This window comes from Pseudomonas sp. UBA6562 (genome assembly GCF_002434265.1).
GTDB lineage: Bacteria > Pseudomonadota > Gammaproteobacteria > Pseudomonadales > Pseudomonadaceae > Aquipseudomonas.
On the sequence record NZ_DJJS01000007.1, the window covers coordinates 301,556 to 357,326 of the forward strand.

The window sequence follows — 55,771 nt, forward strand, 5'->3', positions numbered from 1 at the left end:
CTTGACGAGCTGCGCACGCTGCTCAACGGCGACATGCTGCACAATTCCGAGGCCATCAACCAGGTGATGGACGAGCTGGTGCAGTTCAACACGCAGATGAGCCGGCAGAGCAACGCCGCCGCAGAAAATAGCTACCAATCGGCCATCGAGCTGGTGGTCGGTCTATTGATCTTCGCGACCTTGCTGACCTTCGCCTTTGCCTTCCTGCTCACCCGCAGCATCGTCAAACCGGTCGAGAACGCCTTGCGCACCGCCGAATGGATCGCCTCCGGCGACCTGACCCACCCCATCGACGCCAGCGGCACCGACGAGGCTGCGCGCCTGCTGCAAGCCATGGCGACCATGCAGGCACAGCTGCGCGACACCGTGCAGCAGATCGCCGGTTCCGCCACGCAGTTGTCGTCGGCCGCCGAAGAGCTCAACAGCGTCACCGACGAAAGCGCCCGGGGCCTGGCCCAGCAGAACGCCGAGATCCAGCAGGCCGCTACGGCCGTGACGGAAATGAGCAGCGCCGTGGAAGAGGTGGCGCGTAATGCCGTGAGCACCTCGCAGGCGTCGGCCGATGCCAACCGCACGGCCGGCGACGGGCGCGACCTGGTGCTGGAAACCGTCAGCGCCATCGAGCGCATGAGCGGCGATGTGCAGGCCACCGGGCAACTGGTCGAGGAACTGGCCGGACAGTCGCGCGACATCGGCAAGGTGCTGGACGTGATCCGCGGCCTGGCCGACCAGACCAACCTGCTGGCGCTCAACGCGGCCATCGAGGCGGCGCGGGCGGGCGAAGCCGGGCGCGGTTTTGCCGTGGTGGCCGACGAGGTACGGGCGCTGGCGCACCGCACGCAGCAGTCGACCAGCGACATCGAACGAATGATCGGCAGCATCCAGGGTGGTACCGAGCAGGCTGTGGAGTCGATGCGCACCAGCACCGAACGCGCCGAATCGACCTTGAACATGGCCCGCGGCGCGGGCCTGGCGCTGGACACCATCGCCACCGCCGTCTCGCAGATCAACGAGCGCAACCTGGTGATCGCCAGCGCCGCCGAAGAGCAGGCCCAGGTCGCGCGCGAGGTTGACCGCAACCTGGTGAACATCAACGACCTGTCGGTGCAGAGCGCCACGGGCGCGCACCAGACCAGCATGGCCAGTGCGGAGTTGTCGCGCTTGGCGGTGGATTTGAATGGGTTGGTGGGCAAGTTCAGGACGTGAGTGGGCAGGCGCGGATTGGCTCGGGCCAGAACGGCGAACCTGACCTTAGCCTGGTCGGCATGCATTCACGGGGGGCGTCTACCACTCGATCGGCGTGTCGTCCCAGGCCCAGAAGCTGCCGCTGTCGGCAGGCCCATGCCGGGCGATCACCTGCAACAGGCGGTCTGCGGTGTAGGCTGGGGTGAACAGTCGTTCGGCCGGCACGTTCGCCTGGAACGGCTGGGACAACGCCGTGTCGGTCGTGCCTGGGTGCAATGAAAGCACCGTAGCCTGCGGATTCAGGCGCTTGAGCTCGATGCTGGCGCTGCGCAACAACTGGTTCAGCGCCGCTTTGCTGGCCCGGTAGCTGTACCAGCCACCCAGATGGTTGTCGCCAACGGAGCCGACCCGCGCCGACAGCGCTGCGACAGTCGTCGGTTGCTTGCGCAACAGGGGCAGCAGGTGCTTGAGCAGCAGAATCGGCGCAAACGCGTTGCTGGCAAAGCTGGCTTGCAGCCCGGCCAAGTCCAACTGCGCCAGGGATTTTTCCGCCCTGGCGCCTTGCTGGTGCAGGATGCCCAGCGTGCATACCACAAGATTCGGCGCCGCGTGTTGGGTGCTTAGCACGGTGGCCAGTTCGGCCAACGCTTGCTCATCGCGCGCATCGCAGTCGAGGCGTTGCAGTTTCGTGCCGTGGCGGACGCTTAGCTGCGCCAGATCGGCGTTGCCGGCCGCTGTACGCGCGACTGCCCATACCCGCCGCACATCGTCGCGGTCAAGCAGGGCGCGGCACAGCGCAAGGCCGATGCCCTGGCTGGCGCCGACGATCACCACTTCGGCAGGACCGTTCAGGTCAGGAATCAGGCTCATGGTCGGTCCTCGTTCGAAAGCAGCGCCGCTGGCAGGCGCCGGGGCGGTGTAGCGTGAGGCCCGCGCTAGCCGCAATCGTTCCCGCAGGATTCCCCAAGCGCCGCGCTTTGCGGCATGCTGCACGCCCGCCTGTCATGATTCGACACACCTCCATGTCCGTTTTCTATCTCAAGCTGTTGATCACACCCATGCTGATGCTGGGCATTTCCCTGGCCGGCAAGCGCTGGGGCACACAACTGGGCGGCCTGCTGTCCGGCCTGCCGCTGACCTCGGCGCTGGTGATGCTGTTCATCGGCCTGGAACAAGGCCCGGCCTTCGCCCTGCAAGCGGTGCCCGGCGCGTTGGCGGGATTGGCGGCAGTTCAGGCGACGTACCTGTGCTATTTCCTCATCACCCGGCGCTGCGCGGCCTGGCTGGCGTGCTGCGTGTCGTTGCCGTTCTACGGTGTCGGCGCCTGGTGCATGAGCCAGCTGGGCGGCCTGGCGTTGCCCGTGGCGGTCACCGTGGCGATGTTGGTCGCCAATCTCGTCGCCACCCGGCCCCATCCAAGCCTCGGCAGTGCCCGTCTGGTGCCGACGCCACGCTGGGTGATCCCCATGCGCATGGCCACCGCCACCTTGCTGCTGCTCGCCATCACCACCAGCGCCGAGCGGCTGGGGCCGGTGGCGAGCGGGGTGCTGGCGCCGATTCCGGTGATCGCCTGGCCATTGATGGTGTTCGCCCATGTGCAGGGCGGGCGTTTCGAACTGGCGACCATCGTGCGCGGCAATGCCATTGGCGCCGTGGGGGTGATCGGCTTCTATCTGGCGATGCATGCCACGATCATGGCGTGGGGCACAGGGCCGGCCATCGCGGCTGCGGTGGTGTTGGCGGTGGTGAGTACCTTTGCGCTGGCGCGGGTGGTGAACCGACGTTGACTGGCGTCGAGGCGCAGCAGCGGCCGCTCGTGCAGGGCAAACTTCGCGTCGCGCCGCCTGCCTGTGTGGGTCGATGCCTCGTACAGCGCAGGTTCAATGCAGCACCTGACTCAAGAACAGTCGCCCCCGCTCACTCTGCGGGCGCTCGAAGAACGCCTTGGGCGTCGCCTGCTCGACCACCGCGCCCTGGTCCATGAACACCACCCGATGCGCCACGGTGCGGGCAAAGCCCATCTCGTGGGTCACGCAGACCATGGTCATGCCGTCTTCGGCCAAACCGACCATGGTGTCGAGCACTTCCTTGACCATTTCCGGATCCAGCGCCGACGTCGGTTCGTCGAACAGCATGATCTTGGGCTGCATGCACAACGCCCGGGCGATGGCCACGCGTTGCTGCTGGCCGCCCGAGAGTTGCCCGGGGTATTTGTGGGCCTGTTCGGGAATGCGCACCCGTTCCAGGTAATGCATCGCCAGAGCTTGCGCTTCCCGGCGCGGCATCTTGCGCGCCCAGACCGGGGCAAGGGTGCAGTTCTGCAGGATGGTCAGATGCGGAAACAGGTTGAAATGCTGGAACACCATGCCGACCTCGCGGCGGATGGCTTCGACCTGCCGGGCGTCTTGGGTCAGCTCGACGCCGCCGACGACGATGCGGCCCTCCTGGTGCTCCTCAAGCCGGTTCAGGCAGCGGAGGGTGGTCGATTTACCCGAGCCGGACGGGCCGCACAGCACGATGCGTTCGCCCTGCTGCACGCTGAGGTTGATGTTCTTGAGCACCTGGAAGTCGCCATACCACTTGTTGACGTTTTCCATCTGGATCATGGGTTGTGGCTGCAGAGTATTGCGGATCGCTTCGCTCATTTCGAACTCCTTGCCGTTCGCTCAGTGCAGGACGCTGTCCAGGAACTGCCGGGTGCGGGGCTGCTTCGGTGCGCCGAAGATCTCGGACGGCGGGCCGCTTTCGACGACCCTGCCGGCGTCGAAGAACACCACGCGGTCGGCCACTTCGCGGGCGAATCCCATTTCGTGGGTGACGACGATCATGGTCATGCCTTCGGCCGCCAGGCCCTTCATCACGTTCAGCACGTCGCCGACGGTTTCCGGGTCGAGGGCGGAGGTGGGTTCGTCGAACAGCATCAGTTTGGGTCTCATCGCCAAGGCGCGCACGATCGCCACCCGCTGTTGCTGGCCGCCAGACAGCGCTGCCGGATAATGCTCGGCCTTATGTCGCAGGCCGACGCGCTCGAGCAGGGCGAGGGCATGGGCCTGGGCTTGCGCCTGGGTCGCGCGCTTGAGCTTGACCGGGGCGAGGGTCATGTTGGCCAGCACCGTCATGTGCGGGAACAAGGTGTAGTCCTGGAACACCATGCCCACGTCCTCGCGCAGCCTGGCCAGGGCCTTGCGGTCACCCGCATCGGCCTGGTCGCCGTCGCCGATCACCACGCTCCCTTTGGAGGGCGGTTCCAGGCTGTTCAGGCAGCGGATGAAGGTGGACTTGCCCGAGCCGCTGGGGCCGATGATGACCACCACTTCGCCTTGGCGAACGTCCATATCCACACCCTTGACCACCTCGTGCGTGCCGAACCGCTTATGCAGGTCGCGAACCGTCAGGATCGTGCTCATAGGCCCGCCCGCGCCCGGGTCAGGGCTTGCAGGTTGAGGTCGGCCGCGCTCATGCGCTCGCGGCGTTGCCGATTGCCCGTGCGCTCGGCATCCAGGCGCTCGCTGGCGCGCGCCAGGCTTGGCAGCAGGGCGCCGAGCGAGGGGCCGCCTGCGGAACTGCGGCCCTGCACGTTGCAGACCGGGTCGAGGCACTCGCGCACGTGCTGCTCCGGCAGGTGCAAGGCATGGCCCAGTTGTTCGAGGGCGCAGGCATCGACCATCTGCGTGGTGATCCGGTGGGCCGGCAGGCCCTGGTCCATGGCCATGCGCACCACGCCGCCGACCACATGGTGGGCCTCGCGGAACGACAGGTCGACGTCGCGCACCATCAGGTCGGCCAAGCCGGTGGCGGTGGAGAAGTCTTCGCCGGCGCGACGGGCTGCCAGGTCGACGTTGGGGGTGGCGGTGCGCAGCACCAGGTCCAGCAGTTTCAAGCAGCGCAGGCTTTCTTCGGCCGCCTCCCAGAAGCCGCGGGTGCCTTCGCGGTTGCCGTCGCCGGTGTGGGAGAAGTGGGTGCCCTTGATGGTCACGCTCGCGCCCATCAACAGGCCGACGATATGCCCGCTGCGGCCCTTGAGGTACTCCAGCACGGTGGGGTTCTTCTTCTGCGGCATGATGCTGGAGGTGGCGGCGACGCTGTCGGGGAAGTCGATGAGGTTGAACTCATGGGTGCTCCAGACGAAGTAGTCCTGCGCGACGCGGCTCCAGAACACCGCCAGGTTGCTCAGGTGCGACAGGCTCTCGAGGAGGAAGTCGCGCGAGCCGATGGCGTCCAGGGCGTTGTCCAGGTAGCCGTCGAAGCCCAGCAGTTCGGCGGTGCGCGCGCGGTCGATATCGAACGGTGTGCCGGCGAACGCGGCGGCGCCGAGCGGGCACTGGTTCATCGACTCCAGCGTCTGGATCAGGCGCTTGCTGTCGCGCTCCAGCGCTTGCTCCACCGCACTCAGGTAATAGCCGTAGGTGATCGGTTGCGCCGGTTGCAGGTGGGTGTAGCCGGGCATCACCACTTCGGCGTAGGTCTGGGCGCCGCGTAGGGCCGTGGCGCGCACCGTCGCCAGCTCGTCGATCAGGTCCATCAACAGGTCGCGGCAGCGCAGGCGGTCGAGGGTGGCGAGGATGTCGTTGCGGCTGCGGCCGGTGTGCAGGCGCCCGCCGATGTCGGCGCCGATGTGCTCGATCAGGTGCGCTTCGTAGTTGAAATAGGCGTCCTCGCGGGAAGGATCGAGCTCGACCGCCTCCGGCCCGGCCTGCTCCATGTCCAGCACACCCTTGGCCAGCACGCTGGCATGTTCGCCACGGATCAGGCCCTGTTCGGCGAGCATCAGGATGTGCGCCTTGTTGACATTGCCCAGGTTGGCGAAGCCGCTGGCGAAGCCTTCCAGGCGTGGGCGATAGATGTACTCGTTCACCTCGGGCGCAGTGCTTTCTTTCAGGCGCCGACTGACTTTGGATGCTTGCATTCTGGAACCTCTCCAAGGGAAGGACGTGCCGCCGGGCGACCCAGACGACGTTCGAGATAACGGCTGAGCCAGGTCAGTGCGGAGCAGATGACGAAGTACACCAGCAACACCACGCCGTAGACGGCGAAGGCCGGGCTGACGCCGGTCATGACGGTTTCGCGTTCGATGATGATCTGGCCGACCTTGAGGAACTCCCCAACGCCTACCAGTGCGCCCAAGGAGGTGGCTTGCACCAGGATCGTCAGCAGCCCGGTGTAGGCCGGCAGAATGGCCTTCATCGACTGCGGCACGATCACGTGCAGGTAGATCTGCCAAGGGCGCAGGCCCAGGGCCCAGGCGCTTTTCCACTGGTGCACGGACACCGATTCCAACCCGCCGCGGACGATTTCGATACCGTTGGCGCTGCCCCACAGGGTCAGGCCCACGACGACGGCGGCGAAGGGGCTCAGGTCCACGCCGAACATCGGCGCGCCGAAGAAGATGAAGAACACGTTGACGATCAGCGGAATCGAGCGGAACAGCTCGACATAGGCGTGGATCGCCCACCCCAGCAGGCGGTGCTTGACCGTGGCCAACACGCCGAGCACGGCCGAGATCAGCGTGGTGAACAACAGCACCACCAGCGCCAGATACAGGGTCATCAACAAGCCTTTGCACACGAAGCTCCAGTTTTCGAGAATGAAGTTCATAGGTGCCTCATTGCCTGAAAGGACGTTGCAGGTGGGCGGACAGCCGCGCAGTCAACAGCGCCAGGGCACCGACCAGCACCAGGTACATGACGCAGATGGCGCTGAACATCTCGATGGCGCGAAAGTCCGTGGCGATGCGGTCCACGGCGACGAAGGTCAACTCCGCCAGGCCGATGGCCTGCAGGTAGGACGAGTTCTTCAACAGCGAAATCGCGGTGTTGAGCATCGCCGGCAGGCTGGTGCGGAACGCGATCGGCAGGGCGATCAGGGCGAAGTACTGCAGCGGTTTGAGGCTCAGCGCCAGGCTCGCCTCGCGCATGCCACGCTCCACGGTGGCCAGCCCGCCACGGATGTTCTCGATCTGGTAGGCCCCGGCCCACAGCGACAGGCACACCACCCCCGACCAGAACAACGACAGCCCCAAACCGATGGCCGGCAGGCCGTAGAAGATGAAGAACAGCTGCACCAGGATCGGCGTGTTGCGGATCAACTCCACATACAGCGCCACGACCTGCGACAGCACCGGGATTCGCATGACGCGCACCGCGCCGCCCAGCACGCCGATCAGCAGCGAACAGAGGATGGCCAGCGCCGTGACGCGCAGGGTCATGAGCACGCCGTCGAGCAGGGCCGGCCATTGCTCGATCAGGTAATGGATGTCGAAATCCATGGCGGCGGCCGGTCAGAGCGTTTCGGCAGGTTTGGCCTGCTCGAACACACTGATGTAGTAGCCCTGGATGTTCTCGGGCACGAACTGCTCGACCCAGCCCCGATACAGGTGCTCTTGGCGCATGCGCAGGACCGCTGCGCTGAGGAAGTCGCGCCATTGCGCTTCGTTCTTGCGCACGCCGATGGCCGCATCGGAGATCTGGAACGGCTCGCCGATCAGCCGCGCGTCCTTGTCGTTGTCGGCGACCACCACCAAGGTGGCGGCGTCATGGGTGTAGGCGTCGGCACGGCCCTGGCGGAAGGCTTGCAGCGCGTCGGCGGCGCTGTTCATGCGCAGGGTCTTGACGTCGGGCATGTGGTCCTCGAACCACTTGGCCTGCACCGAGCCCTTGAGCGTGGCGAGGGTCTTGCCTTTGAGGTCGGCGATTTTTTGTGCAGGGCTGGCTTTCTTCACCACCACGTCGCTGGCACCCCAGCGGTAGGGCGTGGTGAAGTCGATCACCCGCTGGCGTTCCGGGGTGACGCCCAGGGTGGCGATCAGGAAGTCGACCTTGCGGCCCAGCAGCTGCGGCACGCGATTTTCAGCCGTTACGCAGGTGAAGCTGACCTTGTCCTTGGAGCCCAGGGCCCACAGGGAAATCTGCTTGGCCATTTCCACTTCCACGCCGGCGAATTCGCCCTTGTTGTCTTGATAGCCGTAGGGGGGTTGGTCGCAACGCACGCCGGCCCGGATCTGGCCTGCCTCTTTGATGGCTGTGGGCACGGGCGGCAGGTCGGCGGCTTGCACGGTGCACACCGCGGCCAACGGCATGCACGACAGGGCCAATGCAGCGCTTAGTTTCTTATACGAGAACGACATGATGCCTCCTGATTACCGGTCTGCACCGCGCCAGTGGATCGGGGCGATGCGTGAGTACAAGGGCAGAGCTGAAATGAAGCTGGAGCACCGGTTTTTGTTCGTGTTGTGGCCGGTATGCGCTCGAGGGTATCGCGCCGCGTCGGGGCAGACGTCGATGTAGTGATAGTTATAAAATCTGTGCGTCATGCAATCAAATGACAATACAACAACCCGTCATGCAGAAATGATATGGCCATCAATTTCAAGCAGATCGAAACCTTCCGTGCAGTCATGCTCTGCGGCTCGATGACGGCAGCGGCGCAGGCGCTGCACACCTCGCAGCCCAACGTCAGCCGCCTGATCGCCCAACTGGAACGGGCCAATGGCTTCAAGTTGTTCGAAAGGGTAGGCGGGCGACTGGTCCCCACCGACGAGGGTGCGCAGTTCTTCGCCGACGTGGAGCGCGCCTTCATCGGGCTGCACAGCCTGGAAACCTCCGCCCAGCACCTTAAGCGCGGCGGCACTGGGCGTCTGCGCATCGGCGCGGTGCCCTCGCTGACCCATGGCTTGCTGCCGGCGATCATCCAGCGCTTTCGCCAGCAGAACCCGAACGTGCACATCTCCATCCACACCAACGACTCGCCGAACGTGGCGCATTGGGCGGCCACGCGCTTCTGCGACGTCTGCCTGGTGTCCTATGTGGCCGAGGACATGGCGGGTGTGCGTTCGCAGATCATCTGTGACGTGCCTGGCGTGTGCATTTTCCCCAAGGGCCACCGGCTCGGTGCGCTGCAGGTCGTGACCCCTGCGGACTTGAAGGGCGAGGCGTTCATCTCGCTATCGCACACCGACGGCGCCCGCACGCGGCTCGATCGGCTGTTCGCCGACGAAGACCCCCGCGTGCTCAACCTGGACGCGACCCATGCCGCCACCGTGTGCTCGCTGGTCGGGCTTGGCTTGGGGGTAAGCGTGGTCAGCCCGCTGGTGGCCGCCGAGTACTTGCACACCGCCATCGACCTGCGGCCGTTCGCGCCAGAGTTGCGTTTCTATACGTACTTGCTGCTGCCTTCCGACCGGCCCGAGAACGTGTTGACCCAACGGTTTCGGGTGCTGGCCGAGGCGATGCTGAGGGAAGCGGCGCAAGGCGAGCCATTGGGGCAGGGTAAGGGCTGAGATCGAAGGCGCTCCAGAGGAGCGCTCGGCACCTAACGCCGAGCATTCGCAAAGACGACGGCCTGCCTCTCGCGGGCGAAGGGGTTTAAGCGGCCGGTACCGTAGGTTGGCACCCGTGGTGCGGCTGGTGGTGCTGGATCAGAAAGTCCACGAACACCCGCACCCTGGCCGGCATCGCCGCGCCGCCCACGAACACGGCGTGGATCGGCTCCAAGTCGCCAGGATTGAAGTCCTCCAGCAACGGCATCAAACGCCCACTGGCCAAGTCGTCGGCCACCGAGAAACGGCCGATGCGCGCAATGCCGGCACCCAGCCGGGCGAACTGCGCCAATGCCTCGCCGCTGCTGCAGGCGATATTGCCGGCGATCTTCAGGCTGAAGGCCTCGCCGTTGCGGCGAAACGGCCAATCGGGCGCGGCGCGGCGGAAGTTGAAACGCAAGCAATTGTGCGTGGCCAAGTCTTCCGGCCGCTGGGGGGTGCCGCAGCGCGACAGGTAATCGGGCGAGGCGACGATGACCTGGCCGGTGGCGCCGATCTGCCGGGCGCTCAACGAGCTGTCGGGCAGCAGGCCGAAGCGTATCGCCACGTCGGCCTGGCCCCCGAGAATGTCGACCACTTCGTCGCCCAGGGCCAGGTCCACCGTCACCTGGGGGTAGCGGGCGCTGAACGCTGCGACCAGCGGCACCACGCTCAAGCGGCCATGCCCGAGCGCCGCGCTGACCCGTAGCCGACCGCGTGGCACGCCCTGGTCTGTGATCGCCTCTTCGACTTCCAGCAAATCCGCCAGAATGCGCCGCGCCCCGCGCAAGTAAGCCTCGCCTTCCGGCGTCAGGGTGATGGCCCGCGTGGTGCGCAACAGTAGCCGCGTGCCCAAGCGCTGCTCGGTCCGCGCCACGATCCGGCTGACCGCCGATGGGGTAAGGCCCAAGGCCCGTGCGGCGGCGGAAAAGCTCCCCGCTTCGGCCACGCGCGCGAACACCTCCATCTCACCCGAGCGTCCGTTGACCTCCATCTGTGCCTCCCAAGCAAAAGTCTTTGGCCAAGGCGCCGTCTAGTGCGGCGCGGCGAGGGATCGTAGCATTCGCCGCATAGATAAGGAGCTATTTCCATGCGCATCAACCCCCCTTTACTCGCCCTGGCCCTGGGTGCCTTCGGCATCGGCGTCAGCGAATTCGCCCCCATGGGCATGTTGCCCGGCATCGCCACCGACCTGGGCGTGACCATTCCGGCGGCCGGCATGCTGGTCAGCGCCTATGCCTTGGGCGTGCTGGTCGCCGCGCCTTTGATGACCCTGGCCACTGCGCGGCTGGGCCGTCGTCAGTTGCTGATCGGGCTGATGGCGATCTTCACCCTGGGCAACCTCATGTCGGCCCTGGCCGACGGCTACTTCACCCTGCTCGCCGCACGTCTGGTCACCTCGATGAACCACGGCGCGTTCTTCGGCATCGGCGCCATCGTCGCCGCCAGTGTGGTGCCGGCGGACAAACGTGCCGGCGCCGTCGCGGCGATGTTCATGGGCCTTACGCTGGCCACCATCGGCGGCGTACCGCTAGCCACTTGGTTCGGCGAGCTGCTGGGCTGGCGCGCCTCGTTCTGGGGCATCGCCGGGCTGGGTCTGGTGGCGATGACGGCCTTGTGGTTCGCGCTGCCGTCGCTGCCGGCGCCGGCTGGCGTGGGGGTCAGAACGGAGCTGCGCGTGCTGGGCAAACCCGAGGTATTGGCCGCCCTGGCGCTGACCGTGGTGGGTTCGAGCGCGATGTTCACGGTATTCACTTACATCGCGCCGATCCTGCAGGTCGAGGCGGGCGCGTCGACGGCCTTCGTCACGGCGATGCTGGTGCTGTTCGGCATCGGTCTGACCCTGGGCAACCTGTGGGGCGGCAAGGCGGCGGACCGCTCCATCGACCGCACCCTGATCGTTTCGCTGGTGGTGTTGATCGGGGTATTGCTGGTGTTGCCGGCGCTGCTGGACTGGTCGGTGCCGACCGCCATCGCCGTGGTGGTCTGGGGCGCGGCCAGCTTCGCCCTGGTGCCGCCGTTGCAGATGCGTGTGATGGAAGCGGCCAAGGACGCGCCCAACCTGGCTTCGGCGGTGAACATCGGCGCGTTCAACTTGGGCAACGCCGTTGGCGCCGCTGTGGGGGGCGGGGTGATTCAGGCAGGCTTTGGGTATGCCGCGCTGCCGGCAGCCGGTGCGGCGATGGCGGGCGTCGGCTTGCTGATGGTGCTGGTCTTCGCGCGGCGGCAACGGGCGCGTGCGTTGCGCGGCGCTCAGACGTTGGATGCCTCCGCCTGCTCGTGAGGCGTTTGACTCAGACCTGTCGAAGCGCCAGCCGCCGCGCTGCGTAGCGGGCAGGTCAAGGTGAGGCTGTGGCGCAGGGCATCGCGCAGTTGCCCCAGCGCCACGAGACGTTCCTCGATCACCCCTAGCTTTTCTTCCAGCAGCAGCGCCACGGCCCGATCTGGGCCGTCGGCCTGCCACAGGTGGCCGACGTTGCTGCCGATTTCGCCCAGGCTGAAGCCCAAGCGCTGGGCGTTGCGGATGAAATCCATCAATTGCACCGTTTGCGCGGGATAGTCGCGGTAGCCGTTGGCCAACCGCTGCGACCGGATCAGCCCGCGTTCTTCGTAGAAGCGCAAGGTATCCCGGCTTACGCCACAGGCCTGCGCCAGTTCGCCGATACGCATCGAAACGTCCTTGTAGGGGGTTGACCTTGGAGCATACCCCAGGCTTTAGCCTGCCGGCTTCATTGATCGAGGAGGCGTGGGTATGTGGAGCGAACAGGGTTATCTGAGACTGGTGCGGGCCAGTGGCGTTTACGATCTGCTGGTGACGCTGGCGTTCGCCACGCCATGGACGTTCGTGCTGCTCCATGGGCAATTGCTGGCGCTGCACCAAGCACTTGGCCTAGCGGGCGAGATGCCGACGTTCGGGCCGTTGCACATGCTGATGGCGAACCTGATGGGGTCGATCGTTTGCGTGTGGGCCTGGTTGCGTATCCGTCACCCGCAGCGGCGGTTCGGACGCTATGACGCGGCGGGGCGGGTGTTGTTCGCGTGCTGGCAGGGGTATGCGCTGGGGCAAGGGGCAACGCAGCTGGTGTGGGGAGTGTTGGTGCTGGAGATGGTGTGGGCGGTGTTGCAGTGGTGGCCGGTGAAAAAGAATGCTAGGGCCGTTGCCATGGCCTGACAGTAGGGGGAAGCGTTTGGATTTTGCGGAAGTTTCCCAGGTAAGGCGTGGAGAGTTGCCAATACCCATACGCTCAATTATCGTGCGCCCTCCTGGGTACCGCTGACATACGGTTTTTGGTGGGGCATTCGGTATAAATGCCCGCCTGAGGCTTCGCTATGTCGCATCGCACGTTCTGGTCAATCGCACTGTTGGCGGTCACGGCCATCTGGGGTTGGAGCTTCGTCGCCAAGCATGATCTATTAGCCAGCATGGCCGCCTCCACGCTGAACGCCTGGATGTTCACCTTGGCGGCGCTGGCGCTTCTGCCGTTTTCAATCCGCTCATTGCGCACCTTGCGAAGCCGCGACTGGCTGGGCGCTGTGTTTGCAGGTGTAGTGCTCTTCGCTGCATTTTCGTTGCAAACCTCAGGAACCGCCCTTACCACGCCTTCGAACGCTGGGTTCATCACAGGCTTGTGCACTGTTTTCACGCCGCTGTTCGTTTTTCTCATCGGCAGGGGGCGGCCCAGTCTCAAGCAAACGGTGGGAACGGCCATCGCCATGGTCGGCCTGGGTCTACTGAGCCTGGACAGGTTTGCCGTGCACCAGGGTGATCTGCTGATTCTGGGCTGTGCCGCGTGTTTCGCGGTGCATATCGTGGTCGTTTCGACCTTCACCACCCCTGGCGTTGCGATGGCCTCGGCTGCCATTCAGTTGGGTGTCGTCGGTGTGGCCTCCCTGATCTGGAGCTTGGGCACCCAGCAGTTTTCCCTGCCCAGTACGCTGCCTTCGACGCTCACCATTCTGACCCTGGCGCTGTTGGCGACTGCCTTGGCCTACGCGATTCAAAACCGCGCCCAAGCAGTGTTGGCGCCGGAGAAGGTGGCGCTGATCCTTATCTGCGAGCCGGTCTTCAGCGGGGTGTTCGGTTATTTTCTCGCTGGCGATCGCTTACCTCCTGAACGGCTGGCGGGGGCGGGTTTGATTCTGCTGGGGCTTGCCGTTACGGAGCTTCGCATCGGGCGTTTGGCTTATTGCTCGTGGCGTCGTTCTTGAGTTTGCCTGGCAGGCGATACCCCATCTTTTAGTGCACCCCTGTGCCCTGACCAGCCACAGGATTTGGTTCTGTCATCGATGTACGTCCGCTTAATTGTTGGCTTGGATAGGAATAGGCAACGCTCCAAGACGAACCGGCATAGGGGGTCGTGTTTTCGATAGCTACCATGGCCTCGTCCCTACTGACTGGAGTCGCCATGAACAGCAGAAAAACCCTCTTCATCACCGGTGTGAGCAGCGGCTTCGGCCACGCGCTGGCGCAAGAAGCGCTCGCAGCGGGCTATCGGGTCATCGGCACGGTGCGCAGTGATGCCGCCTTGCAAGCTTTCGAGGCGCTCTGCGCGGAGCGTGCCCATGGGGTGGTGCTGGACGTCACCGACTTCGCTCGGATCGACAGTGTAGTGGCGGCCGTCGAAGCGACCCACGGTCCGGTCGACGTGCTGGTCAACAACGCCGGCTACGGCCACGAAGGCGTCCTCGAAGAGTCGCCACTGGAGGAAATGCGTCGCCAGTTCGACGTCAACGTGTTCGGCGCGGTCGCGGTGATCAAAGCGTTTCTGCCTTATTTTCGCGAGCGGCGCGCGGGTCGTATTCTGAATGTCACGTCCATGGGCGGCACCATCACGATGCCGGGTATCGCGTACTACTGCGGTAGCAAGTTTGCCCTCGAAGGGATCTCCGATACGCTGAGCAAAGAATTGCTGCCTTTCAACATCTTCGTGACCGCCGTGGCGCCTGGCTCGTTTCGCACCGATTGGGCCGGTCGTTCGATGCAGCGCACCCCACGCAGCATCGCTGACTACGACGCCAGTTTCGACTCGGTACGCAAGGCCCGCGAAGAAAAGAGCGGCAAGCAGCTCGGCGACCCACGCAAAGCGGCGCTGGCGATGTTGCAGGTCATCGCCAGTCCGACGCCACCGGCGCACCTATTGTTGGGCAGTGACGCCCTGGGGCTGGTGCGTGACAAGCTGAGTCACGCGGCCAAGGAGATCGACCAATGGGAAGCGCTGACCCTGAGCACCGACGGTTGAGCGAACAGCAGAGAGGACATCGATGAATCAGGCCGATCCCAGCACCTCGCGCATGGTGCACCTGATGGAAGCGCTTGCGCCGGTCGAGGGCTACAACCTCAGCGCGTTGGAAGATGTCCGCTTTTTGCGTTCGAATCGGCCCTTGACGCGCACCCCGGTGCTGTATGACCCCGGTATCGTGATCCTGTGCCAGGGACGCAAGCGTGGTTATCTGGGCGACGACGTGTATGTCTATGACGCCCAGCACTACCTGGTGGTGTCGGTGCCCGTGCCTTTCACCATGGAGACCGACGCCAGCGAGGCGCGGCCCATGCTGGCGGTCTACATGCGCCTCGACTTACAGGTCGCCAGCGAGTTGATCCTGCAAATGGACGAACTGCTCGGGCCGAACGATGCCCAGCCCAAAGGCATGTACGCCTCGCCGATGGACGACTCGCTGCGCGCTTCGACGTTGCGCTTTCTCGAGGCGATGAGCGACCCGGCCGCAGCGCACATACTTGGGCCGTCGCTGGTGCGGGAGATCTACTACCGCATCCTGACGGGCGAGCAGGGCGGTTCGATGCGCGCCGCGCTCGATCGCCAGGGGCACTTCGGCAAGATCACGCGGGCGATCCGCAAGATCCACAGCTGCTACCAGGAGCGCCTGGATGTGCAGTCCCTTGCCCAGGAAGCGAACATGAGCGTGCCCAGCTTCCACCTGCACTTTCGCAGCGTGACGGACGCGTCGCCCATGCAATACCTGAAGTCGACGCGCTTGCATCAGGCGCGACTCCTGATGCTGCGCAATGCGATGAGCGCTTCCACAGCGGCATTCAAGGTGGGCTACGAAAGCGCCTCGCAATTCAGCCGCGAATTCAAACGGTTCTTTGGCCGCACGCCCCAGGCGGAGGTCGAGTGGATGAAGGCGACCTATGCACTGCCTGCGCCGTCCACGCCCTCCGTGTATGTCTCTTCACATTAGCGCTGAGCCGCGATCCGCTGAGCATGCGGCGAACGCGGCTTGCGAGCTCCAGCACCGAGGGCGATGTTCACGGAGTTACATCCAGGCGCGAGCTTCGCCACTTGGCCAACAGCCACCCCCCTTGGTTTTTGAAGTCGGCATCGAGGCGTGTCAGGGATCGAATTCGGTCCAAAAGGAAGTGCCTGAAGTCCCCGCGCGTTTCACACCACGCCGCCAGGATTTCCATATCCTCGAAATAGCCAATTCCCAGCGGCCAAACGGTACGCTCCGTTTCGACGGCTGTTTTGCTCACATAGACCAAACGCACTTTCTTCTCCAGGCGTATGGCATCGCGCAAGCACCTGGCATCGAATCCATAGGCATCTCGGGATTGAGCGGATGCCGCGAACAACGGCGTCTTGAACAACCCATCAGCAACGGCTGATGGCAACACCGCTTCTGCCTTGGACAATACGCCAAGGGCGGCTTGAGCCAGCGACGTGTCAGGTTGCCGTGCCACCCAACGCATGCCGAGCATCAAGGCATCGAGCTCTTGCTCATTGAACATCAGCGGTGGCAGCACGAAGCCTGGACGGAGCGTATAGCCGATGCCGGCCTCACCCCGAATGTCGGCGCCTTGCGCCTGCAACGTGGCGATATCGCGATACACCGTGCGCAAACTGACCGACATTTCCTCCGCGAGCCGCTGGCCCGTCACGGGATGGCGGCTCGCGCGCAGGATTTGCAGAAGGGAAAGCAGTCGTTGAGTGCGGGTCATGCGTCGATGCTGACATTTTTTGTCAGTAGCGTCGAATAGCATCGGGTTTTCACCACGCGAGGATATTTCCATGGCAAGCCCGAACTTGTTCCTGCTGTACGTAAAAGACCCTCAGCAAAGCGGCGCCTTTTATGAAAGGTTGCTCGACCGAAAACCGCAGTCGGCATTTCCCAGTTATGTGTCTTTCCTACTCGATGGGGGAACGGCTTTGGGTCTCTGGTCGACCGATGCCAAAGATTACAAAAGCGGCGGCAGCGGCCACCGTAGCGAAGTGGCTTTTCTGGTGGAGACGGAAAGGCAGGTGGAAGATCTGCATCGAAAGTGGGCGGCTGAAGGCGTGCATATCGAGCAATCGCTTCACCGCGCAGTGTTTGGACTGACATTTGTGGCCCTCGATCCGGATGGCCATCGACTACGAGTTTGCATGCCTGATTGATCGGGTTCTCGGCAGAGGCTCGAGCACTGGCCATGCCTCGTTTCCCTGGCGCGTGCGTGAACGTACAGAAATGACGCACATAAAAGCTATGCGTCAGTTTTCGCTCAGCTGTGTGTTCGCTGGGCCTCTACTTATGGATTGGACTGAAACGAGCGTTGTCCCGTCTCGAGCCCTATACCAAATGATCCAGCAGCAATCGCCGTACATTTTCCACTAGCGCAGACTCCTCTTTACGCGGAGGGAGTAGCAGGAACTTGGCTTGCGCCAACGCAGGCAAACCAGCCCTATAAGGCTCGACGCCAAGTGGTATGGCACTAGCGTTGAGACACGCAATGCCAAGTCCTGCTCTCAATGCCGATTGCAACCCCGCCACCCCTGAGGTCGAGTAGACGATCTCATAGCCGACACGGCCGCGTTCCAGCACCTGGCAACTGTATTCCGACAAGCCGCAATCGTTGATCGCAAGCAGAGGCAGCGGCCGCCCAGGTTCTGGAGTCCAGCCGGCAGCGGCTACCCATTGCAGGGGTTCCCGCCTCACTTCAAGAGCGTTGGAGGGTGACGCGCGCTCGTTGAAATGCATGGCCAAGCCAATGTCGAAGGAGTCATTGGCCTGATCGATATCCAGGCTCTTGGTCGTCACCACATGGAGCCGCAGCCGCGGATGGCATTCGCGCAGTTTTTTCAGCAGCCCAGCCATGTCGTCTGGGCGAAAGTAATCGGTGATCGCCAGGCGTATCTCGCCTTCGAAGTGTGTGCCTCGAACATCGTACAGCGCCCGCTCGCCTAACGTGAGGAACTGCCTGGCATGGCGTAAGAGTCGTTCGCCCGCAGGGGTAGGGCAGACGCCTTGCTTACCTCGGATGAGTAAAACGACTCCGATGGCATCTTCCAGTTTGCGCAGCTGCTCGCTGATGGCGGACGTCGAGCGACACAGGGCTGGAGCGGCCGCCGAGATACTGCCTGCGTCACAGACCGACACGTAGACGTGGAGCTGGGCTAGATCGAAGTGATACATGCAGGTTCCGGATAAGCAGGAAGATAAGCGCTGATTTTTCCGCTTTTTAGGAGGATGTTCAAAGGCTAAGTTACCGGCACTTCACTTTCGAGGAATACTGAAATGCCTGGTATAAGCCTGACGTTGTCCGGAACGCCCAATGCTGGCCTGGCGGCGCAACTCAGCCACGAGCTGACTGAACTGACAGCACGCGTGTTGGGCAAGCAGCCCTCGCAGACGATGGTGATCGTTCGCTTCGTCGACCCTGGTTTGTGGTTCATCGACAGCGAATCGCTCGAGTGTTTGGGGCGCAACAGCTTTCGCCTGGAGATCACGATCACCGACGAGACGACCACGCTGGCGCAGAAACGGCGCTATCAGAGGGAGTCGTTCGATTTGCTTAGCGAACGCATCGGCAATGTGCATCCGCATTCGAGCGTGCACATTTTGGACGTGCGCGCTACGGCTTATGGCTATGGTGGGGTGCCGCAGGCGGCGAAGCTGTGGGGTGAAACGAGATGAGCGGAGGACTTTCATATCGGGCAAAGAAGGATCGATAAGCCAACGCATCCACAGGCACTTATGGGTTTCTGTATCTCTGTCTTCCACCCTGCGTACAGCTTCATCCAACGTGTGAAAACATAAGGTGCAGCGCCCATTCTGCATTCAGGTACCACATGAAGATCGCCGGTTTTCGCGGGGCCGCCCTCGGCCATGCCTGGCCTTCGTATCAGCACTTTTCAGACAGGGCCTAGGCATCACCCATACTGCGTCTGGGCACATAATCATCGAAGAGCCTGGGATTCACAGGCTTACACATCGGGCGTTTGCGTTGTGGATTCGATAAGGTGCTTGAGTTTCTTGCCGACTGCCGGTGTCGCGATCAATTTGGCCAATGCGTTTTCGAGAGAAACTCGATCCTCACAAAAAACCTCGGAGTCCGGAAATTCTATGCGGCATGGATAGCCGCTGTCTGATACTTTCCATCTGGCCAACTCTTCCTGATGTTCGGGCTGCACAGGATTGAATGCGGTAAGCGCTTCGTAACGCGTGCCGTCAAACGCGTCTTCGATCTGGAATGTGAATCTGTTGATAGGTTCGTTCTGTTGCGTGATTTCGATTTTTATTTTTCCACTACTGGCAATTTCAACTTCATCGCTGAGTTGACTGATGACAGAACCTATTTCTTCGAGGTTCCTGGCCGCCAGGTCCGCTGCGTGAATGCCTTGATTGAATGATTCGATGAATTTAGCCACGTTCAGTATTCCTTTTCACTCTGCCATAGACTGGCAAATGATCAAACTTGAATTCAGGATGCGTTATCAGTTCCATGAGCGGTGCAGGCCCATAAACCAAACCACTGTCCTCTCTGTAGGCCCATCTGCTCGAAGTGAGAAAAGCTTGAGAATAAATTATTTGATCGAACGTGCGCCACTTCGTGAGGGTGCCTCCCGCGTGAAAGTAGCTTCCGGCGCTTGAATGGGTTCCAGGTTGGCTGCACAGGTGACCCCAGAAAGGGTTGGAAAAGCAGCGTGCGCTTTCGTCGGACCAATTCTACGTCGCGGCTCGCTAGCACCTGATCGCTGAGCGATTGAGCGAAGGGCTCGTCATTGTAATCGCCTAGCATGATAACGTAGGGACATTCCTTATAGTGGGCGAACAGCTCTTCGACTGAGTCCCTCAATCTCAATCCATAGGTCTGGCGGTCTGCGTGATTTTTGGGACACCACATTCGACTAGGCCAATGCGACACGAATATATGAAATACCGTGCCATCGACGAGGCTTGCAATTTCTACCCTTTTGGCAATTTTGAGCGTGGATTCGCTTTTGGTGGAAACAATGTCGGTCGTACGGATTACATCGATCTTGGCCGTGTTCACAAGATAGCAGGTATCGAAGCGCGATCTGCCTGCTCTTGTAAACCCTGGGTACACACGGTATGAGAATTCCGCGCAGACTTGCGAGATATGTGCCAGGTCTTATTCCGATATCTCGCCTAGGGCAATAAAGTCAGCTTGAACAATCGTAATTAATTCGATGACGATTCGGCAAGCTATCAGTCTTTCAGTGGCAGTGGATCTGGTTATGGCTGCAGGCGCTAAGCTGGTATTCCACCAAGAAAATACAAGATCATGTTCAGAAGGCACGGAGGTATGATCCCTGGTAAGCCGGTCATGGGTGCGTGGTATGTTTCTTGAGGAACGAGCTTACTCCCCTTAATGTCGCCTGTGAATGTATGCCCAAAACCGTATTTCATTACCAAAGATTTTTTATCGCTTGGAAAAAAGCGGCTAAACTCGCGCTTGCGCTTCCAGTCAGGCGAACCGGACAGGAAAGGCTTTTCGAATTGTGTATTTTTTTACGCGGCGCGCGAAATATTCTTATGCGTATAAGTCTTCATCGTCGTGTTTAGGAAACATCTTACGCAACCAGTACTGGTGCATCTGGGACCCATATGTGTCCCTGACATTCAGACCATACCGGCTGTTGAAAACATTAGCAGTCGATAAGACAGTTGTACGCAGCAATCCTTGGCACCTGGCGGCCCCCATTTCCGGTCTTTCCACCTTGCGCACCGCTGTCGTCCCACCGTGGTGGAGCTTTCGCGCTATTGGAACGCTCGCAAGAGCCGTTCTACAGCGGCCGTTTCGACAGATCCTTCGGTCCCGTTCAACGCATACACAGCACAACACGCTGACGCATCACCGATCTGCGCGCGGTAAACGGCAAATGTGCTGCCTGGTCCTTGACCCGTATGCCCGCACAGCGTGATACCACCATCGATCGAACCCTGCATCACACCGAGCCCATAGCCGGCCGTAAACCACGGACGTCCGGCGATGGGGCCTCCCGACATCCGTGCCGTACGCATTTCCCCAATGAGCGTTGGAGGGAGAAAGTCACCGGCGAGAAGTCGCTCCAGGCAAAGCGCGGCTTGCGACAGGGGCCCGATAAGTAAGCCGTGGTAGACCCAGGCCGGGTCATAGTCCGGGGTGGCGCCGAGAGGGCTGCTTCGCATGTCTTCACGCGTTCTCGCGAAGCGAACGCTTTGTAGCCCCAATGGTGCCAGAGTGCGGCGATCCACGGCTTCATCGAGTGTCAGTGCTGTCAGACGCTCGATCAGCCGGCCCACCCGCCAGCAGCCGACATTGGAATAGCGCCAACCTGTTCCAGGGTCGTACCTGAGCCTGGTACCGTCCAAGCGCTGCATCATGTCCTCGACCGGCCACGCGGACTCGCCGTTCGCGACAGCGGCATGGTAGGCCGGGAGCTCGCCGTAATCGGCGAATCCTGCCTCGTGCCTTAGCAACTGCCGCAAGGTGAAAGGCTCATCGGGTACGTGGTCGTCCAAGCCGATCAACCCGTCTCGCACGAGCGACAGCGCCGTTGCCGCCAGGACCGTTTTCGTGAAACTCCACCACGGTACGGTTGGCTCCGCTTGATCGGGTGCATGCAGTCGGCCATTGGAGACGAGCGAATAGAGCATTGGATTGTCGTGATAGGGCAGTAGAAGCCGACAAGATAACTCACCTCCAATGCATCTACATTTCCTACGTTAAGCTGGGCACATTCCTACGCCGGCCTGCTGTTCATCACCAGTCCTAGGAAATACCCTACGCAATCTGTCGACTCCCGTCTGATTGCCCACGGAACCCTTGCCCCCTAGGCTCTCTCGGTCGCTGAAGCGTTCAGCGGCCGGGTGTGGAAACCCGATCAGCATGGTTGCCGTCGTTATGATAGCTGTACGTGGGAGGCCTTTGAGCCTGCCGGGTTCACCATGCTCCGGTCTTTCCACCCTGCGTACAGCTGTCACCCCACTGTGTGGAAGCAAAAGGGTGGCACTCGGATCTGCATGGTGCCAAATGAAAAAGATTGTTCCTGATCCCCCTTATTTTCTTGTTCTCATCCGTCCGCGGGATAGAAGTCTCTGCATCTCAAGCCTGCAGCTCGAGAGGTATAGCGATGAATACTGATCAAACTTTCCGTCCCGACTTGGACAAACTCTCATCTTCGAAAACAACCACAGCAATCTTCCCTTCGTTCCGCCTCGCCTCCAGTCTGCCCATCACCTGCGCGCACGAACACGCGTCCATCCTCCTGGGCTACATCACCCATCTGGTGGAGCAGGGCGATCTCGAAGACGACCACAAGCTGCTGGGCGCCGCGACCTATTTGAGCGCGTTGGCCAAAACCCTCCTGGATGACGTCGAATTGACCGAGCTGCCTGCGCTTTAGCACTAGCACACGTCGAGTCGGGTCAACGATGCCCGCCCGTGAGCGAGGGTGTAAACCTGCGCGAGTACTCGCAAAGCGCCGTCGAGGCCACTGTACCTATAGCGCCTGATGCCCTTGGCTTACCGCTAGAAACCCACTAGCCTCCACGCTCCCGTGTTTACAGTGGAAGTCCTCGCCATGTCCCTCGCTTTCAAGCGCCGTGCCTTGCTGCAAGGCGCCCTGGCCGGCTCGGCACTCCTGGCCTTGCCCGCCTGGGCGACGCGCTCGATCAACACCCAATTCGAGCAGCTCGAACGCACCCACAGCATCACCCTGGGCCTCTACGCCCTGGACACCGGCAGCGGCCGCCACCTGGCCTACCGCGCCGACCAGCGCTTCGCGCTGTGCAGCACCTTCAAGGTCATGCTCGCCGGTGCGGTGTTGCACCTGAGCCAAAAACAGCCCGATTTGTTGGCCAAGCGCATCCGCTTCGATGCCAAGACGCTGGTGGTCTACTCGCCCATCACCCAACAGCACGTCGACGCCGGCATGACCGTCGCCGACCTCTGCGCGGCTGCCTTGCAACACAGCGACAACACGGCGGCCAACCTGCTTCTGGATGTGCTCGGCGGCCCCGCAGCGCTCACGGCCTTCGCCCGGCGTCTGGGCGACGACGTGTTCCGCTTGGACCGTAACGAACCTAGCTTGAACAGCGCCTTGCCCGACGACCCGCGCGATACCAGTACGCCGCAGGCCATGGCGACGAGCGTGCAGCGCCTGGTGCTAGGCGACGGCCTGAACACTTTGGCCCGGCAGCAATTGCAGACCTGGCTCAAGGGCAACACCACCGGCGCCAAACGTATTCGTGCCGGTGTACCTGCGGATTGGACGGTCGGCGACAAGACCGGCTCAGGCGATTACGGCGTCGCGAACGACGTCGCCGTGATCTGGCCGCCGCGCCGTGCGCCTTGGGTGCTGACGGTCTTCACGCGCGCAACAGACCCGAAATCGCCCTGGAAGGACGCAGCGCTGGCGGAAGCCACTGGCATCGTGGTGCAAGCCCTCGGTTGAGCACAGATACCGAACCACTGTGCTACATCAACGGGCAAAGGCAATATGCCAGGCAGTCAAAAACAAAAAAGCGTGCGCTGCCGTCGCGGTAGCACACCTCAAAGGCCGGGGCGGGCGCGGATCGAGATCCGCGCCCGGTTGCATCACTTGAACCCCGTCACCTTGTGCGGTACATACGGCGCTTCCAATCGCGCGATCTCTTCCGCAGTCAGCTTCAACTCTAGCGCCGCGATCGCGTCGTCCAACTGCGCCGGCTTCGAAGCCCCGACGATCGGCGCCGACACGCCAGGGGTATTGAGCACCCAAGCCAACGCCACCTGCGCCATCGGCACACCGCGCTCCAGCGCGACTTGCTCGACCACGTCGATCACCTTGCCGTCTTCCACTTCGCTGCCGGCGAAGAACGACGCGCCCGATTCGTCGCTGAGGATCCGCGCCGTCTGCTGCCCCTGGGGGCGGGTCAGGCGACCGCGCGCCATGGGGCTCCACGGCATCAGGCCGACGCCCTGGTCGCGGCACAGCGGGATCATTTCGCGCTCTTCCTCGCGGTACAGCAGGTTCAGGTAGTTCTGCATCGATACGAAACGGGTCCAGCCATGGGCGGCGGCCGTTTGCTGGGCCTTGGCGAACTGCCAGGCGAACATCGACGACGCGCCGATGTAGCGCGCCTTGCCGGCTTTCACCACGTCGTGCAAGGCTTCCATGGTCTCTTCAATGGGCGTGCGGTAGTCCCAGCGGTGGATTTGATACAGGTCCACGTAATCGGTGCCCAGGCGGCGCAGGCTGGCGTCGATGCCGTTGAAGATGGCCTTGCGCGACAGGCCCTGCTCGTTGGGCCGAGCGTCGCCTTGCCACATGTTGGCGGGGTAGAACACCTTGGTGGCGATCACGGTTTCGTCGCGGCGGGTGTAGGCCTTCAGCCACTTGCCGAGGATTTCCTCGGACGTGCCGGCCGAGTAGCTGTTGGCGGTATCGAAGAAGTTGATCCCTTGCTCGACGGCGTGGCGGATGATCGGCCCGCTGTCGGCTTCGCCCAGGGTCCAAGGGTGGGTGCCGGCGTCCGGCTCGCCGAAGGTCATGCTGCCCAGGCACAGCCGGGAGATGTCCAGACCGGTGTTGCCGAGTTTCACGTATTGCATGCGAGTCTCCTGTTGCCGAGTGCGCGCCCAGCGGGGTGGGCGTGGAAGTGCTGACTAAGGTAACGACGCGAAGCCCGTAGGGAAATTCCCCACGCGCGCAGGTTCAATGTGCAGAAATTCACAAGCGCAGCAGTGGTCGCAAGCAGTCTTGGACGAAGTCGATCACGGCTCTGATACGCGGAGTGTTGCGCGCGTCTTCGTGCACGGCCAGCCAGATTTCGATGCTCGTCGAGGCACCTCCGCGGCTGACCGGCTCCAACCGATGCTCCTCGGCCATGAACGCCGGCAAGCAGGCGATACCGGCGCCACCGGCCGCCGCCTCGGCCTGGATGCGCAGGTCGTTGCTGTGCAACACGAAGGTGCCGTCGCCCGCTTGCTGGAGCAGCCAGCGTTGCTGCGGCGACTTGGCCTGGGACGCGTCGTAGCCGATGTATACCGGCGCTTGCCCGCTGCGCAGGTAGGCGGGGGCGGCGTACAAACGGTATTCGAGGTGGCCTAGCAACTGCGCTACCAAAGTAGGCTCGGTAGGACGGGTGAGGCTGATGGCGAGGTCCGCCTCGCGACGCGCCAGGGAGGCGCGGGATTTGCTCCCGACCAGCTTCAGCGTCAGCGCAGGGTAGCGCGCGAACAGTTCGCCGCAACGTCGGGCGATCAGGCTGCCGAGCAGGGCGGGTGGGGCGCTGAGCACCACTTGGCCCTCGACCTGCGCCTGCCCGGCGCTGGCGAAGTGCTCAAGGGCGAAAGAGGTCGTGAGCATCTGCTGGGCGAAGCCCGCAACGCGCTGGCCTTGCTCAGTGACCAAGTAGGCCCGCGCGCGGCGGTCGACCAGTTTGAGGTGCAGCGAGGCTTCCAGCGAAGCGATGCGTCGAGCCACGGTGGCGTGGTCCACGGCCAATGCCTTGGCGGCGGCCGACAGCGATCCGGCGCTGACGAAGGCGGAGAAATAACGCAGATCTTCCCAGTCGAACATGAGGTGCCCTTGAACGGTGAGCGTCGAGGGTAGCGGATTGGGGAGGCCAGGCAAGTGGGAAGTGCGCTAAGGGAAGGCGTCAGGAGGGGCACCCTGGTATGACGCATCATCAGAGATGGCTAAAAGTCGGCGGATAAACGACATGGGCAAGGGCGCTGCCAGCGTACCGTGTATCACACGGCACGCCATCGACTCGGGCAGGCGTTCAGCGCGAAGTCTTGGCCTCGACCTCGGCCAGGCGCTCATTGATCTGGCGGGTTTGCTCTTCGAGCTCTTTGACTTCGGTCGGCGTGATGACCTTGTCGACGATCTTGGTGCGCGGGTCGCCCTGCTCGAGAACCGGGTCTGGCGAGCCTTCACCCTTTTGCGCCTGCTCGGAGGAAATCGGACGTGGGACTTTGTCAGCTGGGTTCGAATCGGTGGGTTTCATGGCGTCTCCTCAAGGATCAGGTGTCTGTACAACAGAACACGCACGGGCCTGAAAGTTTGATCGGATCGCGTGGCGTCAAGCCAGGACGACCACCTCGGCCTGCCCGCTTTCCGGGTCGTAACACACCAGCGCCTCATCGTCGGTGCCTGCCTGGCACAGCACCCTGCCATCGCTGCTCCACACGCCGGAACCACCGGCGCAAACGAATCCCTCGACCGGCCCGACAGCATTGGCCATCACCACCGCCATGGCATGCCGTCGGGCAACCCGCGGGTAATGCCGCAACGACGCCTGCACGCCCTCTGCGGATTTCGCGACACTGGCCAGGTACACCTGGGCGCCCAGGTCGGCCATCGCCTGAGCATGCTCCGGTTGCATCGACTCGAAGCAGATGGCCGGCGCCAAACGGTAGCCGCCCGTTTCGAACAGCATCGACGCATCGCCGGGCACGAAGAATGCCTGCTCGTCCGCATACAGCCATTGCTTGGCGTAGCCGAGTCTCGGTTGATCCGGCTGGAAGAACACGAGGCTGATCTGTACGCCCGATCCGTACCAGGTCGGCACGCCGATGGCGATCGACATCCGGTGACGGTCGCTGGCGTGCTGAAACACCTCCAGCCGCGCATCGTCCAGGTGCATGGCTTGTCGCGCCGCTTGGCTCAGGGCGTAGCCGGTCAGCGATAATTCAGGGAAAAACAACGCAGCGGCACCAAGGCCTGCGGCGCGTTCGACCACGGTCAGATGGCGTTCGACGCTGTCGCCGAGCGAGCCAAGGGTAGGTGCGATCTGTGCGGCCACAATGTTCATCGTCGAGCGCCTAACATGCTCTGTTCTCGATCAAGCCTTGACCCGTTGTCTTCGTCGACGAGGCATCGCGGTTGCTCGGAGCGCCGAATCGGCCACTGCCGCAGGTCAGCTCAGTCCGCCACCGGTGCCTGCTCAGCCTCGGCCTCGAGCTTGGCGCGGTCCGCCTTGCTGACGTACTTCGGCTTGCTGCTGCGTGGCGCCAACTTGGCGCTGGCCTTCTTGGCGTTGGCCTTGAGCAGTTGGTTGATCTTCTTGCGACGGTTCATGACGGGCACTCGGTATCGACGGGCATAGGCACCCAGCGCTGGGTGCCTGGGAGGGCGGCCATCATAGCAAAAGCCATCGGCCCGGCGGGCAAGACTTCCCAGGCAAAAATCCGGATAATCGCCGCCACTTTTGTTCAGACGGTACCCGGTAATCGCCCATGGAAATCAAAGTCAACTTTCTCGACAACCTTCGCCTCGAAGCGAAGTTCGACGACTTCACGGTGATCGCCGACCAGCCGATCCGCTACAAGGGCGATGGTTCGGCGCCGGGCCCGTTCGACTATTTCCTCGCCTCTTCGGCGCTGTGCGCGGCGTACTTCGTCAAGCTCTACTGCCAGACCCGCGACATCCCCACGGAAAACATCCGCCTGTCGCAGAACAACATCGTCGACCCGGAAAACCGCTATCAGCAGATATTCAAGATTCAAGTGGAGCTGCCGGCCGACATTTCCGAGAAGGACCGCCAGGGCATCCTGCGCTCGATCGACCGCTGCACGGTGAAGAAAGTGGTGCAGACCGGCCCCGAGTTCATCATCGAAGAGGTCGAGAACCTCGATGCCAGCGCCCAGTCGCTGCTGATGCTCGATCCGAACTCCACCGCGCGCACGCTGATCCCCGGCAAGGACCTGCCGCTGGAGCAGACCATCGCCAACCTGTCCGGCCTGCTCGAAGGGCTGGGCATGAAGATCGAGATCGCCTCGTGGCGCAACATCGTACCCAACGTCTGGTCGCTGCACCTGCGCGACGCCCAGTCGCCGATGTGCTTCACCAACGGCAAGGGCGCCACCAAAGAGGCCGCGCTGGCGTCGGCGCTGGGCGAGTTCATCGAGCGGCTGAACTGCAACTTCTTCTACAACGACCAGTTCTGGGGCGAGGAACTGGCCAACGCACCCTTCGTGCATTACCCCGAAGAGCGTTGGTTCCAGCCAGGCCCAAACGATGAGCTGCCCGGCGAGGTCCTCGACGCGCATTGCCTGGCCATCTACAACCCGGACGGCGAGCTGCACGGCTCGAACCTGATCGACACCAACTCCGGCAACCGGGCCCGCGGCATCTGCTCGTTACCGTTCGTGCGCCAGTCCGACGGCGAGGTGGTGTACTTCCCCTCGAACCTGATCGAAAACCTCTACCTGAGCAACGGCATGAGCGCCGGCAACACCCTGGCCGAAGCCCAGGTGCAGTGCCTGTCGGAGATCTTCGAGCGGGCGGTCAAGCGCGAGATCCTCGAAGGCGAGCTGTGCCTGCCGGACGTGCCCGAAGCGGTGCTGGCCAAGTACCCTGGCATCGTCGCCGGGATCAAGGGGCTGGAGGACCAAGGCTTCCCGGTGCTGGTCAAGGACGCGTCACTGGGCGGCGAGTTCCCGGTCATGTGCGTGACCCTGATGAACCCGCGCACCGGCGGCGTGTTCGCTTCCTTCGGCGCGCACCCGAGCCTGGAAGTGGCGCTGGAGCGCAGCCTCACCGAACTGCTTCAAGGCCGCAGCTTCGAAGGCCTCAACGACTTGCCGGCGCCGACCTTCGAAAGCCACGCGCTGACCGAGCCGAACAACTTCGTCGAGCATTTCATCGACTCCAGCGGTGTGGTGTCGTGGCGCTTCTTCGGTGCCAAGCCCGACTACGACTTCGTCGAGTGGGATTTCTCCGCCCAGGGCAAAGACGCCAACGTCGAAGAAGCCGCCACGTTGTTCGGCATCCTCGAAGCGCTCTGCCACGAAAGCTACATGGCGGTGTACGAGCACCTGGGCGCCAAGGCCTGTCGCATCCTGGTGCCGGGCTACTCGGAAATCTACCCGGTGGACGACCTGGTCTGGGACAACACCAACAAGGCGCTGTACTTCCGCGAAGACATTCTCAACCTGCACCGCCTGAGCGACCGCGAGCTCAAGGCCCTGGTCGAGCGCCTGGAAAACAGCGAGCTGGACGAATACACCGAGATCAAGACGCTGATCGGCATCGAGTTCGACGACAACACCTCCTGGGGCCAGCTCACCGTGCTGGAGCTCAAGCTGCTGATCCACGTGGCGCTCAAGCAGTTCGACCCGGCCAAGGAACTGGTGGAGATGTTCCTGCAATACAACGACAACACCGTCGAACGCGGCCTGTTCTACCAAGCCCTGAACGTAGTGCTGGAAATCGAGCTGGACAACGAGCTGCACCTCGCCGACTACGAGGCCAACCTGCGCCGCATGTTCGGCCAGGCGCGCATGGAGGCGGTGCTGGGCTCGGTACAGGGTAGCGTGCGTTTCCACGGCCTGACCCCGACCAGCATGAAACTCGAAGGGCTGGAGCGGCACCAGCGGCTGATCGATAGCTACAAGAAGCTGCACGCGGCACGGGCGCGGATGTCGGCACAGCAGGGCTGAGTCGGGGCGCGGGCGGTGCAGGCCATCGAGCTGACCCTGCTGTGCCACGCTACGACCGAGGCGCAGCGGGTAGGGCGCTTTCATCGGGACGATGATGCGCTGCGCGAAACGCCCGCGCGGCGGCAGTGGCCGCGCGCGCTGCAATGCCTGGTCGCGCCGGAGCGCCGCGCCATGCAGACGGCCTTGGCCCTGGGCTTGGCCGGCGATGTGGAAACGGCGTTGTCCGACCTGGATCTGGGGCACTGGCACGGCCTCAGGCTCAAGGACGTGCAGCTCACCGCACCTGACGCGCTGCAACGCTGGCTGGACGACCCGCAGGCCGCGCCCCATGGCGGCGAGTCGCTCCAGCAGATGAGCGCCCGCGTCGGTGCCTGGCTCGACCACGGTCTGCCACCTGGACAATGGTTGGCCGTCACTCACCCTTGGGTGGTGCGCGCGGCCTTGCAACACGTGCTGGGCGGTTCGCTAGCGATGGCGCGGCGCATCGATGTCCTGCCCTTGGCTGAGCTGCGCCTGAAATGGCAGGGCCATTGGCGCTTGCGCATCGATTGATCCGCGTCGCCTGCGCCTGGCTGCTGGCGCCACCGCTTCCCGGTCGTCAGTTGCACTGACCGACCGCGCACCGCCTCGGTCAACCCAGCATCCCTCTGCTGAACCCTGTGGTGATCGAATGGATTCTCCAACCGGCAGGACGCTCTCGCCCCGCAGCCATGTGGTGCGCCAACTGGTGCTGATATTCTGCGTGCTGCTGCTGTTGGCACTGGCCGTGGTGGTGGGTTCGCTGTACCGCATCGCCGCCGGGCTGGACGCACGCGAGGCGCAGCAGAGCCGGTTCCATGCGGCCTCGGCGGTCGACCAGTTGCACGAGCGCGAGCGCAGCTACCTGCTCGGCCATGCGTTCTGGCAAGCGGCCTACGACCATCTGAATACGCTCGACGCAGCGCATTGGGCCTACGATCAGGACAACATCGGCCCCACGCTCTATACCCAGGACGGGTACCAGGGCGTCTATGCCATCGATGATCGGGGAACGCTCTATGCCATGTCCGAAGGCCAGATCAGCCTGCAGGACTTCGATCGACGCAGCCCCAGCCGCACCCGAATCCTGGCCGTGGCCCGTGAGGCCGCACAACGCGAGCAGGCCAGCAGTGGCTATTTATCGTTCGACGGCCAACCCGCGCTGTTCAGTGCGGCGGTGATCCGGCCGCCGTCGCTGCCCCATCATCTGGACGCGCCTGCCAGCGTGCTGGTGTTCGTCCGCCGTCTGGATGCCGCGGTGCTGGACAAGCTCGGGCGCAGCGCAGGCCTGATCGACATGGCCATCGCGGACACACAGGCCTCGGCCGACCGCCGCGGCTTTCTGCTGCTCGAAGGCATCGACTCGGTCTTGACCTGGCGCGTCGCCGAACCTGGCACCGAGCTGCTGCGCGCAGTGATCCCGCCATTGGGGTTGGCGAGCTTGATCATGGCGCTGATCGTGTGCATCACCGCTCGCTATGCCCTGCGTGCCAGCGCCAGCCTCGACCGCAGCCAGCAGCAGGCGCTGGCCTCGCGTGCCGCGTTGCAGAGCAGCGAGTCGCGCTTCAAAGCCGTGGCCGAAGCCGCCTCGGACTGGATCTGGGAGACCGATGAATCATTGCGGCTGACCTACCTGTCGAGCCGTTTCGCCGAGCAGACCGGCCACCCAGTAGAAGACTGGTTGGGCCGACCCATCACCGAGCTGCTCGACGGGGACACCAGCGACGTGCACAACTGGCTCGCCAGCTTGGCCGCTACGCACACGGTGGCCAGCCTGCGTTGCCAATACCGTGACCGGCTCGACCAACCGCGCATCTGCCGCATCACCGCCAGCGCCATTCACGAGCAGGGCGTATGCCACGGCCTGCGCGGCACCTGCAACGACATCACCGATGAAGTGGCGGCACACGCGCAGATCCAGCACCTGTCGTTGCACGATGCCCTCACCGGGCTGCCGAACCGCAACCAGCTGATGCGCTTTCTGGAGCAGCATGGCAAAGGCAGCGGCCAGGCGCCGCTGGCGGTACTGATGCTCGACCTGGACAACTTCAAGCCGGTCAACGACAGCCTCGGCCATGCAGCGGGCGATGCCGTACTGATGGAGCTGGCTGCGCGTCTTGGGCGCATCGTACGGGAATGCGATCTGGTGGCACGGTTGGGCGGCGACGAGTTCGTCATCGTGTTGCTGCGCCCGGGCGAACGTGGCGAACTCGAGCGTTTTGCCGAACGCGTCGTCGCCACCTTGCAGCGTCCGATCGACCATGAAGGGCATCGCCTGCAAGTGGGCGTCAGCCTGGGCATCGTCTTGTCCAAAGCGCACCCCGGTACGCCCAGCGAGCTGCTCCACTGCGCCGATGTGGCCCTATATGCGGCCAAACGCGACGGCAAGCACACCTGGCGTTTCTTCTCCAGCGACCTGAGCAGCGCCTTGCACGAGCGGCGCCTGCTGGAGCGCGACCTGCGTCAGGGCATCGCGCGCGGCGAACTGCTCCTGCACTTTCAGCCGCGCTTCAAGGTCGATGGCTCGACCATCGCGTCGGCCGAGGCGTTGGTACGCTGGCAGCATCCGCAACGGGGGCTGCTGATGCCCGATCGGTTCATCGCCCTGGCCGAAGAATCCGACCTGATCGTGCTGTTGGGCAACTGGGTGTTGGCCGCAGCCTGTCGGCAAGCGTTGCAATGGCCGTTGCCGGTGGTGGTGTCGGTGAACCTGTCGCCAGCCCAGTTCACCCGCAGCGACGTGGTGCGCGACGTGCATCAGGCCCTGACCCGCAGCGGCCTGCCAGCACACCGTCTAGAGCTGGAAATCACCGAAAACGTGATGCTCAACGACATCGAAGGCGCTTTGCAGACCCTCAACGCGCTCAAGGAACTGGGCGTGCGTCTGAACATGGACGACTTCGGCACCGGTTATTCCTCGCTTGGTTACCTGCGCACCTATCCCTTCGACAGCATCAAGATCGACAAGCGCTTCATCCAGGCCTTGGCCAGCAATACCAACGATCGACGCGTGGTGCAGGCGATCATCAACCTCGGCACCGCGATGAACATGACGGTGACGGCCGAGGGGGTGGAAACGGCCGAGCAACTGGCCGTACTGCGCGCGGACCAGTGCCATGAGGTGCAGGGGTTCCTGCTCAGCCGGCCTATCGAGCATGAAAACTTGATGACGCTGATGCTGGCGCGAGCGCCTTCGCAGCTTTGAATACCGAACTTGCCCATGGGCGAGCGCCACCCGCCTCGGCATGGGCAAGGTCAAGGTCAAGGTCAAGCGGTATCGCCCTGCATGCATGGCTGTTGGGCTGAGGAGGCGGCGCGCGATGTGCAGGGCAGGGCCTGAGCGTACAGGTTCAAAGGGCATTCCAGGCCGCCGTCGGGATTGCCAAGCAGCAAGCCGTGCAACAGCCGGCTGTACACCGATCTGAGCGACCCAGCCGTTTGCCGCGATCCGCGCGGCGCCCAGCGCTCGCCGATGGCGCGGCGCCCCAGGTGGTTCAGCTTGCCGGGGAGGGTGCCGACCACGTGCGCGGAATTGACGTTGCAGTGTTCGGCAAATTGCAGCACACCGCGCAGGGCGGTGTTGGCCAAGTCCCAGATATGGCAGACCGGGAGGTGTTCGAGCAGGGATTCGGCCACCGCCTGGCTGCGTTCGCGGGTGTGGAAGGCCAGGCCATGTTCGGCGCAGCGGCGCTCGATCTGTCCGTAGACTTCTTCCACAGCCAGGCTGCGGATCAGCTGGGTCAGCTCGCGGTGCCACTCGGGCCTGGGGCCGCGGACCAAATCGCGATGCAAGTGTCGATAGACCTCAGTGAGGGTTGCGCGTTGCCGGCCATCGAGGGTGACATTGCAGATCCAGCGCACGCGCTCGAGTCGCGGTACGGCGGGATTGGGCACGAAGGCTTCGAGCGGCGAGTGCGGGTCGACCAGCAGCAGGGTTTGCAGGCGCGCGCTTTCGAACAGGGCCGTGTCCATGGTTTCGCTGGGGCTCAGCAACAGGGCGCAATGCCCCGGCTCGACGGGCTCGATACGGTCGTTCCACGCGCTGCCGCGCGCTTCGATGATGGCCATGAGGGTGAGTTTGCTGCCGATCCCGAGTGTGGCATACGGCACCATCGTTTCGGATCCTACCGCCCAATGGGCGAGAATCTGCTCGCGCAGGCGCGCTTGCTGGTCATGCCGGGCGTGGTCGCGCTCCTGACTGCAAGGCGCGCAGATGCAGTAGCGCTGCAGCCGGTTGTAGGCGGGAAAGAAGTAGCGGTGCTCACAGGTAAGGCAAAAGGCTTCGTTGACGCTGCGCGCCGGTTGCGACTTGCCGCGCCGACGGGTGTGCAGCGGCCGTTCGCACCACGGGCAATTGAGGTCGGCACAAGGTACGGGCGGAAAGGCCCTGATCAGGCCGCTGGCTGGCACATCGATGGCGTATTCGACGAGCAGCGCGGCGATGGGTTCGCCGGCCAGGTAGCGCTGGTACAAGGTTTCGATGTCTTCAGCAGCGAGGTGGCTGAGCTTGTGGTGGTAATCCGTCAATGTCTGTTCCCCCTAGGAGCGAGGCGTTTGCACGCATGGGGGAATGATGGAAGCGGGTAAGGAGAGCAGAGAAGCGCAAGATCCAGAGGTTTTTCTCTGCCTCTTGTAGTCCTTTTCGGAAAATGGTTGCGGGAAGGGAGACTTGGGTCGGGTGAGGCATTCAGCAGGCTTGAATTGCGTGCAGAGCAGTCCGGACGACCTCGTCATGCGAGTTTCTCCGTTGCCCGACGGTTGCCACAAAAAACTGCCCGCAGCGTACCGGACATCGTCCGGTGCACTACGGGCAGTTTCGTCTTCAAGGCTTGGAGCCCACGCCATCGGGGCTCGCCGCTAGCCTTTAGACGGGCGCATCCCAAGCACGATCGCCATGCTCGTCCTTCACCCGGGTGGGCAGGCCCATCACGTCCAGCGCCTTGAGGAACGGCTCAGCCGGCAGCTCCTCGACGTTGACCATGCGCTGCACGTCCCACTCGCCGCGCGCGACCAGCAGGGCCGCTGCGACCGGCGGCACGCCAGCGGTATAGGAGATGCCCTGGCTGTCGGTCTCGGCGAAGGCGTCTTCGTGGTCGGCCACGTTGTAGATGAACACTTCGCGCGGCTGGCCGTCCTTGGTGCCTTTGACCAGGTCGCCGATGCAGGTCTTGCCGGTGTAGCCAGGCGCCAGCGAGGCCGGGTCGGGCAGCACGGCCTTGACCACCTTCAACGGCACCACGTCGAGGCCTTCGGCGGTGCGTACCGGCTGCTCGGAAAGCAGGCCCAGGTTCTTCAGCACGGTGAAGACGTTGATGTAGTGCTCGCCGAAACTCATCCAGAAGCGCACGTTGGGCACGTCGAGGTTCTTCGACAGCGAGTGCACTTCATCGTGGCCGGTCAGGTACAGGTTCTGCTCGCCCACCACCGGCAGATCGTCGGTGCGCTTGACCTCGAACATGCTGTTGCTGGTCCACTCGCCGTTCTGCCAGCTCCACACTTGCCCGGTGAACTCGCGGAAATTGATTTCCGGGTCGAAGTTGGTGGCGAAGTACTTGCCATGCGAGCCGGCATTGACGTCGAGAATGTCGATCGAGTCGATGCGGTCGAAATACTGCTGCTGCGCGAGTTTCGCGTAGCTGTTGACCACACCCGGGTCGAAACCGACGCCGAGAATGGCCGTGATGTTCTTGTGTTGGCACTCTTCGGTGTGTTTCCACTCGTAGTTGCCGTACCAGGGCGGCGTTTCGCACACCTTGCCGGGTTCTTCGTGGATTGCGGTGTCCAGGTAGGCGACACCGGTATCGATGCAGGCACGCAGCACCGACATGTTGAGGAAGGCGGAGCCGACGTTGATGACGATCTGCGATTCGGTTTCGCGAATCAGCGCTTTGGTCGCTTCGACGTCGAGTGCATTGAGCGAGAAGGCCTGGATGTCTGCGGGTACCTTGAGGCTACCCTTGGCCTTGACGCTGTCGATGATGGCCTGGCATTTGGAGATGTTCCGTGACGCGATCGCAATACGACCAAGCTCGTCGTTATGCTGTGCGCACTTGTGGGCCACCACCTTGGCGACACCTCCTGCACCAATGATAAGAACGTTCTTCTTCAATTTATCTGTTGCTCCTTACTGAATGCCGTCTTAGGACAGGCTGGAAACGTAGTCTTCGAAACCGAACTCACGGACGACGTCGATACGGCCATCGAGTTGCTTGACGACGATGGACGGCATCTTCAGACCGTTGAACCAATTCTTCTTGACCATGGTGTAGCCGGCCGCGTCGACGAACGAGAGACGGTCGCCGATGGCCAGCGGTTTGGCGAACTGGTATTCGCCGAAGATATCGCCGGCCAGGCACGACTTGCCGCAAATCATGTAGGTGTGCTCGCCCTCGCTCGGCGCCAGCTTGGCGTTGAGGCGGTAGATCAGCAGGTCGAGCAGGTGCGCTTCGATGGAGCTGTCGACCACTGCCAGGTGCTTGCCGTTGTACAGCGTGTCGAGCACGGTGACTTCCAGCGAAGCGCTTTGCGTGATCGCCGCTTCGCCAGGCTCCAGGTACACCTGCACGCCGTAGGTGTCGGAGAACGACTTGAGGCGCTTGCAGAAGGCGTCGACGTCATAGCCTTCGCCGGTGAAGTGGATGCCGCCACCCAGGCTGACCCATTGCACCTTGTGCAGCAGGTGGCCGAAGCGTTGTTCGATGTGCGTGAGCATCTGGTCGAACAGGCCGAAATCGCCGTTCTCGCAGTTGTTGTGGAACATGAAGCCGGAGATGTCGTCGATCACCGCTTCGATCTTTTCCGGGTCCCATTCGCCCAGGCGGCTGAAGGGGCGTGCCGGGTCGGCCAGCAGGTAGTCGGAGCTGCTGACCTGCGGGTTGACGCGCAGGCCACGGGTCTTGCCGGCGGACTGCTCGGCGAAGCGCTGCAGCTGACCGATGGAGTTGAAGATGATCTTGTCGCAGTTGGCGAGCATCTCTTCGATTTCGTCGTCGGCCCAGGCCACGCTGTAGGCGTGGGTCTCGCCGACGAACTTCTCCCGGCCGAGCTTGAGCTCGTAGAGCGAGGACGACGTGGTGCCGTCCATGTACTGCTGCATCAGGTCGAACACCGACCAGGTGGCGAAGCATTTGAGCGCCAGCAGCGCCTTGGCGCCGGACTGCTCGCGCACGTAGGCGATCTTCTCCATGTTGCTGAGCAGCTTGGTCTTGTCGATGAGGTAGTACGGCGTCTTGATCATGGAAAAGGCCTCCCGGCCCGGCCGGCCAAAAAAAGACACGCATTGTGCCTTCACTGGCCTCGGATCGAAAGGGCGCGCGGCGCTTTTCGTCAGCTCAGGGCGGATGGGGCCTTGAGAGCGTTGGCGTTGCCGTCATGGCGGGGCCGGTCGCAGGGAGTGTCGCAGGGGGGTGTGACGCAATGATGGCAGCTGGTTTGGGTGCCATGTCATTGGAACAGTGGCCTCCCCCTTGCAGGTGCCAGGAGGTTTGCGGCGCGGGGATGCACGGCCCATAGCGCATCCCCTGTGGTAGCTCGGCCGAGGTTTCCTGCGGTTAGAAACCGCCGCCCAGCGGGTATTCCACCGCCAACCGCACCTGGTTGCTGTCCAGTTCCGCCTGGGCGGCGTTGCCGCGGTGCACGTCGTGGCGCAGCGAGAAGGTCAGGCCCTTGGCCTGGCCCGACTGCACCACATAGCGCGCTTCCAGGTCGCGCTCCCAGTGTTTGCCGCCTTGGCCATAGCCCAGGTAGGCATAGCCGCCGCCTGAATCGACATGGCTGCCGTCGATGTCGAAACCGCGCACGTACAACGCGCTCAGCAGCAGGCCGGGCACGCCGACGCTGGACATGTCGAAGTCATAGCGCGCCTGCCAGGATTTCTCGTTGGGCGCGTTGAAGTCCGACAGCTGCACGGCGTTGGTCAGGTAGATGGCGCCACGGCTGGCGTAGTCGAACGGCGTGTCGCCGTGCACCTGCTGCCAGCCCAGGCTCAGGGTGTGGGCGTCCTGACGGTAGCGCGAGATCAGGCTCCAGGTGGTGTTGTCGATGCGCCCGGACAGCGCCTTGCCGGTGTCGCGGGTGCGGTACAGGTTCAGGTCCAGGTTGAGGCTGCGGTGCGCGTCCAGCGCGTGGCTGAAGGTGCTGCCCAGGTATTGCTGGTTCCAGGTGTCGTCGTAATGCGAGGTGTAAAGGCTGGCGCCGAACGCGGCCGTGGGGTTCCACACTGCGCCGGCCACATCGATGCTGTCGCCGCGCTTGCCGTTGGAATAGTTGACCACCAGGCCCTTGCCGTGGCTCGACGCGTTGCGGTCGGCGTCGTCGGTGAAGTGTCCGCCCACCAGTTTGAGCGTGTCGATCTCTTCGCTGGTCAGCCACCAGCCGGTGAAGGTCTCCGGCAGCAGGCGGCTATCGGAGGCGCTGAACACCGGGGTCTTGAGGCGTTGCTCGCCGTAGCTCAGAACCGTGTCGGACACGCGCACCTTCACCGCAGCGCCGGCGCGGTCGTAGCTGCGCTGGGGATGGCCGTCGTTGTCCAAGGCCAGCAGGCGCGCCTTGCCGGCACGGCCGCCGCCGCTGTCGAGTTTGACCCCAAGCAAGGCGTGGGCGTCGACTCCGAAGCCTACCTGGCCTTGGGTGAAGCCTGACGTGAACGTGCCGATCACCCCGTAACCCCATTCCTCGGCCCGGTCGCTGCGCTCGCTGCGAGGTTTGTAGGCGTTGCGCGCCGCGCCGTTGCGGCCGCCGTTGTGGTAGTCGCGGCGGTCGTAGACGCTGCGGTTGAGCAGGTTCCACCGACTGTCTTCGACGAAGCCCTTGGCGGCCGATTGCGCCGATTCGTCGGAGTCGGCGGCGGCCAGCGGTGCGATGCCGAGCAGCGGCAGGAGCAGGGCAGCACGGGTCAGATGGCTCATCGTCCGGCCTCCAGCTTCGCGCGTTGTGCTTGAAGACGTGCTGCGGCGCGGGCCGGCAGGTCGGTCGGCCATTGCGCTGCGCTCAGGTCGGCATCGCCCACCTCGATCAGCATGACCATGCCCATGGCCAAGTGTGGAATGCACTGAATGCCATACAGCCCCGGCTCGTCGAAACGCTGCTCGGCCGCCTGGTTGAGCTTGCCCTTGAACGGCTCGGCACCCTTGGGCCATAGCGCGGGCAGGGTGGCGGCGTTGTGGCTGGCGTGGGTGGGAACGAAGCGCACGCTGTCGCCGGGGGCGATGCGCAGGTGGTCGGGCTCGTAGACCATGGCGCCGTCGGCGCCGCGGTTGAGCATCTTCACGTCATGGACCTCGGCCGAGGCCAGGGGTGCGAACAGCAGACTGGCGAGCAGCGCGGTGGCGGTGGATCGGAGCATGGGGCAGGTTTCCAGCGTCAGGGCGTGCGCAAACGCAGGATGCGCGCGCCGTCGTAGGGGTCGGTGAGGTAGTGCGCGTGTACGCCGAAGGTGCTCAGCAGGCGCGCGGGAGTGAGCACATCGAACGGCGCGCCCAACGCGACCAACCGGCCCTTGTCGAGCACGGCCAGACGGTCGCAGGTCAATGCCTGGTTGAGGTCGTGCAAGGCCACCACGGTACTGATCGGCAACGCCTGCACGCAGTGCAGCAGGCTCAGCTGATGCTGGATGTCGAGGTGGTTGGTCGGCTCGTCGAGCAGCAATACCTGCGGCCGCTGGGCCAGGGCACGGGCGATGTGCACGCGTTGGCGCTCGCCGCCCGACAGCGAGCCCCACACCCGTCGCTGCAGGTGCACGGCATCGACGTCGCGCAGCGCCCGCTCGACGATGGCGCGGTCGGTCTCGCCGAACGGCGCCAGTGCCGACAACCACGGCGTGCGGCCCAGGGCCACGGCCTCGAAGACACTGATCGCGTCATGGGTATCGGCCTGTTGCTCGACCAGCGCCAGGGTTTGCGCCACGTGCCGTCGCGGCAAACCTGCGAGCGGTTCGCCGAGCAGTTGCACGCGGCCCTCGCTGGGCGTGCGCAACCCGGCCAGGAGCTTGAGCAGGGTCGACTTGCCAGAGCCATTGAGGCCGACCACACCGAGGGTTTCCCCGGCCAGCAGTTGCAGGTCGATGCCGTGCAGCAGCGGGTGGCCGCGCACGCTCAGGCCCAGGCCCGCGCAGCTCAGGGGTGCCAGGCGCACGGCTGCGAGATTGCTCATGAGCGCCCCCGGCGGCTGACCAGGATCAAGGCGAACACCGGCGCGCCGATCAGCGCGGTGACCACGCCCACCGGGATCACTTGGCCGGGCAGCAGGGTGCGCGAGAGGATGTCGGCGCAAATCAGGAACAGCGTACCGCCCAAGGCGCTGGCCGGCAGCAGTCGCGCATGCCCCGGCCCGAGCAGCAGGCGCAGCGCATGGGGAATGACCAGCCCGACGAAGCCGATGGCGCCGACGATCGACACCATCACCGCCGTCACCAGCGCTGCGCAGCTGATCAGCAGCAATTGCGTGCGGCGTACCGGCACCCCGAGCGAGGCCGCCGAATCGGCGCCGAAAGTGAAGGCGTCAAGGCTGCGCCGATGCCACAGGCACACCGCCAGGCCCAGCAGCGCCACCGGCACCGCCAGGCCCACCGACGGCCAGCGCACCCCGCTGAGGTTGCCCAGCAGCCAGAACAGAATGCCGCGGGCCTGCTCGGCGGTGGCTGACTTGGTGATCAGGAAGGCGGTAATCGCATTGAACAGCTGTGAGCCGGCGATACCGGCCAGGATCACCTGCGCGTTGTTGTGCGCAGGGCCGGCCGCACGCGCCAGCAGCAACACCAGCGCGAAGGCCGCCAGCGCGCCGATGAAAGCCCCGGCCGACAGCGACAGCGCCGCGCCGCCTATACCCAGCAGGCCCACCGCCACCGCGCCGGTGGAAGCGCCGGCCGACAGCCCCAGCAGATAGGGTTCGGCCAGGGCATTGCGCAGCAAGGCTTGCAGGATCACCCCGCAGGTCGCCAGGCCCGCACCACACGCCGCCGCCACCAGAGTGCGGGTCAGGCGGTAGTTCCAGACGATGCCGGCATCGATCGGGTCGACCGCGTAGCCGGCTTGCCATAGATGGTTGGCCAGCACCTGGTAGACCACCCGTGGCGCCACGGTGGTTTCGCCGATGCTGATGCCGGCCAGCAAGGCAGCGGCCAGCGCCAGCACGGCCAGGACGCCGCCTGGTAGCAGTCGCCGGCTCACTGCGGCGCTTTACCGCTGGCGAACGCTTCGGACAGCGTCTCCAGCCCGCGGAACAGGCGAATGCCGGCCTGCATGGCGTCGGCGTCGAGGATGACGATGCGGCCCTGCTTGACGGCATCGAGGTTCTTCGCCACCGGGTCGGTGCGCAGGAATTCGAGTTTCTTTCGGTAGTCGTCGGCCGGGAAGCGGCGACGGTCCATGCGCGCGATGATCAGCCAGGTGGGGTTGGCCTTGGCCAGGGTCTCCCAGCCGACGGTGGGCCATTCCTCCTGGGACTCGACCACGTTGCGCACACCGAGGGTTTGCAGCATGAAGTCGGCCACCCCCTGGCGCCCGGCGACATAGGGGTCGATGTCGAGGTCGGCGCTGGAGAACCAGAACAGCGCGCTGGTGCCCGACAGGTCCTTGCCGGCCAACTGCGCGCGGGCCTTTTCCAGTTGCCCGCGCAACTCGGCGTTGAGCGCTTCGCCACGGGCCTGCACGTCGAAGATCTCGGCCAGCTGGCTGACGCTCTTGTAGATGGACTCGACCTTGAACGGCTGCAGGCGCGTGCCGTCGGCACCGACCAGGTTGTCCTTGCCTTCGCAGTCGGAGGGCAGCAGGTAGGTGGGGATGTTCAGCTCGTGGAACTGCTGACGGGTGCCGACCACGCCTTGCTCGCCGACCATCCATTCGAACTGCGCGGTGACCAGTTGCGGACGTTTGCCGACCACGGCTTCGAAGCTCGGATCGTTGTCGGCCAGGCGCGGCACCTTGTCGTTCTGCGCCTTGAACGCGGGCAATACATCGTTGAACCACAGCGAGGTGCCGGCCAGGCGTTCGCCCAGGCCGAGTGCGTAAAGGATTTCGGTGCCGGCCTGGCCGATGGTCACCGCACGTTGCGGCGCCTGGGCGAAGGTCTGCGGCATGCCGCAGTTGTCCACGGTCAGCGGGTAGTGCGTGGCGGCGGCCTGGGCCAAACCCGAGAAGCCGAAGGCGGTGAGCAGGGCAGTAAGGCGAAGCATTGGAACGATCTCCTATCGTGGTGCAGCGGACCGCGCGCACGGACAGGCATCGTCTGCGCCGCCTGCGCAAGACAGGCGGCACCACCCTGGACAGGGTGCCGATGGCCGTCCCGGACACCCCGCCGGTCGGTGAATGTGTGCCGGCAGGTCTCCTGACTGGTGCGTCCTGGCCTGGCTCCGGCCTTCCCGGACAGGTCCAGTGGCATTCGAGGAGCAGGCTCGGCACCTACAGTTGCGGGGGCAGTTTCGTTTGGCCCGCGGCGTGGCGGGCGACGAATTCCCTATTAATTCCTGGGGGAAACCGGCGGGCGGCATGGTAGACCATCACCCGCTGGCAGGGAACCTCTTCACAGGTATTTGAGCCAGGCGATGTCGCGGCGCCGGGCCTTGAGCCGGGCGAACGCGCGTACCGGCAGGTACAGCGCCAGCGCCAGCAGCACCGCGCACAGCCACACCGCGCCGATGCTGTCGAAGCCGAAGTATTGCCCCTGGTTTAGGCCGAACAGCGCCACGCACACCAGATAGGCGAGTTTGAGCACGTACAGGTGCAACAGATAGAAGAACATCGGCGCTGCGCCCATTACCGCCAGCACACCGATCCAACGGGCCTGGCCGGCGCGCTCGAAGCCGCGCAGCAACAACAGGCCCACGCCCAGCGTCAGGCACAGGAACAGCAGCGAGGGCGGGTATTTGGTGATGTTGAGCAGGCTCATGAGGGTTTGCAGGGCGCTAGGGTAGCTGCTCCAGGGCGCTTCGCCGTAACCGTTGAGCAGGCGCAGCGCGACGAACGCCAGCAGCGTCAGCGCTGCGGTGGCCAACAGCCGACGTTGGCGTTGGACCGCATCGCTGCCGCGGGCGAACCACGGGCCCATGGCATAGCCCAGGGCGATCACGCCGATCCACGGCAATACCGGGTAGGAGGTGCGCAGGCGCATGTGCTCGGACACCTCCAGCCAGCCACGGTCGTGCAGGATCGCCCACAGCACGTGCAGGGAAGAGCCTTCGCCGAAATGCACGGCGTCGAGCAGGTTGTGCCCGGCGACGATGACCAGGCCCAGCGCGATCAGCGCCGCGCGCGGCAGCCACACCAGCGCCGCCAGGGCGATCATGCTCACGCCGATGGCCCAGATCACTTGCAGGTAGACCACGCTCGGCGGCAGTTGGAAGGTCCAGGCGAAGTTGACCACCGTGAACTCCAGCAGCACCAGGAACAGGCCGCGCTTGAACAGGAACGCCGCGACATCGCCACGGCCCTGGTGTTTTTCACCATACAGCCAGGCCGACAGGCCGGTGAGCAGCACGAACACCGGCGCGCACAAATGCGCCAGGGTGCGGCTGAAGAACAGACCGGGTTCGGTGGTGGCGATCGCCATCGGGTCGCCGACCTGATGGTGCAGGAAGAAGGTTTCGCGGACGTGGTCCAGCAGCATGAACAGCATCACCAGGCCGCGCAGCGCGTCGATGCTTTGCAGGCGTTGGGTGATTGGGGTCGGGATGGCTTGTGCGCTTGTCATGGAGGATCGCAGGCAAGGGGTGGGCTTGAAATGAAACGTTATCTTATAACAATTTTCATGAAAGCCAACACCGTTTTCATCTTTCCGTGCGGGGATGCGATCCAGGTCAACCCGTCGCGCCGTTTACGCGGGTACACCGGGGAACGCTATCCTAGGCGCAGCACTCCATACCACACTCCTCAGAATCGAACGGACGCCATGCTCACCAACCTCGCCATCTTTCTGATCACCCTGGCCGGCATGGAAGTCGTCGCCTGGCTGGCCCACAAATACCTCATGCACGGTATCGGCTGGGGCTGGCACCGTTCGCACCACGAGCCGCGCCATGGTTGGTTCGAAAAGAACGACCTGTACGCCGCAGTGTTCGCCGTGCTGGCGATCGTGCTGATCGCCTTGGGCAATGCCGGTTGGCATCCGCTGGAATGGATCGGTGCCGGCATGACCGGCTACGGGCTGTTGTACTTCATCGCCCACGATGGGTTGGTGCACCGGCGCTGGCCGTTTCGCTACGTGCCACGCAGCGGCTACCTCAAGCGCCTGTACCAGGCCCACCTGATGCACCATGCGGTGCATGGCCGCGAGGGCTGCGTGTCGTTCGGCTTCATCTACGCGCCGCCCATCGAGCGCCTCAAGGCGCAGTTGCGGGCTCGGCACGACGGGCCGTTGCGTTCGGCAGCGGCGCGCGCGCCCACAGCTGAGGATCGCGCGGCGGATATCGGCGCAGACGTCGTAGCAGACTCGTCCACAAGCCCCCGCTGAGCGCGCCGAGCTTCTCCAGCTTGCCGGTCGAGGCGCGCGTGTCCCAGGCCTGGGCGCCGGCCGCCCGCACGCGGATACCGATACGCCTGTACACGGCCCCGGCGCTCGCCACCGCCCAGGCCGAACGCCAAGGCAGCGCCGCCAGGCCCGCCTCGGCGCTGGCGTAATAGGGCTCGGCCTGATCGATCAGGCGCGTGGCCAGGACGGCCAGCGCCGGTCGATGGCGCGGCTCGGCCAAAGTTGCCACGGTGATGCCGAACTCATCCAGCCATTGCTGCGGCAGATAGCAGCGCCCCACCTGAGCATCGTCGACGAGGTCGCGGGCGATGTTGGTCAGTTGCATGGCCAACCCCAGGTCGCAGGCACGGTCGAGCACCTGCGGATCCTGGGTGCCCATGATCCGCGCCATCATCAGCCCCACCACGCCGGCGACGTGGTAGCAGTACTGCAAGGTGTCGGCGAAGGTCTGGTAGTGCTGGCCATCGACGTCCATGGCGAAGCCTTGCAACAGATCGAGCGCTTCCTCACGGGCGATGCCGTGACGCTGCACCACGGCCTGCAAGGCGGCGAAGGCCGGGTCGTCGATGGGTGTGGCGAGGTAGGCCGTCTGCGTGCGGGCGCGCAGCTCGGCCAGGCGCAGGCGCGCCTCGGCCGGGCTTAGCGGCACCGCGTCGTGGCCGGCCTGCTGGCCGTCGATCACGTCGTCGCAGTGTCGGCACCAGGCGTAGAGCAACACCGCGCTGCGCCGGGTGTCCGGGTCGAACAGGCGCGAGGCGCTGGCAAAGCTCTTCGAACCCACGGCGATGCTGTCGAGCGCATGTCGCAGCAGCGCATCGGTGGCCGCTTCGCTCATCCGTGCAGGTCCTCGATCATCAGTTGCGCGGTGGCCTTGGCCGAAGCGATCACGCCCGGCACGCCGGCGCCGGGGTGGGTGCCGGCACCGACCAGGTACAGGTTCTTGACCTGCGCGTCGCGGTTGTGCGGGCGGAACCAGGCGCTTTGCTGCAACACCGGCTCCAGGGAGAAGGCCGAACCCAGGTGGGCGTTGAGCTGTTCGCGGAAGTCCATCGGGGTGAAGGTGCGGCAGGTCACCAGGTCGTCGCGCAGGCCGGGCATGTAGTGCCGCTCCAGATAGCTGAAGATGCGGTCGCGGTAGCGTGGCGCCTCTTCGCGCCAATCGACGTCGGCGTTGCCCAGGTGCGGCACCGGCGCCAACACGTAATGGCTCGAGCAGCCGGACGGCGCCAGGCTCGGGTCGGTGGCGCAGGGCGTGTGCAGGTACAACGAGAAGTCTTCGGGCAACTGCGGCCCGGCGAAGATTTCCTTGATCAGCGGCTTGTAGCGCGCGCCGAAGCAGACGGTGTGGTGGCGCAACTGCGGCTGTTCGCGCTTGAGGCCGAAGTGCACCACGAACAGCGAATTGCTGAACCGCTTGCCCTTGAGCCGCTCGCCCTCGCTGCGCCCGCGTGGGTGGGTGCCGAGCAGGTCGCTGTAGGTGTGCACCACGTCGGCGTTTGAGGCGATGGTGTCGGCCGGCCAGCGCTGACCGTCGGCGGTGCGCGCGGCGGTGAGGCGGTCGCCGTCGGTGTCGAAGCCGCTGACCTCGGCGTTGAGCACCAGGCGCCCACCGATGTCCTCGAACAGCTTGGCCATGCCTTGGACCAGCGCGCCGGTGCCGCCGCGCGGGAACCACACGCCCCATTCACGTTCCAGGGCATGGATCAGGGTGTAGATCGACGAGGTGGAGAACGGATTGCCCCCGACCAACAAGGCGTGGAACGAAAACGCTTGGCGCAGCTTTTCGTTGCGGATGAACTTGGCGACCATGCCGTAGACGCTGCGCCAGGCCTGCAGGCGGGCCAGCTGCGGGCCGGCCGAGAGCATGTCGCGGAACGACAGGAACGGCACCGCGCCGAGCTTCACGTAACCTTCGGCGAGCACTTCCTTGGAGTAGGCCAGGAAGCGCCGATAGCCTTCGACATCGGCCGGTTCCAGGGCGTGGATCTGCCGTTCCAGGTCGGCCTGGTCGTTGCCGTAGTCGAACTGCGTGCCGTCCTCCCAGCACAGGCGATAGAAGGGTGTGACCGGCAGTAGCTCGACATAGTCGCGCATGGGTTTGCCCGCCACCTCGAACAGCGCCTCGATGGCCGAAGGGTCGGTGATCACCGTCGGCCCCGCATCGAAGGTGAAGCCTTCGTCCTTGTAGACGTAGGCGCGGCCGCCTGGCAGGTCGCGGCGTTCCAGCAAGGTGGTGGCGACGCCGGCGGCTTGCAGGCGGATGGCCAAGGCCAGGCCGCCCAGGCCGGCGCCGATGACGACAGCCGTTTTACCAGGGGTCATGAATGTTCCTCGAAATGGCGGGGGGAATGACGCAGCGCGGCGCGCAGCGCTTGACCAACAGGGACCGGCGGTTTGCCGCTGAGGATGCGCAGGCGGTCGGCCCACGTGTTGCGCCCGGCGTAGAACCGGGCGATCAGGGGCTCGGACAACCGGTAGAAACGTTGCATGACTTGCCAGCGCTGCTGCGGCAAGCCGGCGAGAAACAGCATGCGGTTGAGCAGACGATAGAAACCTTGCTGCTGCCAGCGGCCGCGCTGGTAGTCGGCGAACGCCGTGGCCAGGCTGGCATGCTCCAGGCGCGGTTGGCGCGCCAGCCAATCCGCCAGGCGCACGGCCTCGGGCAGCGAGTAGCCGGTGGTGCAATGGAACAGACCGGCGCGCAGGCCGGCCTGTAGCTGACCGGCCTGCTCGGCCTGCCAGGCAGGGAAATCGCCGGCCAGGGTGATCGGCAACACGCCTTGTTCTTCGCGCAACACGTGCTTGGGCTGCCAACCGCGTTGTTGCAGGTACTGCCCGATGTGTTCGCGCAGTTGCTCGGCGCTGAGCGCGTGGCGTTCGACGTAGTGGGTGTCTTCCACCAGCAGCGTGTCTTCGCTGAACGGCAGCACGTAGACGAAGCGATAGCCGTCGCCCTGCGGCACCCGCGCGTCCATGACGATGGGCGCGGCCAGGCCATGGGGCTTGTGCAGTTGCACCACCTGGCCGAGAAACGCCTGCTGACCCAGCACCATGTGCGGGCTAGGCAGTGGGCCACGCCCGTCGATCACGGCCGCCGCCTGCAAGCGTTCGCCGCTGTCGAGCAGCACGCTGGTGGCGTCGAGCTGCTGGATGCGGCTGTTGCAGCGCAACGTCGGGCCCAGCGCTTCGCTCATCAGACGGGCGAAGCGGGCGCTGTCGATGCTGGCGTAGCCGCTGGCCAGATGCCGCGAGAAGCCTGGGAAGTGCACGTGGTAGCTGGGCCAGGTATGACCTACCAGCGGAGCCAGCCATTGCCGCTGGCTATGGTCGAGGTCGGCTTCGTGGAACGACCAGGTATGGTTGCCGCCCGGCGCCGCGTCGCCCTCCAGGCAGAGGATGTTCAGCTCGGGGCGCAGTTGGCGCAGGCGCCAGGCGATCAGGCCGTTGGCCAGACCGCCGCCGGCCAGGATCAGGTCGAAGTTCATGGCAGATCGCTATGCAGGACGGGCCGTCCGGTCGTGACGGCCCGCTCGATGATGTCGGCGGCGCGCATCGCACCGCCCGCAGTATTCAGGGCTTCGCTGAGCGCCGGGTGATCGGTCGCAGTGCAGGCCAGCAAGCGTTCGAGGCTGGCGGCGATGCGCCGTGGCCCGGCCCAGCGCGGCAGCACTTCGCCCAACCCATGGTAGGCGACCCGCGCCGCGACGCCAGGCTGATCGAAGGCGATGGGCATCACCAGCAGCGGCGTGTGCGCCGCCACCGCATCGAGCACGGTGTTCAGGCCGCCATGGCTGATCACCACCTGGGCTGCGCGTACCGCCCACTGCTGCGGTGCGTAGTCGGTGACGATACTCGCGCCGCTGTAACGCAGGCGCGTCTGCTGCGCGGCGTCCAGGCCGCCGCAGTGGGCCAGCAGCAGCTGCACGTCCAGGGCTTTGCAGGCTTGGGCGATACGCAGGAACAGGCTGAAACGATGCCCTTGCAGCGTGCCGAGGCTGGCGAACACCAAAGGGCGCTGCGGGTCGAGCAACCATTCCCCCTCGACGCTGCCGCCGCGCCGCCAGGGGCCGACGGCATGGAAGTGGGCGGGTAGCGCTTGGCGGGGAAAGTCGAAGGGCGCCAGGGTCTGGCTGATCTGCGCGAGCGGCGACAGGCAGGTGTGCATGCCCTGGCGCGACGGCAGGCCGTAGCGTTGGCAAGTGGCGTCGATCACCGCCTGCAAGGGCTTCATCAGCCAGTCGTGGACCTGCTCGGTGCCCTCGTACAGGCGCGCGTCGCGGCCCGGGGCGAAGGGCATGACCGGCAACGGCAGGCCCGGCTCACGGTTGACCGGCAGCGCGCAGGCCATCGACACGATCGGCAGGCCCAGGGCTTCGCCGATCAAGGCACCGGCCGGTTCCATCTGGTCGCACAGCAGCGCGTCCACCTGTGCATGGCGCAGGGCATCGGGCAACTGCTCGCAGAGCATGGCACTGGTGCCTGCCAACTGGCGGATCAAGCGGCGCAGACGCAGCGGGCCATTGGGCCGCGCCGCCAACTCGAGCGCTTGGGTCAGGCTGCCGGGCGGATGGCTGGTGCTGCCCAGGGCCGTGAAGCCCATGCGCGCATCGCTCAGCCAACGCGCAGCATCGGCCTGCTGGAAGAAGGTGACGCGATGGCCGCGCTCCAACAGATGCCCGGCCACGGCTTGCAATGCCTGAAAGTGGCTAGGGTAGGGCGGTGCCACGACCGCGAAGTGGCTCATCCCTGGGGCGCTTGCAGACGTGCGCTGCGTAGCGCGTCGAGGTCGCGCGAGCCGGTACAGAAGCAGGCGATGCGCAACTGGCGCAGGAGGATGTCGAAATGCGCGAGCACCGCCTCTGTCGATTCCATCGCGGCGGGCAACACCCGCGCCGCCTGGCCGACCAGTTGCGCGCCCAGGCGAATGGCCTTGGCCGCTTCGACCCCGTCGGCGATGCCCCCCGAGGCGATCAGCGGCATGCCAGGCAGGGCGCGGTGCACGGCGTGCAGGCAGGTGGCGGTCGGCATGCCCCAGTCGGCGAAGGCCATGGCCACGGCACGGTCGCTGGGGTGCTCGATGCGTTCGGCTTCGACCGCAGCCCAACTGGTGCCGCCGGTGCCGGCCACATCGATCACCTGCACGCCGGCATCGCTCAACGCCATGGCGGTGGCGACGTTGATGCCTGCGCCGACCTCTTTGGCGATCACCGGCACTTCGAGCGTTCGGCACAGCCGTTCGATCAACTGCAACACACCGCGCCAGTCGCGATCGCCTTCGGGCTGCACGGCTTCTTGCAGCGGATTGAGGTGCAGGATCAGCGCATCGGCTTGCAGGCTGTCCACCGCCCGGCGGGCGAGTTCCAGGCCATCGGCTTCACGCAGTTGCACGGCGCCGAGGTTGGCCAGCAGCAGCACGTCGGGCGCGTGTCTGCGCAAGGCGCGGGTCAGGCCCTGGTCGAAGCCCTCGCGCAGGCTGACCCGCTGCGAGCCCACACCCATGGCGATGCCCAACTGCTGGGCCGCTTCGGCCAAGTGCAGGTTGATGGCCTCGGCACGTGCCGCACCCCCGGTCATGGAACTGATCAGCAACGGAGCTTGCAGGTTCTTGCCCAGAAAGCGCATGCGAAGGTCGATGTCGTCTAGGGCCAGTTCGGGCAGGGCGCAGTGTTCGAAACGCACGCTCGTCCAACCGCCGTCGGTGCGGGCCGTGGCCCGAGCGGGGTCCAATACGATGTCCAGGTGGTCGTCCTTGCGTTGGCTCAGCGAGGTTTTCTTCATGCCGGGTTCCAGGGGCCGGTGAATCATTTGTCTGGGTGCGTGGTCAGTGCATGGGGTGAGAGTTGTACAACACAGGTTAACTTGTATAGCTAAGCTTTGAGTTATTGCATCAGGCAACGGCACGTTCCAGTCGTTCCTTGCTACCGTAGTAAAGCTGCCGCACAACAATGAAGAGGCCAGGATGACGACCACAGCAACCACGCCGCTGACCGCCGAGTGCGGGCTTGCGCACTCCCTAGAGCCGTTGCGTGAAGCGTTCGAGGCCCGTCTCGACGCCGTCTTGCCTGCACCTGGCAACGCCCGTGACCTGGTCGCCGCCGCGATGCGCGAGTGCAGCCTGGCACCGGGCAAACGCCTGCGCCCGATGCTTCTGGTCCTGACCGCCGAAGGCCTTGGCGCCTCGCGCGCGGCCGCCATGGACGTGGCCTGCGCGGTGGAACTGGTGCATGCCGCTTCCCTGGTGCTCGACGATTTGCCGTGCATGGACAACGCCGCGCTGCGCCGTGGCCGCGCCACCCTGCATCTGGCCTTTGGCGAAGACGTGGCCGTGCTGAGCGCCATTGCGCTGCTCAGCCATGCCTTCGGCCTCATGGCGGCCATCGAGGATGTGCGGCCCGAGGTGCGCAACCGTCTGGTCACTACGCTGTCCCAGGCCATCGGGGTGCAGGGCCTGGTCAAAGGTCAGTTGCAGGATCTGCGCGATGGCGGAAAAGCGCGTACCGCTGCGCAAATCGCCCAGACCAATCAGCTCAAGACCGGTGTGCTGTTCTCGGCGATCATGGACATGGCCTGCGATCTGGGCGACGCCACGCCGAGCGTGCGCGCACCCTTGCAGAATTTCGCACTGGAGCTGGGCCAGGCTTTCCAGCTGCGTGACGACTTGCGTGACCGCGACCCTTCGAGCGGCAAGGATCAGGGCAAGGACGATGGCAAGTCGACGCTGGTGGCGCTGTGTGGAGAAAGCCAGGTGCGCCGTCGCCTGCAAACCCATGTCGCAGCGGCGCAGGGGTACTTGGACCAGGCGATGTTGAGGGAACGGACCCTCAGCGTGATGTTGGAGCGGTTGTTCGCCTGAAGGCGCAAGACTCCTACGATTCACACGCAGACTCATGGTTGCAGTGAGCCCTTCAAGGCGCCCACATCCCTGCGGAAACGCCCATCGCAGCTAATCGGAGCGCCGGACCGGCCGCTCCCACAGAGTTCACCTAGACTTCCCTGGTCGCAGCACAGTCTTCCAAGCGGCTACAACCCTGTAGGAGCGGCCGGCTCGGCGTTCCGATTAGCCGCGATGGCTCTTGACCAAAAATGTTGGGTAAAGGCTCGAGCGGAAACAGTGCCTCCACACGGGCTGGCATCAGCCCTTTTTCTGAATCTGCTTGCCGGCTTGCTGCGCCACCTCCGGCGCCTGCCCGTCGCGCTGCTTGCCGTGCCGCGCCTGGCCAACCAATTGCGGAATCAGCATGCCCTCGGGCAAGTGGCGCCAGAAGCGCCCCGGCATGTGCTGGCGCAGCACTTCGGGGTTGAGGCGGGCCGGGTTGAAGATGTGCCGGTAATAGGTGCGCCACAGTTCCGCACCGGGGTCGTCGGCATGCTGCGCCCACTGTTGCCATTCGGCCGGACAATGGCGCCGGTAGTCCATCTTCGCGCCGTCGTACAGCACCCCGTCCCGGTCGGTCGCGATCAGCCAGCGCTGGCGCCCCAGCCGCTCGGCGAAATGCCCGCTGGCGCTTTCCAGAATGTCGTGGGCCGGCACATGCCAGGCCACCAGGTCCAGTTGCAGCCGCTCGGCCAAGGGCCCTGGCAAAGGCACGAAGCGCACGAACGCGTGCAAGTGGTGCGCCTCGCGGCTGACCTGCTTGATGCGCCGCTGCAGCTCGCTGCCCAAACGATCGCCCGCCATCATTGCCGTCCGGTCGCCGTGGGCCACGCGCCACAGCACCTCATACAGCAGGTTCCAGCGCTGTTCGCCCTGATAGCGTGCAGCCTGTTGTAGCTGTTCCAGCAGTGCCGCCGGTACCGTGGCGCGGAACGGCCCAGCGCCTTCGGGCAACGGCAACGGCTGCGCCAGCAGGTCGTCCATAGGGCCCTGGTTCCAGGTCACCTGGGAGGGGTCGATACCGTGGCTAAGCAACACCCGCGCCTGCTTGCGCCACACACCGAACAGATCGTCGCAGTCGAGCGCGATCATCCCCACAGGCCCATCTGCACCGGCGCCTGCGGCTCGCGCAGGCGTTCGCGCAACAGGCCGCTGCGCAGGTCGCCGTTGGACGGGCGATAGTCGCTGGTGATGATGAATGGCCGCGCCTTGTCCAGCACGCAGCGCAATTGGATGAGGTCGTCGTAGCGAATGCGCCGCTCGCGGCGCAGCGCCACCAGCCGCTGCACGCTGCGCAAGCCGATGCCTGGAATGCGCGCCAGCAACGCCGGCTCGGCGCGGTTGACGTCCATCGGGAACTGCTCGCGATTGGCCAGGGCCCAGGCCAGTTTGGGATCGATGTCCAGCGCCAGGTTCGACGACTTTTCGAACAGCTCGCCGGCGTTGTAGCCATAACCGCGCAGGAGGAAGTCGGCCTGGTACAGCCGGTGCTCGCGCAGCAGCGGCGGGGCGGCCAACGGCACGCTGTCCGGGCTGTCGGGAATGGGGCTGAAGGCCGAATAATAGACGCGCTTGAGCCCATAGCCTTGGTACAGCGACTCGGCGTTGCGCAGCAAGGTGCTGTCGTCGGTGGCGTCGGCGCCGACGATTACCTGGGTGCTCTGCCCGGCAGGCGTGAACCGCGGCGCCCTGGGTTCGTCGGCCACCGCCAGCTGTTCCTGATGGATGACGGCCATGGCCTGGCGGATGGTGCCGCCGTTCTTTTCCGGCGCCAGGCGTTGCAGGCTTTCATCGGTCGGCAGTTCGATGTTGACGCTGAGGCGGTCGGCCAGGCGCCCGGCTTCGGCGATCAGCAGCGGGTCGGCATCGGGGATGGTCTTGAGGTGGATGTAGCCGCGGAAGTTGTGTTCTTCGCGCAGCAGCTTCGCCACGCGGATCAACTGTTCCATGGTGTAGTCGGCCGAGCGGATGATGCCCGAGCTCAGGAACAGCCCGCTGATGCAATTACGGCGGTAGAAGTCCAGGGTCAGGCGCACTACTTCTTCGGGGCTGAAACGCGCGCGCGGCACGTTGCTGGAACGGCGGTTGACGCAGTACTGGCAGTCGTACAGGCAGAAGTTGGTGAGCAGGATCTTGAGCAGCGACACGCAGCGACCGTCGGGCGTGTAGCTGTGACAGATGCCCATGCCGTTGGTCGCGCCAAGGCCGTCACGCCCCTTGGAGCTGCGCTTGGGCGCGCCGCTGCTGGCGCAGGAAGCATCGTATTTGGCGGCATCGGCAAGGATGCCCAACTTGGCGATCAATTGCATGGCGTACACCTGGCACTGAATATTCATACAGTATTATCGGATAACGCCGCTTGCAAGTGCAGGTGGTCGGATAGTGGCAGATTTGCCCTATGCTAGGCAGGTTGCGGAACTCCTACGGGGTGAGGCTTTCAACAGCACACGCCGCAGGCGGGTGGGCGTATTCGCCCCCGTGTGCAGCCCGTTGCGCGAAGCGACGCGGCGTACTCGCCACCGGTCTGGAAGGCCGGTGGCCTAGTGACTGGGGTATATCAAAGCAATCGGGGCGTTTTCGACCCCGAGGGAGAACGTATGAAGGGCAGGAAAACGATGCACAAGGCACTGACGGGCCTGGCGGTGGCGGTAGCGCTGGGCAACGCGCAGGCGGCCGAAACCAAGCAGGTGGACGTCATGCTGGTGGGCGGCGGCATCATGAGCTCCACCCTGGCGGTCTGGCTCAACGAGCTGGAGCCGGAGTGGTCGATGGAGATGGTCGAGCGCCTGGACAAGGTCGCCGAAGAAAGCTCCAACGGCTGGAACAACGCCGGCACCGGCCACTCGGCCCTGGCCGAGCTGAACTACACGCCGGAAAAGAACGGCAAGATCGACATCACCAAAGCGGTGGAGATCAACGAATCGTTCCAGATCACCCGTCAGTTCCTGGCCTGGCAGGTCAAGCAGGGCGTGTTGAAGAACCCGCGCTCGTTCATCAATTCCACGCCGCACATGAGCTTCGTCTGGGGCGACGACAACATTCGCTTCCTCAAGAAGCGCTATGAAGCATTGCAGGCCAGCCCCCTGTTCCGCCCGATGCAGTACTCAGAAGACCACGCGCAGATCGCCAAGTGGGTCCCGCTGATGATGGAAGGGCGCGACCCGAGCCAGAAGCTCGCCGTGACCTGGACGCCCATCGGCACCGACGTCAACTTCGGCGAGATCACCCGCCAGTACGTGAGCTATCTGCAAAGCCGGCCGAACATCGATGTCAAGGTGTCCACCGAAGTGCAGGACATCAGCCGCAACGACGACGGCACCTGGCACGTCGAGTACAAGAACCTCAAGGACGGCAGCAAAGGCGCCACCAACGCCAAGTTCCTGTTCATCGGCGCGGGCGGCAAAGCGCTGACCCTGCTGCAGAAATCCGGCATTCCCGAAGCCAAGGAATACGCAGGCTTCCCGGTCGGCGGCTCGTTCCTGGTCACCGAGAACCAGGACGTCGCCATGCGCCACATGGCCAAGGCCTACGGCATCGCCTCCACCGGCGCACCGCCCATGTCGGTGCCGCACCTGGACACCCGCGTGCTGGACGGCAAGCGCGTGATCCTGTTCGGGCCGTTCGCCACCTTCTCCACCAAGTTCCTCAAGGAAGGCTCGCTGCTCGACCTGTTCGGCAGCATGACCCTGCACAACACCTGGCCGATGGTGCGGGTGGGCGCGCGTGAGTTCGACCTGGTCAAGTACCTGGTCGGTCAGGTCATGCAGTCGGACGACGACCGCTTCGAAGCGCTGCAGACCTACTTCCCCCACGCCAAGAAGGAAGACTGGCGCCTGTGGCAAGCCGGCCAGCGCGTGCAGATCATCAAGAAGGACGAAGAACAGGGCGGCGTGCTCAAGCTGGGTACCGAAGTGGTGACGTCCAAGGACGGCAGCATCGCCGGCCTGCTCGGCGCCTCGCCGGGTGCCTCGACCGCACCGCCGATCATGCTCGACCTGCTGCAGAAAGTGTTCAAGGACAAGCTGGCGACCCCGGCCTGGCAGGACAAGGTCAAGCAGATCGTGCCGTCCTATGGCACGCATTTGAACGACGACCCGGTCAAGGTGCAGGAGGAGTGGGAGTACACCAGCAAGATCCTCGAGCTGACGCCGCCGCCGCAGATCGACAAGCGTCAGGACCCGGCCAACCCCGAGCACATCGATCCGCTGGGGCAGGACAATGTCGACAAGGATGCCGATTTGAATCTGTAAACGCGTTGAAACAAAAACCCGGTCGCCTGGTGCGCCGGGTTTTTTTGTGCCTTGCCGACACCTCCGTGGCAGCGGTCGATGGGTCGTTCCCATCGGTCGTGGTGGGCCACAAGGGGTCCATTACAGCTCAACTAAACGGCTCAGAAAAACCGCCGCTGCGCGCGTAACGTCACCATGCTGTCGCAGGTGCTGTTGATCCCCGAATACGCATCGCAACCGCTCCCGGTCAGGCTCGAATTGCTGTACTCCAGATCCAGGTCCACCCCGCGCCAGGGGCGTGAGAACTTCAGCGACCAGTCGTTGAAGCTGTCGACCTGTCCGCCCTCGCCGATGGTGAACGGCGTACCGAGCTGATGGTGGGCGACCTTCAGGGTGAAGTCGGCGTCGAGCAGGGGTAGTCGCCCGAGGTTGGCGAACAGCGTACCGGTACGGTTGTCGGGCGAGTCGTTGAAGGCGCCGCCGAAACGGCTGCCTAACAGCGACAGACCGCCGTATAGCGCGTAGCTGTTGGCTTCGGGCTGGTTGGGCTGGGTGTAGTGGATCACGCCCACTTCGTAGCCGAGGCTGTCGGTGAATTCCTGCTTGTAACCGGCGTAGTTGTCCAGCTTCAGGGTCGAGGTCTTGGTCAGGCCCATGCTCGGGGCGTACTGGCCGAAATACACGCCATTGGGGTGGCTGAGGTCCACACCGCCGTGGAACGAGCCGACTGCGGCGGGCGAGATCAAGCCTTCGGCCATGGTGCGCGAGGGGGTGGTGGCCAGGGTGAAATCGAAATCGCCGAGCTCTCGCTTGATCTGCTGGGCCTGGGTCGCCGGGCTCAGCAGCACGACTGCGGTGAGCAGCCAGAAAGGCCTGTTCAAGGTCATCGTCAAGGGGGTCCTTTGCGCGAGTGGATCAGGATACCTGCCGTAGCCAGCCAGGGCAAAACTGACCGGCGAGCGGCAGGCTAGAGCGATGCTGCAGATGCTGTTCGGTGTTGCATACGGTAGGCAGTGACGTGAGGGTCGCATCGCAGGCAGGGTGTATGGCGGGGTCGAGCG

Annotated in this window: 53 protein-coding genes, 2 pseudogenes and 1 riboswitch (1 of these 56 only partly in view); of the genes and pseudogenes, 19 read left to right on the forward strand and 36 right to left on the reverse strand. The window is 64.3% G+C overall.

The features are described 5' to 3' along the window. Both B4M43_RS21155 and B4M43_RS21160 read left to right on the forward strand, forming a co-directional pair. A pseudogene (locus B4M43_RS21155) lies at window positions 1-351 on the forward strand (MCP four helix bundle domain-containing protein); its annotated part reaches 420 nt to the left of the window's first position; the annotation flags it as partial. Next, window positions 343-1,206, forward strand: coding sequence for a methyl-accepting chemotaxis protein (locus tag B4M43_RS21160; RefSeq protein ID WP_414707853.1), 864 nt, complete (start codon window positions 343-345; stop codon window positions 1,204-1,206). The pseudogene B4M43_RS21155 and the gene B4M43_RS21160, both read left to right, overlap by 9 nt. A gap of 78 nt (window positions 1,207-1,284) precedes the next feature. Here B4M43_RS21160 and B4M43_RS13575 read toward each other — a convergent pair whose 3' ends face one another. Next, window positions 1,285-2,055 (reverse strand): SDR family NAD(P)-dependent oxidoreductase, encoded by a 771-nt coding sequence (locus B4M43_RS13575; RefSeq protein WP_296267898.1) that lies wholly within the window; start codon window positions 2,053-2,055, stop codon window positions 1,285-1,287. A 152-nt stretch (window positions 2,056-2,207) separates the two neighbouring features. On the opposite strand from B4M43_RS13575, the gene B4M43_RS13580 reads away from it, so the two are divergent. Beyond that, window positions 2,208-2,972, forward strand: coding sequence for a hypothetical protein (locus B4M43_RS13580; protein ID WP_296267900.1), 765 nt, complete (start codon window positions 2,208-2,210; stop codon window positions 2,970-2,972). A gap of 93 nt (window positions 2,973-3,065) precedes the next feature. Here the strand turns inward: B4M43_RS13580 and B4M43_RS13585 are convergent, their stop codons facing one another. Genes B4M43_RS13585 through B4M43_RS13610 form a run of 6 tightly spaced genes read right to left on the reverse strand, consistent with a single transcriptional unit; the run spans window position 3,066 to window position 8,308 of the window. Next, window positions 3,066-3,830, reverse strand: a complete 765-nt coding sequence (locus B4M43_RS13585) for an amino acid ABC transporter ATP-binding protein (RefSeq protein WP_296267902.1) — start codon at window positions 3,828-3,830, stop codon at window positions 3,066-3,068. Between the two features lie 21 nt (window positions 3,831-3,851). Then, window positions 3,852-4,592 (reverse strand): amino acid ABC transporter ATP-binding protein, encoded by a 741-nt coding sequence (locus tag B4M43_RS13590; protein ID WP_296267904.1) that lies wholly within the window; start codon window positions 4,590-4,592, stop codon window positions 3,852-3,854. Further along, complete coding sequence (gene argH, locus B4M43_RS13595; RefSeq protein ID WP_296267906.1) at window positions 4,589-6,091, reverse strand: argininosuccinate lyase; 1,503 nt, start codon at window positions 6,089-6,091, stop codon at window positions 4,589-4,591. The genes B4M43_RS13590 and argH overlap by 4 nt, the downstream gene beginning before the upstream one ends. Then, window positions 6,061-6,780: an amino acid ABC transporter permease gene (locus B4M43_RS13600; RefSeq protein ID WP_296267908.1), complete on the reverse strand. Its 720-nt coding sequence runs from the start codon at window positions 6,778-6,780 to the stop codon at window positions 6,061-6,063. The genes argH and B4M43_RS13600 overlap by 31 nt, the downstream gene beginning before the upstream one ends. Window positions 6,781-6,787: 7 nt before the next feature. Beyond that, the gene (locus tag B4M43_RS13605; RefSeq protein ID WP_296267910.1) at window positions 6,788-7,450 is read right to left on the reverse strand and encodes an amino acid ABC transporter permease; all 663 of its coding nucleotides are present in this window, start codon (window positions 7,448-7,450) and stop codon (window positions 6,788-6,790) included. Between the two features lie 12 nt (window positions 7,451-7,462). After that, window positions 7,463-8,308, reverse strand: coding sequence for a transporter substrate-binding domain-containing protein (locus B4M43_RS13610; protein WP_296267912.1), 846 nt, complete (start codon window positions 8,306-8,308; stop codon window positions 7,463-7,465). A 228-nt stretch (window positions 8,309-8,536) separates the two neighbouring features. On the opposite strand from B4M43_RS13610, the gene B4M43_RS13615 reads away from it, so the two are divergent. Next, window positions 8,537-9,460: a LysR substrate-binding domain-containing protein gene (locus B4M43_RS13615; protein WP_349681648.1), complete on the forward strand. Its 924-nt coding sequence runs from the start codon at window positions 8,537-8,539 to the stop codon at window positions 9,458-9,460. 85 nt (window positions 9,461-9,545) lie between these two features. Here B4M43_RS13615 and B4M43_RS13620 read toward each other — a convergent pair whose 3' ends face one another. Continuing rightward, window positions 9,546-10,472 carry a LysR family transcriptional regulator gene (locus B4M43_RS13620; RefSeq protein WP_296267914.1) on the reverse strand — a complete coding sequence of 309 codons (927 nt, stop codon included), beginning with the start codon at window positions 10,470-10,472 and terminating at the stop codon, window positions 9,546-9,548. Between the two features lie 96 nt (window positions 10,473-10,568). Here B4M43_RS13620 and B4M43_RS13625 point away from each other — a divergent pair, with 96 nt between their 5' ends. Further along, entirely contained in the window at window positions 10,569-11,762 is a 1,194-nt protein-coding gene (locus B4M43_RS13625; protein ID WP_296267916.1) for an MFS transporter, read from the forward strand. Here the strand turns inward: B4M43_RS13625 and B4M43_RS13630 are convergent. Continuing rightward, the gene (locus B4M43_RS13630) at window positions 11,732-12,148 is read right to left on the reverse strand and encodes a MerR family transcriptional regulator (RefSeq protein ID WP_296267918.1); all 417 of its coding nucleotides are present in this window, start codon (window positions 12,146-12,148) and stop codon (window positions 11,732-11,734) included. The two genes, B4M43_RS13625 and B4M43_RS13630, sit on opposite strands and share 31 nt — an antisense overlap. Window positions 12,149-12,230: 82 nt before the next feature. On the opposite strand from B4M43_RS13630, the gene B4M43_RS13635 reads away from it, so the two are divergent. The 4 genes from B4M43_RS13635 to B4M43_RS13650 all read left to right on the forward strand — a co-directional run bounded on the left by B4M43_RS13635 (window position 12,231) and on the right by B4M43_RS13650 (window position 15,679). Then, window positions 12,231-12,650 carry a hypothetical protein gene (locus tag B4M43_RS13635; protein WP_296267920.1) on the forward strand — a complete coding sequence of 140 codons (420 nt, stop codon included), beginning with the start codon at window positions 12,231-12,233 and terminating at the stop codon, window positions 12,648-12,650. 158 nt (window positions 12,651-12,808) lie between these two features. Then, entirely contained in the window at window positions 12,809-13,687 is an 879-nt protein-coding gene (locus B4M43_RS13640; RefSeq protein ID WP_296267922.1) for a DMT family transporter, read from the forward strand. A gap of 197 nt (window positions 13,688-13,884) precedes the next feature. Continuing rightward, window positions 13,885-14,718, forward strand: a complete 834-nt coding sequence (locus B4M43_RS13645; RefSeq protein WP_296267923.1) for an oxidoreductase — start codon at window positions 13,885-13,887, stop codon at window positions 14,716-14,718. A gap of 22 nt (window positions 14,719-14,740) precedes the next feature. Next, the gene (locus B4M43_RS13650) at window positions 14,741-15,679 is read left to right on the forward strand and encodes an AraC family transcriptional regulator (RefSeq protein ID WP_296267925.1); all 939 of its coding nucleotides are present in this window, start codon (window positions 14,741-14,743) and stop codon (window positions 15,677-15,679) included. A 67-nt stretch (window positions 15,680-15,746) separates the two neighbouring features. Here B4M43_RS13650 and B4M43_RS13655 read toward each other — a convergent pair whose 3' ends face one another. After that, window positions 15,747-16,436, reverse strand: coding sequence for a helix-turn-helix transcriptional regulator (locus B4M43_RS13655; RefSeq protein WP_296267928.1), 690 nt, complete (start codon window positions 16,434-16,436; stop codon window positions 15,747-15,749). Window positions 16,437-16,506: 70 nt separating this feature from the next. On the opposite strand from B4M43_RS13655, the gene B4M43_RS13660 reads away from it, so the two are divergent. Next, entirely contained in the window at window positions 16,507-16,872 is a 366-nt protein-coding gene (locus tag B4M43_RS13660; protein WP_296267929.1) for a VOC family protein, read from the forward strand. A gap of 172 nt (window positions 16,873-17,044) precedes the next feature. Here B4M43_RS13660 and B4M43_RS13665 read toward each other — a convergent pair whose 3' ends face one another. After that, window positions 17,045-17,887, reverse strand: coding sequence for a LysR family transcriptional regulator (locus tag B4M43_RS13665; protein ID WP_296267931.1), 843 nt, complete (start codon window positions 17,885-17,887; stop codon window positions 17,045-17,047). 102 nt (window positions 17,888-17,989) lie between these two features. Between B4M43_RS13665 and B4M43_RS13670 the strand changes: the two genes are divergently transcribed. After that, complete coding sequence (locus B4M43_RS13670) at window positions 17,990-18,388, forward strand: tautomerase family protein (protein WP_296267933.1); 399 nt, start codon at window positions 17,990-17,992, stop codon at window positions 18,386-18,388. A gap of 290 nt (window positions 18,389-18,678) precedes the next feature. Here B4M43_RS13670 and B4M43_RS13675 read toward each other — a convergent pair whose 3' ends face one another. The 3 genes from B4M43_RS13675 to B4M43_RS13680 form a co-directional block, all read right to left on the reverse strand. Next, complete coding sequence (locus tag B4M43_RS13675) at window positions 18,679-19,122, reverse strand: hypothetical protein (protein ID WP_296267934.1); 444 nt, start codon at window positions 19,120-19,122, stop codon at window positions 18,679-18,681. A gap of 53 nt (window positions 19,123-19,175) precedes the next feature. Then, window positions 19,176-19,802: a hypothetical protein gene (locus B4M43_RS21165; RefSeq protein WP_414707841.1), complete on the reverse strand. Its 627-nt coding sequence runs from the start codon at window positions 19,800-19,802 to the stop codon at window positions 19,176-19,178. Window positions 19,803-20,476: 674 nt separating this feature from the next. Beyond that, window positions 20,477-21,355, reverse strand: coding sequence for a serine hydrolase domain-containing protein (locus B4M43_RS13680; protein ID WP_296267936.1), 879 nt, complete (start codon window positions 21,353-21,355; stop codon window positions 20,477-20,479). 476 nt (window positions 21,356-21,831) lie between these two features. On the opposite strand from B4M43_RS13680, the gene B4M43_RS13685 reads away from it, so the two are divergent. Together B4M43_RS13685 and bla are read left to right on the forward strand one after the other, a co-directional pair. Next, the gene (locus tag B4M43_RS13685) at window positions 21,832-22,104 is read left to right on the forward strand and encodes a DUF3077 domain-containing protein (protein ID WP_296267938.1); all 273 of its coding nucleotides are present in this window, start codon (window positions 21,832-21,834) and stop codon (window positions 22,102-22,104) included. A gap of 177 nt (window positions 22,105-22,281) precedes the next feature. After that, complete coding sequence (bla, locus tag B4M43_RS13690) at window positions 22,282-23,154, forward strand: class A beta-lactamase (protein WP_296267939.1); 873 nt, start codon at window positions 22,282-22,284, stop codon at window positions 23,152-23,154. Window positions 23,155-23,297: 143 nt separating this feature from the next. On the opposite strand, the gene B4M43_RS13695 is transcribed toward bla, so the two are convergent. The 5 genes from B4M43_RS13695 to B4M43_RS13715 all read right to left on the reverse strand — a co-directional run bounded on the left by B4M43_RS13695 (window position 23,298) and on the right by B4M43_RS13715 (window position 26,766). Further along, window positions 23,298-24,293, reverse strand: coding sequence for an aldo/keto reductase (locus B4M43_RS13695; RefSeq protein WP_296267941.1), 996 nt, complete (start codon window positions 24,291-24,293; stop codon window positions 23,298-23,300). A 118-nt stretch (window positions 24,294-24,411) separates the two neighbouring features. Then, window positions 24,412-25,263 carry a LysR family transcriptional regulator gene (locus B4M43_RS13700; RefSeq protein WP_296267943.1) on the reverse strand — a complete coding sequence of 284 codons (852 nt, stop codon included), beginning with the start codon at window positions 25,261-25,263 and terminating at the stop codon, window positions 24,412-24,414. 205 nt (window positions 25,264-25,468) lie between these two features. Next, a complete protein-coding gene (locus B4M43_RS13705) occupies window positions 25,469-25,693 on the reverse strand; it encodes a hypothetical protein (RefSeq protein WP_296267944.1) in 225 nt (74 codons plus the stop codon). Between the two features lie 75 nt (window positions 25,694-25,768). Further along, window positions 25,769-26,500 (reverse strand): carbon-nitrogen hydrolase family protein, encoded by a 732-nt coding sequence (locus tag B4M43_RS13710; RefSeq protein WP_296267946.1) that lies wholly within the window; start codon window positions 26,498-26,500, stop codon window positions 25,769-25,771. Between the two features lie 110 nt (window positions 26,501-26,610). Next, complete coding sequence (locus tag B4M43_RS13715; RefSeq protein WP_296267947.1) at window positions 26,611-26,766, reverse strand: DUF2986 domain-containing protein; 156 nt, start codon at window positions 26,764-26,766, stop codon at window positions 26,611-26,613. Between the two features lie 158 nt (window positions 26,767-26,924). Here B4M43_RS13715 and B4M43_RS13720 point away from each other — a divergent pair, with 158 nt between their 5' ends. From B4M43_RS13720 to B4M43_RS13730, 3 genes are all read left to right on the forward strand, one after another. Then, window positions 26,925-29,129, forward strand: coding sequence for an OsmC domain/YcaO domain-containing protein (locus B4M43_RS13720; protein ID WP_296267949.1), 2,205 nt, complete (start codon window positions 26,925-26,927; stop codon window positions 29,127-29,129). Window positions 29,130-29,144: 15 nt separating this feature from the next. Next, window positions 29,145-29,681, forward strand: a complete 537-nt coding sequence (locus B4M43_RS13725) for a histidine phosphatase family protein (RefSeq protein WP_296267951.1) — start codon at window positions 29,145-29,147, stop codon at window positions 29,679-29,681. Between the two features lie 118 nt (window positions 29,682-29,799). Further along, window positions 29,800-32,352 (forward strand): bifunctional diguanylate cyclase/phosphodiesterase, encoded by a 2,553-nt coding sequence (locus tag B4M43_RS13730; protein WP_296267953.1) that lies wholly within the window; start codon window positions 29,800-29,802, stop codon window positions 32,350-32,352. Between the two features lie 62 nt (window positions 32,353-32,414). On the opposite strand, the gene B4M43_RS13735 is transcribed toward B4M43_RS13730, so the two are convergent. From B4M43_RS13735 to B4M43_RS13775, 9 genes are all read right to left on the reverse strand, one after another. Next, window positions 32,415-33,674 (reverse strand): hypothetical protein, encoded by a 1,260-nt coding sequence (locus B4M43_RS13735; RefSeq protein ID WP_296267955.1) that lies wholly within the window; start codon window positions 33,672-33,674, stop codon window positions 32,415-32,417. Between the two features lie 337 nt (window positions 33,675-34,011). Continuing rightward, window positions 34,012-35,256, reverse strand: a complete 1,245-nt coding sequence (locus B4M43_RS13740) for a saccharopine dehydrogenase family protein (RefSeq protein WP_296267957.1) — start codon at window positions 35,254-35,256, stop codon at window positions 34,012-34,014. A gap of 30 nt (window positions 35,257-35,286) precedes the next feature. Beyond that, window positions 35,287-36,384, reverse strand: a complete 1,098-nt coding sequence (gene nspC / locus B4M43_RS13745) for a carboxynorspermidine decarboxylase (protein WP_296267959.1) — start codon at window positions 36,382-36,384, stop codon at window positions 35,287-35,289. A 313-nt stretch (window positions 36,385-36,697) separates the two neighbouring features. Beyond that, window positions 36,698-38,053 carry an OprD family porin gene (locus B4M43_RS13750; protein ID WP_296267961.1) on the reverse strand — a complete coding sequence of 452 codons (1,356 nt, stop codon included), beginning with the start codon at window positions 38,051-38,053 and terminating at the stop codon, window positions 36,698-36,700. Continuing rightward, the gene (locus B4M43_RS13755) at window positions 38,050-38,490 is read right to left on the reverse strand and encodes a pseudoazurin (RefSeq protein ID WP_296267963.1); all 441 of its coding nucleotides are present in this window, start codon (window positions 38,488-38,490) and stop codon (window positions 38,050-38,052) included. Before B4M43_RS13755 ends, B4M43_RS13750 begins: the two co-directional genes overlap by 4 nt. A 17-nt stretch (window positions 38,491-38,507) precedes the next feature. Continuing rightward, window positions 38,508-39,296 carry an ABC transporter ATP-binding protein gene (locus B4M43_RS13760; protein ID WP_296267964.1) on the reverse strand — a complete coding sequence of 263 codons (789 nt, stop codon included), beginning with the start codon at window positions 39,294-39,296 and terminating at the stop codon, window positions 38,508-38,510. After that, window positions 39,293-40,312 carry a FecCD family ABC transporter permease gene (locus B4M43_RS13765; RefSeq protein WP_296267966.1) on the reverse strand — a complete coding sequence of 340 codons (1,020 nt, stop codon included), beginning with the start codon at window positions 40,310-40,312 and terminating at the stop codon, window positions 39,293-39,295. Before B4M43_RS13765 ends, B4M43_RS13760 begins: the two co-directional genes overlap by 4 nt. Then, window positions 40,309-41,316, reverse strand: a complete 1,008-nt coding sequence (locus B4M43_RS13770) for an ABC transporter substrate-binding protein (RefSeq protein WP_296267968.1) — start codon at window positions 41,314-41,316, stop codon at window positions 40,309-40,311. The genes B4M43_RS13765 and B4M43_RS13770 overlap by 4 nt, the downstream gene beginning before the upstream one ends. Window positions 41,317-41,441: 125 nt before the next feature. Beyond that, window positions 41,442-41,637: riboswitch (cobalamin riboswitch) on the reverse strand. A gap of 26 nt (window positions 41,638-41,663) precedes the next feature. Next, window positions 41,664-42,830, reverse strand: coding sequence for a DUF1624 domain-containing protein (locus B4M43_RS13775; RefSeq protein WP_296267970.1), 1,167 nt, complete (start codon window positions 42,828-42,830; stop codon window positions 41,664-41,666). 198 nt (window positions 42,831-43,028) lie between these two features. On the opposite strand from B4M43_RS13775, the gene B4M43_RS13780 reads away from it, so the two are divergent. Continuing rightward, complete coding sequence (locus B4M43_RS13780; protein ID WP_296267972.1) at window positions 43,029-43,589, forward strand: sterol desaturase family protein; 561 nt, start codon at window positions 43,029-43,031, stop codon at window positions 43,587-43,589. Here the strand turns inward: B4M43_RS13780 and B4M43_RS13785 are convergent. The 5 genes and pseudogenes from B4M43_RS13785 to fni all read right to left on the reverse strand — a co-directional run. Then, window positions 43,513-44,442: pseudogene (locus B4M43_RS13785) on the reverse strand (phytoene/squalene synthase family protein); the annotation flags it as partial. The gene B4M43_RS13780 and the pseudogene B4M43_RS13785 overlap by 77 nt on opposite strands. Continuing rightward, on the reverse strand, window positions 44,439-45,929 hold the full coding sequence (locus tag B4M43_RS13790) for a phytoene desaturase (RefSeq protein WP_296267973.1): 1,491 nt from the start codon (window positions 45,927-45,929) through the stop codon (window positions 44,439-44,441). The gene B4M43_RS13790 and the pseudogene B4M43_RS13785, both read right to left, overlap by 4 nt. Continuing rightward, window positions 45,926-47,092, reverse strand: coding sequence for a lycopene beta-cyclase CrtY (gene crtY / locus B4M43_RS13795; protein WP_296267974.1), 1,167 nt, complete (start codon window positions 47,090-47,092; stop codon window positions 45,926-45,928). Before crtY ends, B4M43_RS13790 begins: the two co-directional genes overlap by 4 nt. Beyond that, window positions 47,089-48,351: a glycosyltransferase gene (locus B4M43_RS13800; RefSeq protein ID WP_296267975.1), complete on the reverse strand. Its 1,263-nt coding sequence runs from the start codon at window positions 48,349-48,351 to the stop codon at window positions 47,089-47,091. Before B4M43_RS13800 ends, crtY begins: the two co-directional genes overlap by 4 nt. Next, window positions 48,348-49,385, reverse strand: a complete 1,038-nt coding sequence (gene fni / locus B4M43_RS13805) for a type 2 isopentenyl-diphosphate Delta-isomerase (protein ID WP_296267976.1) — start codon at window positions 49,383-49,385, stop codon at window positions 48,348-48,350. The genes B4M43_RS13800 and fni overlap by 4 nt, the downstream gene beginning before the upstream one ends. A 181-nt stretch (window positions 49,386-49,566) precedes the next feature. Here fni and B4M43_RS13810 point away from each other — a divergent pair, with 181 nt between their 5' ends. Beyond that, window positions 49,567-50,460: a polyprenyl synthetase family protein gene (locus B4M43_RS13810; RefSeq protein ID WP_296267978.1), complete on the forward strand. Its 894-nt coding sequence runs from the start codon at window positions 49,567-49,569 to the stop codon at window positions 50,458-50,460. A gap of 279 nt (window positions 50,461-50,739) precedes the next feature. Here B4M43_RS13810 and B4M43_RS13815 read toward each other — a convergent pair whose 3' ends face one another. Both B4M43_RS13815 and B4M43_RS13820 read right to left on the reverse strand, forming a co-directional pair. After that, window positions 50,740-51,573, reverse strand: a complete 834-nt coding sequence (locus B4M43_RS13815) for a TIGR03915 family putative DNA repair protein (RefSeq protein ID WP_296267980.1) — start codon at window positions 51,571-51,573, stop codon at window positions 50,740-50,742. Next, a complete protein-coding gene (locus B4M43_RS13820) occupies window positions 51,570-52,790 on the reverse strand; it encodes a putative DNA modification/repair radical SAM protein (protein WP_296267982.1) in 1,221 nt (406 codons plus the stop codon). The genes B4M43_RS13815 and B4M43_RS13820 overlap by 4 nt, the downstream gene beginning before the upstream one ends. 306 nt (window positions 52,791-53,096) lie before the next feature. Between B4M43_RS13820 and mqo the strand changes: the two genes are divergently transcribed. Then, entirely contained in the window at window positions 53,097-54,731 is a 1,635-nt protein-coding gene (gene mqo / locus B4M43_RS13825) for a malate dehydrogenase (quinone) (RefSeq protein ID WP_414707842.1), read from the forward strand. Window positions 54,732-54,871: 140 nt separating this feature from the next. On the opposite strand, the gene B4M43_RS13830 is transcribed toward mqo, so the two are convergent. Next, window positions 54,872-55,591 carry a TorF family putative porin gene (locus B4M43_RS13830; RefSeq protein ID WP_296268401.1) on the reverse strand — a complete coding sequence of 240 codons (720 nt, stop codon included), beginning with the start codon at window positions 55,589-55,591 and terminating at the stop codon, window positions 54,872-54,874. Window positions 55,592-55,771 lie beyond the last annotated feature (180 nt).

Coding starts and splice junctions, on each gene's coding strand:
- B4M43_RS13685 (WP_296267938.1), top strand. CDS start 21,832: ATGAATACTGATCAAACTTTCCGTCCCGACTTGGACAAACTCTCATCT.
- B4M43_RS13710 (WP_296267946.1), bottom strand. CDS start 26,500: ATGAACATTGTGGCCGCACAGATCGCACCTACCCTTGGCTCGCTCGGC.
- B4M43_RS13715 (WP_296267947.1), bottom strand. CDS start 26,766: ATGAACCGTCGCAAGAAGATCAACCAACTGCTCAAGGCCAACGCCAAG.
- B4M43_RS13810 (WP_296267978.1), top strand. CDS start 49,567: ATGACGACCACAGCAACCACGCCGCTGACCGCCGAGTGCGGGCTTGCG.
- B4M43_RS13605 (WP_296267910.1), bottom strand. CDS start 7,450: ATGGATTTCGACATCCATTACCTGATCGAGCAATGGCCGGCCCTGCTC.
- B4M43_RS13645 (WP_296267923.1), top strand. CDS start 13,885: ATGAACAGCAGAAAAACCCTCTTCATCACCGGTGTGAGCAGCGGCTTC.
- B4M43_RS13700 (WP_296267943.1), bottom strand. CDS start 25,263: ATGTTCGACTGGGAAGATCTGCGTTATTTCTCCGCCTTCGTCAGCGCC.
- B4M43_RS13800 (WP_296267975.1), bottom strand. CDS start 48,351: ATGAGCCACTTCGCGGTCGTGGCACCGCCCTACCCTAGCCACTTTCAG.
- B4M43_RS13680 (WP_296267936.1), bottom strand. CDS start 21,355: ATGCTCTATTCGCTCGTCTCCAATGGCCGACTGCATGCACCCGATCAA.
- B4M43_RS13585 (WP_296267902.1), bottom strand. CDS start 3,830: ATGAGCGAAGCGATCCGCAATACTCTGCAGCCACAACCCATGATCCAG.
- B4M43_RS13670 (WP_296267933.1), top strand. CDS start 17,990: ATGCCTGGTATAAGCCTGACGTTGTCCGGAACGCCCAATGCTGGCCTG.
- mqo (WP_414707842.1), top strand. CDS start 53,097: ATGCACAAGGCACTGACGGGCCTGGCGGTGGCGGTAGCGCTGGGCAAC.
- B4M43_RS21160 (WP_414707853.1), top strand. CDS start 343: ATGCAGGCACAGCTGCGCGACACCGTGCAGCAGATCGCCGGTTCCGCC.
- B4M43_RS13575 (WP_296267898.1), bottom strand. CDS start 2,055: ATGAGCCTGATTCCTGACCTGAACGGTCCTGCCGAAGTGGTGATCGTC.
- fni (WP_296267976.1), bottom strand. CDS start 49,385: ATGAAGAAAACCTCGCTGAGCCAACGCAAGGACGACCACCTGGACATC.
- B4M43_RS13630 (WP_296267918.1), bottom strand. CDS start 12,148: ATGCGTATCGGCGAACTGGCGCAGGCCTGTGGCGTAAGCCGGGATACC.
- B4M43_RS13705 (WP_296267944.1), bottom strand. CDS start 25,693: ATGAAACCCACCGATTCGAACCCAGCTGACAAAGTCCCACGTCCGATT.
- B4M43_RS13610 (WP_296267912.1), bottom strand. CDS start 8,308: ATGTCGTTCTCGTATAAGAAACTAAGCGCTGCATTGGCCCTGTCGTGC.
- B4M43_RS13815 (WP_296267980.1), bottom strand. CDS start 51,573: ATGATCGCGCTCGACTGCGACGATCTGTTCGGTGTGTGGCGCAAGCAG.
- B4M43_RS13755 (WP_296267963.1), bottom strand. CDS start 38,490: ATGCTCCGATCCACCGCCACCGCGCTGCTCGCCAGTCTGCTGTTCGCA.
- B4M43_RS13580 (WP_296267900.1), top strand. CDS start 2,208: ATGTCCGTTTTCTATCTCAAGCTGTTGATCACACCCATGCTGATGCTG.
- B4M43_RS13655 (WP_296267928.1), bottom strand. CDS start 16,436: ATGACCCGCACTCAACGACTGCTTTCCCTTCTGCAAATCCTGCGCGCG.
- B4M43_RS13600 (WP_296267908.1), bottom strand. CDS start 6,780: ATGAACTTCATTCTCGAAAACTGGAGCTTCGTGTGCAAAGGCTTGTTG.
- B4M43_RS13625 (WP_296267916.1), top strand. CDS start 10,569: ATGCGCATCAACCCCCCTTTACTCGCCCTGGCCCTGGGTGCCTTCGGC.
- B4M43_RS13590 (WP_296267904.1), bottom strand. CDS start 4,592: ATGAGCACGATCCTGACGGTTCGCGACCTGCATAAGCGGTTCGGCACG.
- B4M43_RS13770 (WP_296267968.1), bottom strand. CDS start 41,316: ATGCTTCGCCTTACTGCCCTGCTCACCGCCTTCGGCTTCTCGGGTTTG.
- B4M43_RS13820 (WP_296267982.1), bottom strand. CDS start 52,790: ATGCAATTGATCGCCAAGTTGGGCATCCTTGCCGATGCCGCCAAATAC.
- B4M43_RS13750 (WP_296267961.1), bottom strand. CDS start 38,053: ATGAGCCATCTGACCCGTGCTGCCCTGCTCCTGCCGCTGCTCGGCATC.
- B4M43_RS13780 (WP_296267972.1), top strand. CDS start 43,029: ATGCTCACCAACCTCGCCATCTTTCTGATCACCCTGGCCGGCATGGAA.
- B4M43_RS13635 (WP_296267920.1), top strand. CDS start 12,231: ATGTGGAGCGAACAGGGTTATCTGAGACTGGTGCGGGCCAGTGGCGTT.
- B4M43_RS13665 (WP_296267931.1), bottom strand. CDS start 17,887: ATGTATCACTTCGATCTAGCCCAGCTCCACGTCTACGTGTCGGTCTGT.
- crtY (WP_296267974.1), bottom strand. CDS start 47,092: ATGAACTTCGACCTGATCCTGGCCGGCGGCGGTCTGGCCAACGGCCTG.
- B4M43_RS13650 (WP_296267925.1), top strand. CDS start 14,741: ATGAATCAGGCCGATCCCAGCACCTCGCGCATGGTGCACCTGATGGAA.
- B4M43_RS13640 (WP_296267922.1), top strand. CDS start 12,809: ATGTCGCATCGCACGTTCTGGTCAATCGCACTGTTGGCGGTCACGGCC.
- B4M43_RS13695 (WP_296267941.1), bottom strand. CDS start 24,293: ATGCAATACGTGAAACTCGGCAACACCGGTCTGGACATCTCCCGGCTG.
- B4M43_RS13760 (WP_296267964.1), bottom strand. CDS start 39,296: ATGAGCAATCTCGCAGCCGTGCGCCTGGCACCCCTGAGCTGCGCGGGC.
- B4M43_RS13615 (WP_349681648.1), top strand. CDS start 8,537: ATGGCCATCAATTTCAAGCAGATCGAAACCTTCCGTGCAGTCATGCTC.
- B4M43_RS13660 (WP_296267929.1), top strand. CDS start 16,507: ATGGCAAGCCCGAACTTGTTCCTGCTGTACGTAAAAGACCCTCAGCAA.
- B4M43_RS13620 (WP_296267914.1), bottom strand. CDS start 10,472: ATGGAGGTCAACGGACGCTCGGGTGAGATGGAGGTGTTCGCGCGCGTG.
- B4M43_RS13720 (WP_296267949.1), top strand. CDS start 26,925: ATGGAAATCAAAGTCAACTTTCTCGACAACCTTCGCCTCGAAGCGAAG.
- nspC (WP_296267959.1), bottom strand. CDS start 36,384: ATGATCAAGACGCCGTACTACCTCATCGACAAGACCAAGCTGCTCAGC.
- B4M43_RS13730 (WP_296267953.1), top strand. CDS start 29,800: ATGGATTCTCCAACCGGCAGGACGCTCTCGCCCCGCAGCCATGTGGTG.
- B4M43_RS13790 (WP_296267973.1), bottom strand. CDS start 45,929: ATGACCCCTGGTAAAACGGCTGTCGTCATCGGCGCCGGCCTGGGCGGC.
- bla (WP_296267939.1), top strand. CDS start 22,282: ATGTCCCTCGCTTTCAAGCGCCGTGCCTTGCTGCAAGGCGCCCTGGCC.
- B4M43_RS13775 (WP_296267970.1), bottom strand. CDS start 42,830: ATGACAAGCGCACAAGCCATCCCGACCCCAATCACCCAACGCCTGCAA.
- argH (WP_296267906.1), bottom strand. CDS start 6,091: ATGCAAGCATCCAAAGTCAGTCGGCGCCTGAAAGAAAGCACTGCGCCC.